This is a genomic window from Mesotoga sp. (assembly GCF_035363035.1).
In the GTDB taxonomy this organism is placed as follows: Bacteria; Thermotogota; Thermotogae; order Petrotogales; family Kosmotogaceae; genus Mesotoga.
The window spans coordinates 1-57671 of sequence record NZ_DAOSEH010000006.1; the positions used below are offsets into that span (position 1 = coordinate 1).

Below are 57671 nucleotides of genomic sequence, written 5' to 3' on the forward strand. Positions count from 1 at the left end.
ACGAGGGGGATTCGGTTAGCTTCATCGATACCGAAGAGGGAACCTTCTCGCTGAAACAGTCAGAAAGCGGTGATTACGTCGTCACTGACGGAGTTCTACAATACCCTATCACTCGGGAGCAACTACGTGAACTGAGGACTGAAGATCTGAACGGAATAGGGCAACTGGCATTTTATATGGTGATGATACTTATATCCCTCTTTTTCATAAACTACGGACAGGTCTTCGCCACATCTTACATGGGGCAGAAGATCACCCACGGCATAAGAGTCGATCTCTTCAGTCACATTCTCAGAGTACCGATGAGGTTTTTCGATACCAACCCGAGCGGCAGACTGGCCACCAGAATAGCCAACGACACCGAAAACATGGCCGAGTTCTTCACGAGTGTCATTACTTCTATAGTGAAAGATGTGCTGCTTCTGGGTGGAATCATAATAATCATGCTGAACCTCTCTTTCAGACTGGGGTTGATTACGCTGCTAATACTGCCGGTGATAGCAGCAGCCATCTTCCTTTTCAGATATTTCGACAGGCTCGCATATAGAAAAGTCAGGACGAGACTGGCCATAATAAACGCCTTCCTGGCCGAGCACATTTCCGGTATGTCGATCACTCAGCTCTTCAATCAGGAGAGACGCAAGAGGGACGAGTTTGACGGAGTAAATAAAAACCATTTCAAAAGTCTATTGGAACAGCTCTGGGTATTCGCCATTTTCAGACCGTTGCTGGATCTGCTTTACTACATCACGATAGCCGTAGTCGTTTGGTTCGGAGTTAAGGGAATAGTTGGCAACGTACTTGAATTTGGCGTACTGGTAGCCTTTGTCTCTTACATAGATATGTTCTTCAGACCTTTGAACGATATTGCCGAAAAATACGATATCGTTCAGAACGCTCTGGCATCGGCCGAGAAAATCTTCAAACTGATGGACGAAAAAGAGGAAATCTATCACCCGGAAAAGGCCGTTCCCTCTAGTTTCGAGGGTTCTGTGGAATTCGAAAACGTTACTTTCGCTTACGATGGTGAGCATAACGTCTTGAAAGACATTTCGTTCTCCGTGAAACCGAAGGAGAAAATCGCCTTCGTTGGAGAGACGGGAGCCGGAAAGACTTCAATAATAAGCATATTGACAGGTTTGTACAGGATACAATACGGAACGATACGAATCGATGGGAAAGATATATACGACTACAACCTTCAAGGTTTGAGAAAAAAAGTCGGTGTGGTGTTGCAGGATGTCTTTCTGTTTTCCGGAAGCATTTTGGATAATATAAGGCTCTTCGACAGTTCTATATCCAGGGAAAAGGTCATATCGGCGGCCAAGTACGTCTATGCCCACAGCTTCATAGAAAAGCTCTCCAACGGGTACGACACAATGATACTCGAGAGGGGAGGAACTCTTTCGGCAGGCGAAAGACAGCTTATAGCGCTGGCAAGAGCCGTGGTCTTCGATACGGACATCCTGGTTCTCGATGAGGCCACGGCTAATGTCGATACCGAGACCGAAGCGCTTATCCAGAAGGCAATGGAGAGGATATCATCGGAAAAGACTATGATAACGATCGCCCACAGACTTTCAACGATCAGAAACGCCGATAGGATAATGGTTATTCACAAAGGCTCACTTGTTGAATCGGGTAACCATGAAGAGCTTCTTGCAAAGGGAGGTATCTACACCGACCTGTACAGGCTCCAGTACGAACTCGGCGACACTGCCTGATCACTCGTGTGGTTCCAGGCCACTCCTATCCTCGGGATCGGCTCCGGTCGAAGGCTCAACAACTATATCGTCACCCGGTTCTTTCAGAGACTCGGGAAGGTCTAGCGGGAGATGTTCCTTTTCGCTTTTCTTCCTTCCTGCACCCATCAGGAGCATCGGATACTCGTAAGGCCTGGTGGCCATTCTTCTTCCCACGGTTGACATGACATTGAAAAACAGCTGCGAGACACTTTTGATCTTGGGAGTTTGAACCTTTCTCAGCATGAAGAAAGCGTTCAGCCTCAACATACTTCCCAATAGAAAGATAGCCTGAATACCGTGAAACTCCATACCCAGCAGATAAATTACCTTCCCCTTCAGGAAAGAGGCTATTACACCGCCCAGCAATGAGCCTCCGAGCGCTCCCAGCCCGTTGAGAAAGGCCTGGACCGCAAAATACGGTTCAACCGACAAACCTTTCATCATTCCCATCATCATGGTGAAGATACAGAGGTTTATGGCACTCCAGACCATTCCAGTGACGATTGCGTCAACCGGTAGCAGAATAGAATAGGATTGGGGTGTCACGAAAGTCCACATCAACGCCAGACAGGTGGCTCCGAGAATGCCGAATTCGGCTACAGATTGGTGGCCTATCTGGTCGGAGATCTTCCCCCACAGGATGTACATGACCATGGAAGTGAGAGAAGCGACTATACTAAGTACACTGAGATAGGAGTAACTAACCTTGAGGTTGACCAGCTGATGATAAGAATAGAAGGGGCCTGAAACGGTGATGGCGAAGTTCCAGAGCATAGAGAATTTCAAATACTGTCTGAATTTCAGATTCGAGAAGACTTCTTTGAACATGCGTCCGCTACCGTAAGTTCTCACAGGCGGGTTATAGTGATTCATCAACAGGATGATGGTTAACATGGCGAAACAGGTGGCAATAACCGTCACTATTATGAATCCCATATCGCCCTCGAAAGTGTCCAGTATGAGTGAATAGAGAGGGGTGATAAGCATCGAAGAAAGTGAGAGAATCAGGTTTCTTCTTCCGTAGTATTTTCCCGTGCTGGACGGTTCGATCACATCTCTCATTATGGATGCCCAGAAAGTGCCAACAAGAGAATTGCCTAAAGATACCATGGCTAGGATCACGAGAAGCAACGATTGAACTTTTATACCCAGCGCTAGAGTAAGCGGTATGAAGGCCAGAGGCACCCTTCCTATAATGGCCGCGAAGACCATCGATTTTTTTCTGCTTTTGAAGAGTCTAAAAAAGATCGGCGAAATTAGCTGGGTCAACTGCGCCAGGGTCGGCAATACTCCGATTATGGCTATCAGAAACTCCGATACTCCATACTCCAGCGCCAGACCTGTAACAATGAAACCCTGTGTGACCAGGAAGGCCATGTTGTAAAAAGAACCTTCGAGGATCGCAAGTTTCCTGGTTTTTTTGTATTCAGGTCTTGTGAAGTCAACGTATTCTTGCATCTTTACTCCCAACCGCGGATAATAAATGAATCTCTCACTGAGAGTTTATCATTCTCCAACGGTATAATGTCACGATACTTTGAATGGTGTTTTACTTTAACAAACCAAGGACTAACCTCGAATACAGCTCACACTTAAAAGAGCAAAAAATCACAAAACCATTATCCACGGCCTGTGAACCCTGAAACTTTCTAACCTAACCTTTATCTTCGGAAAGTCTTCGCTGAGGGTAACGAATTCGGCCGTCCCACCGTCGCTTACGAGTATCGTATCTTCACTGAATATTCCGCCCACTCTCGGGCTCAATACATATGCAGCCGGGCTTCTTACCGGAAGACTGGAGTTCTGGGACATCTCAAACTTCTCTCCCGAATATCCCAGAGAGGTCCCCGGTGGACAGCCGTTGAAATCTGGAGTTATCTTCAACTCCGAGTAAGCTCTCTGAATTTCCTCGTAAATCTCTCCCATACTCCTGGCCTTCATCATAGCCACTGCGGCTTTTGCAAAGACACCCGAGGCACGCTCGTGGTTCTGTTCAATTTCTGAAGGGATCTCTCCAAAATGGAAGTAACGCGTGAAAGCTATTCTCAAACCTTGCTTTCTTACAACGGCTCTCATAACTATGTACTTCTGTACCTTCTTTCCAGTTGAAACCGGATAGACATATCTGGCTACTCGCTCGTCTGAACCCACGCATAGGACCGGAACCTCTAAACCAGACTCTATAAGGAGTGCCCTCAGCACTTTCTCTATTTCCAGTTCTGTCATGCCGGGCTGCAGTTCCGGAGCGAACTCGCAGAGAATGCTCTCGCTCAATTTCCCCATGATACGCAATCTCATTATCTCTCTGTCGTTCAATTCCTGCATATTAAGATAGAACTCTTCGTCAAGAAGTGAAAACCTTTCGTCATACATTCTCCGGTTATCGGTGGAGACTTTTTCGAATGATCTGCAGAATCTTTTCACGGCGTGATCGAACTCCTCACCTCTGCCACAGGAAATCGCATCCACCTCCGGCGGGAGGACCTCGTCCTTCAGCCTTTCGTAATCATATTCCGGACAAATCGCTATTGTTTTGTTGCCTGTAATCAAGATTGAGAAAGATCCCCGCTCGCGTGTCTGATCGATCCTGGAATCAACTTCTCCTTCGAAGTACCAGCAGATACTGTCGGGAGAGTCGAGCAAAACCGCGTCGATACATCTTTTATCCATGTATTTCTTGACGATCTCAAAGCGCACCAACACTACCCCTCCATATGAAAGCTCGTCCCCATTCTATCAGAAAGTCATTCTTGGTGATATTCTAGCCAGTCTGTGTTTTTTCGCGAACCCACCTAATTGCTCGATCGATTCAGGTTAATCTCGAAGCGGTGACTACTTCTTACCACTCCAAGGCTTTATAATACTTATGAAGATATTATCCGGAAAGATCTGTAAGTAGTCGATCGGACCGCGGTGTGGATCTTTGAAAAGGTATAGGTAGACCGATTCTATTGTGACTATAAATATTTCGACACTTCATCAAGAGGAGGGGTAACATGCGGAAAAACAAATTCGTTCTGATCTTAACTCTGGTCGCGTTCTGTGTAATATCTTTGGCAAGCCTGAAGGACGTATCTACCAGTCCATTTTCGACCGCTATCGAGAAGCTCTATGCTTCCGGGATCGTAGAGGTCGAAGATGGTCTTTTCAATCCTTCAGACACTCTTTCCAGAGCAGAGGCAGCCGAATGGATAGTGAAAACATTCAAACTTTCAACCATTCACCCGATGATTATCGAAGAAGAGGTGCAGAAAAAATTCGTTTACACCGACCCGCTTGGTGTAATCGACGAGGGCTTCGTGGTACCCTCCGCCAAAGACACTGTGGGAATAGACGGGGAGGAATACATCGAAGGGTTGATAAAGGTTCGAGCCGTAGAGGTAGTTGACGGTATGTACCGTCCCTACGAAGCGATCACCGGTGTCGAATTCGGTCAGGCGATAGCGAAAGTGGTCTTCGGTGTTGACGAAGAGATCGACTACGGGGCCAAACTCGCCGGGCTGGTCTATGCTCCCGCCGAGTTACTATCCCTGAAAAGGCCGCTGAGAAGGGAAGAGGCTGCACAAATACTCTCTAACTTCGTTGATAGCCCCGACTTCCAGGTTATCACCATACTCGCCACCGCCGACATTCACGGGCATATAGAGCCTTACACACCCAGTGGTGCGAAATACCCGATAGGTGCGATGGAGAAAATGGCTTACTATGTCAACACAGAACGTGCGATGCAGCCTAACCTTCTGCTTCTGGATGTAGGAGATGCGCCGTATAACACTAACGTTGCCAACCTCTTCGAGGGTGAACCGGTAATTAAGATAATGAACATGATGGGGTACGACGCAATGGCGATCGGAAATCACGACTTCGACTTCCCTTTCAACGTGATGGAGAGAAACAGCAAACTCGCTAGTTTTCCCTTCCTGAGTGCCAATACTCTCTTTATGGAAAAGTCTGTGGAATTTCTAAAGGAGTATGTTATCAAGGAGATTGGAGGTCTCAAAGTCGCCATAGTCGGGCTTACAGACGATAGCAGCGCCTGGTACACCCACCCAAGAAACGTCGCCGGAATAACCTTCGAGGAACAATATACGGCCGCCCAGAGAGTACTGGATGAAGTAGCTCCACAGGCCGATCTGGTGATCGCCCTGGCACATCTCCACACGGGGAACAGGATCCTTCCTGCAAAGGTTTCGGGTTACGATCTAATATTCGAAGGCGGTAGAGACGTCGTAGCCTTCCCCGAAAAGATTAACGGTAGCTGGGTCATTTCTTCTGGAAAACACGGAGAGCTTATTTCAAAGACAAATCTGAATATCTTCAACGGCGAAGTCATAGGTATCAACTTCGCACACGTCTTCATGAGCCAGAACCTTCCTCAGGACGAAGCCGTCGTTGAGGTCGTGAACGGCTATGTGGCACAGCTCGATGAAAAAATGGACACCGTCATTGGCAGAACGGAAGTTGACCTGGATGGAGAGAGAGGCACGGTGAGGCTCAAGGAATCTAATCTGGCCAACGCCATAGCCGATAGCTTAAGGGAGATGACCGGCACCGACTTCGCTATACAGAACGGTGGCGGGGTAAGGGCAAGTATACCTAAGGGCGATATAACGATTAAGGACGTTTATACCGTACTCCCGTTCGATAACCTGGTGGTTGCAGTCGAAATCACAGGTAAACAGATATGGGACGTTCTCGAACACGGTATTTCTACCTATCCGGCTGCCGCCGGCCAGTTCCTGCAGGTCTCGAACCTCGAATATACCTTCGATGGGTCGAAACCTCCATACAGCAGGCTGATCTCTGTAACTTCGAACGGGGTCCCTCTTGATATGGAGAAAACCTACACGCTAACGGCCAATGACTTTCTCACCGGGGGTGGAGACAAGTTCGTCATGTTCCTTGAAACGAAGAAAATAATAGTGACGAAGTCATTCCTCAGAGACGCCTTTGCCGAGTACGTAATAAGGCATGGAACCATAGCTCCGCAGTTCGAAGGGAGAATAACCATAATCAACCCTGCCAATTGAAGAGCGGGCTTTTCAACGAAGCGGAGAGGTTTACCTCTCCGCTTTTTCGATAACTGAGAACACAATCACATAAAAGTGTCATAATATATAAGTAATAAAATCTATTAGTAGCCATTCTTGTTGCCGGAACCGAAATCTCAGTGACGGATGTGATTTTTATGAGAGGAAACGGCTCTAATGGATTCATAAGTATCCTCAAGCCTGGAGGTGGACCTCTTATGTTCTTCGGTAAGAAAGAAATGGCCATAATACAGCTGTTTGAAGAGCATCTGGAATATATCGGAAGAACTCTCGAAAACCTCGAAAAAGTCTTTTTAGCCATCCTGCAAAACGACGAAACATCGATAGAAATCTACGCCGAAGAAGTTCACAAGATGGAATCGGCTGCGGACAGTAAGAGACGCGAAATGGAAAATGCGATGTACCAAGGTGCTTTTCTACCGAACTTCAGGGGAGATTTTCTGGGGCTGGCGGAGTCTTTCGATAAAGTTGCCAACGAAGCCGAGAACGTTGTCGATCAGATCGTTCTGCAGAATCTCATAATCTCGGACGATCTCAAAGGAGACCTGTTGAAACAGGTACAGCTTTCGGTGGAAACTTACAGAGTCTGCCGCGAAGCCGCTGTCAACCTTTTCCAGGAATTGGATGTCGCCGAGGAGAAGATCAAAGAAACCGAAAAACTGGAGAACATCGAAGACAGTCACGAGAGAGCACTCGTGAAAAAGATCTTCGAAAAAGACATCTCTCTGGCTGAAAAGCGACAGCTCAGAGAACTTGTCATCTCTATAGGCAACATCGCAAACCTCTCCGAGGATTGTTCTGACAGGATGGAGATAATTGTTCTGAAGCGAAGAGTGTAGCCTTTTTACCTCTAAAGACTTTCAGGACATGCAACGTGTGACAGATATTAACTTCGCTACTTTTGGAGCCTGTATTCGGCCTACGGTAGTATTCTTGAGAATCTGAAACAAACACCATCGAACTTCAGCTAAAATTGTGAATCCAAATAGATGAATTGAATCAAATACCACTTCCCACAGGTATTCATCACGAAATTGATTTCACGGAAATCCCCTCAACCGGGAAACCCGCTTCAGTTTTATTTCCAGAAAATCCGTATGTAAGGCTTGCAGAATCGTTTGAATGAATTCTCGCTCGGAAAAATACTTGGCATGAAATTGCACAGTTTGTCTTAAAGCCGGGAGGGGACCTGATTTGAAAAGCGTGCAGATCCGTTCAAGAGAAAAAGGCTTCTCGATGATTGAGCTACTTATAGTACTCTCAATAATAGCGGCACTTATCGCCCTTATCACACCGATAGCCATGAATGCCTCTCAGAAAGCAAGGGCAACCGAAATCGCAAAAAACATGAAAACTCTGGCCGATTCGATCGAGAGGATAGCTCTCACTGATGGTGTTGATAGCAGCGACAAGATAAAGGGTGTCAATTCTCTTTCCGATGTTGCCAGAGACGTCAATGGATCGACCTATCACATAATTTATTATGTAACCGACCAGGTAAAGACATACGATGCTTACATTGTGCATAAAGGTGATAAGTTACTGGAAAAGGTCAGGGAAGTGTTGAGTGATGCTTCATCTACGACGTGGTCCGATCTGGAGAGTCGGTGGAATTCCTACACGCCCGTCTATCTTGAAGATAGCCCGCTGGAGGAAAGCGACAATATTATTTATTACAAGATCAGTTTCTATATCTACCAGTAATCATAGCTCGATTATGACAAGCTCGGGAAGACTGGCGAACCTCCCCGGGAACCAGCCTCCGAGACCCCTTGTGACGTATATTTGTGTCTCACCCAGTTCGTATATACCTCTGAAATACCTGCCGCTGAACCCTCTTGTGCTCTTCAAAACCTGTTCGGTTAACCATGGCAGATAGAATTGACCTCCATGTGTGTGGCCTGCCAGAACAAGGTCGTACTTCTTCAATATATCAACCGAACCTTCCAGCATGTTGGGTGCGTGAACCATGAGTATCTTGAGATCGAATTCCTCTTCGGGCAAAAAACGTGTCCACGAGAAATAATGGTGAGAGGGGGCACCGGTTATTCCGATCTTCTTTCCGCGAACTTCGACTGTGGTTGAACGTGTGTGAAGAACCTGCACACCGGCCTGTTTGAAAATACGGTCAACGACCGCTGTCTCTGATTCCTCCCAGTTGCCATAGACAGCGTAAATAGGAGCGATAGAAGCAAGCTCCGTGAAAAGTTCGGCGAAATATTTCATGTCTGTGTAAGGCGAGAGCACATCTCCCCCAAAAAGTATTAGATCGACTTTTTCCTGCTTGAGCTCGTTAAGGAAAAGCGAGTGGAGGGGCTTCTTTATCCAAATATGAATATCGGCAAAGAAGGCTATTTTCAACGAGGGCGTATCGCTGAATTTCAACCTTTCGACCATCAGAGTATTCGGCTCCAGAACAAAAACATAAATCAAGAGCACAAATAATAATAAACAGAGCTTCCAGTGCTTCAAATAAACAATCCCCATTTCACAGAAATATTCTACTCAATTGTATATCAAAAAACCTCCAGGGAGACACAATCCTCCAAAAACCTCTTTACACTAAAATTGAGTCTTTCAATCTGCTGATGCGACCAAACAACTAAAAGTCGCTCTCAAAGCTGACCGTATTATTTTAGAAGCCAATAGTGTTAAAATATCCATTGGTATGAAAGGAGGTCGCAAATGCGCAGAAAATTTCTGTTTTTTGTCGTGCTACTCATTATCTCGCCAACTATTGCCGGGAATGTTAATCTGAGAGACGTCACGGCGAATGAGTGGAGAGAGGACATAGCTTTTCTAGAAAGGACTCTGGTGAAGCAACATCCCGATGCTTTCAACAAAGTCTATCAGGAGGAGTTCAACCGGGCTTTGCAGAAACTCCAGACCGGCCTTGAATCTCTACAGTGGTACGAAATATATACCTCTCTCACAGCGCTGGTTGCTATGATAGGGGACGGTCATACTGTAATACATCCAGACACCAAGCTGAGAGCTTTTCCAGTATATCCTTACGCCTTCAATAATGGGATATACATAATCGCTACCGATGAAAACAACCGCGAACTCCTTAACTCAAGGCTCGTTGGTGTAGATGAACTCGATGTGAAAGAACTTCTAGACGTGCTCAGGCCTGTTGTTTCTCACGATAACGAATGGGGCTTTATCTCAGCATTACCGAATTATTTTACCAGAGTCGAGATAATGAAGGCCCTAAATTTGACGGGAGAGGAAGATAGCCTGAAGCTGAAACTGGATAAGGACGGAGAGATTTTCGAAAGAATCGTCCTGCCAGCCGAAGGAGATTTCCAGTGGGTTCAGGAGCGTGCGCAGGAAACTTTTAGAAGCCAGACAAACGACAACTACTGGTACGAACTCTATCCCGATTCGAAACTTCTCCACTTTCACTACGACCGCTGCAAGAGCCAGGAAGGAAAACCTTTTATATTCTTCACCTGCGAGATGTTTTCGTACATGAGAAGGCAGAGTGCCGAAAAGCTTTTACTTGACCTCCGCTACAACGGGGGCGGTAATTCGCTGATTCTGGAGTTTTTCATGTTGAGGGTGCTGCTGGACTGCAAATACAACAGAGAAGGCAGGCTCTTCGTTGCAATCGGCAGAGAGACATTTTCCTCGGCGATCCTGAATGCAATATCGATGAAAAAGCGTACCAGGGCGATTTTTTTAGGTGAGCCTACCGGTGGCAGTCCCCGTCACTACGGAGCGCCCAGAAGTTTTACTCTCCCCAACAGTGGAATCATCGTTCACTGTTCGACGACTTTCTGGAGGACTACTTCCGATACTTCCGAGGCGATGCTGCCTGACGTCCTGATAGAGAGGAGTTTCGAAGATTATTATTACATGCGTGATCCGGTCGTTGAATATATAGAGTCACTTCCCATACCGGAATAACCGGGAGTAATATAGATGGCTATCAACACCGTTGTTCTTGTATTTGGTACGGCCGTTTCATTGTTTCTGCTTTTTTTCGCTTTCAAGGCTTTGAAAAAGAAGCGGCTGGTGGACGATACCCCCACCTCGAAGGCTCACGGAGTTTTTATTGGATTAGTTGAAGTTTCGGGAAAGGTCGAATGCCCCTCACCTCTTCGTAGTTATTTGACCGAAAGCGAATGTGTATATTACAGATGGAACGTATCCGAGCACTGGAGTAAAACAGTAACTGAAACCTACACCGATTCGCAGGGCAAGACAAAGACTAGAACAAGAACCGAAAGTGGCTGGAAGACAATCGCTTCCGATGAGCAGATGTCTCACTTCATGCTCAGAGACGAGAGCGGTGCAATACAGGTGAGACCGGAAGACTCAAAAGTAGATGGCGAGTGTATCCTCAACTACTACTGTGGCCCTTCTGATCCCATGTATTACGGAAAGGGTCCGGCCGGCTCGATAATGAACTCCGACTACAGGAGGTGTTTCACAGAGACGATAATACCCAACGGCTCTACGCTTTACGTTATGGGTCAGGCACGCGAGAGAGAGGATAAGGTTGCCGCTGAGATAGCCTACGATCGAGAAGCTCCCGTCTTTCTGATTTCAATGCGTGATGAAAAGAAGGTGAGTCGTTCCTACGGCTTCAATTACTGGCTCTTGGCGCTTGGTGGATTGGCTGTAGCTTTCTTTACGGTCTTCATATCTAATCGGACAGGATACGGCTGGATACCTTTTTCCTACATGAATCAAATCATAGCCGCTGGACTATACCTGGTCGCCTGGACGATTGGATGGTTCTGGACAGTTTTCAACGCTCTCAAATCTCTCAGAGAGAGAACCAGACAGGGTAAGTCCCAGATTGAAGTTCAGTTGAAGCGGAGGAAGGACTTGGTCCCCTCACTTGTCTCGACCGTCTTGGGGTTGATGCGGCATGAACAGGGAGTACAGGAGGCACTGGCTTCTTTGAGGAGTGAAGCATATAACGGTTTTGAGGGTGTTGGCGGCAGGTTGCTGGCCCTGATTGAGAAGTACCCTTCCCTCAAATCCAGCGAGGTAGTTTTGAAGCTCCAGAAGGAATTAGCAGACACTGAGACTAGGATAGAGCTTTCAAGAGCGTACTACAACGATATAGTTACTTTCTACAACACCAGGCTCGAAAGGATTCCAGATGTATTAGTGGCAAAGATCGCCAGGCTTACTCCGCAGGGACTTTTCAAAAACTAATTAAAAAGACCGGAAGGGCTCTCCCTTCCGGTCATTCCAGCATTCTGAATCGGTTTATCAGTAGATCCAGTTCTTGTTCGCGTTCTCCGGAGCGTGCTCGATCATGTAATTAGATAGCTGTTCCAGCCATTCTTCGTTTGCCAGCGCAACGTTCGGTTTGGTCGGGCTCCAGCCTTTCCAGCCGTGGCCCTGATTGGGACCGAAATCGAATGTCATATCTGACACGGGATTCTCCATCTTTTCCATTGCATTCTTGAGAAGATATACCGCTTCGTTCAGATAGTAGTTGTCCATATCGCCGACCGCCACGTGAACGTCTCCGGCAATCTTTGGTCCCAGTTCTTCCCAGTTCTCTTGAAGTATGTAGTTCAGATCGAAGTTTTCCTTCCAGTATTCGGCAACATCTTTGTTGATCTCGCCGGTTACCTGATCCCAGATCGGTTGAGGGAAGCCATCGACTCCCACCGGACCGTAGGTCGATTCCCACACAGACCATTGACCGCCGGACCTGTTGCTCGGACCGGCAGCCATTTCGAAGTAGTTTTCCTGCTTGACGGTGAATCGGATATTACCGTGTGTGTCTCTGGCACTGGGTCTCTCGGTTTTTAACCATCCAAAGTCACTGTAATAAGCGTTATCGTCGTTGTAGATGTTTATCAGCTGGTAGTAGTTGAAGTCAACGCCATCGGGATACCAGACATAGGTTCTACCGAAGATATCGGGGTAGAAGACTTTCATTGCAAGAGTTTCCCAGCCTCCGGTAGATCCGCCGGCCAGTATTCTGGCCCACTTTTCCGGTATCATTCGGAACTGGCTTTCGAGGTATGGAATCAGTTCTTCAGTTATAGCCGTCCCATAAGGCCCGGAGTTCACAGAGTCCACAGAATAAGAGGTATCGTAATAAGGCGTTGCATCCCTGAAGGAAACGGCTATGAAGTTGGCTATCCCTTCGGAAGTCCAGAACTTGTAAACATTGTTGTTGACCCTGAATCCGACTGGAGCGCTCGACCCGGGGAAGTGTCCCTGGTAATAGATAACCGGATAGTACACATCGGGGTTGTCGTAGTAACCTTTTGGAAGCAGTACATTGGCGCCGATGTACATATCCTTTCCCCAGAACTCCGAAACCGCTTCGCTCTTGATCTTTACGTATTTGACCCATTCCGTATCTTTGTAATTACCCTGCTGAAGTACCATTCCCGGTTCCAGTTCATAATCGGGTTTAATTACCTTAGAGAGTGTAAGTTTTATCGTTCCCCAGTTCGTAGGATCGATATAGGTCTTTTTCGCGACACTGTAAGCGTTTCCAATGGATTCCCAGAACCACTGTCCATCACCTGTATCGTCGTGCATCAGCACCGTATGACCATCGGCCCTGTTGAAGGTTGTATATACGTTCAAAAAGGCCTGAACGTAGTAATCGCCGGCCGGTAGTTCTTCGATCTTTATTGGATAGCCGATCACTTCAAGGTCGTCGGAAGATATACTAACCAGGTCGTCACTGGTGAATCCGAAGACATCCTTCCCCCAGAAGGGGACACCTCTGACATCCGTCTGGTACATCGGCTCGCTAGATGAGTCTTTGGTGACAATAACGAAAACTCTGCCGTTGATAGGTGTTTCGAGTCCAAGAGCGGCGATTTCACCAACTGTAGCTTCATCGATTGATATTTCAAAGCTGATGGATAGAGCCATCACGCTCAAGAAAGTAACCATAATTGCAATGATAAGGAGCTTTTTCCCTGCCATTTTCCACCTCCATGTAGCTGATATACAACTGGCTCATACCTTCGACCGAAGAATTCTCCGATCGGAAGAGCAGTTCGAAAATTACGGAATTTGAGAATGATGAATTAAAAAAACTAAAATGAATCAGAATGCTGGAAGTACTATAGATAGATTATCGGATAGTGTCAACGAAGACGAAGAGAGGATTCTCTGCGCGAAACGAAGAAGTGCACGCCTTTAGCAGCATCAGTAAGAGCTTCTGGTGAAAGAAAAATCTTTAAAACACCTGACAATTCCATCTGCCTTACCCCCTCTTCACCGGTTTATTCGATTCACCGGTTATTATTGGCATTATACATCGCATCCTTTGGTTTTTGAACGCCGTGCGGACTTATTTACATTTTTGTTCGTATTCCGTATAGTTACGGACGGTCGCCGACCATGATTTTTATTGTCTTCGTCCGTGAGAGAAGCTCTCAAAATCCTTGAATTCTATATAGTCGCGCACCCGCTGGAGTGAAGCCCATATGAACTCTTCGAAGAGAAGAGCATCTTCCTCGCCCCGGAGATTTTCGATTACCATTTCCTCTTTCTGGCTCAGGGTAGCTATATAGCTTTTGCCTCTGGCGCCGTGATTCACAAAGAGTTCAAGGTTGAAAATTCCCCTATCTCTAGATCTGTAGAACAAAGAAACCACCTCCATAGTTTTTTACTGGTGTTTGGCAGTATTCAGTCGATCACATAGCAAGCAGCACAGTGGCCATTATCGTAATCCCTGAGCGGGGGATGTTTTTCTCTGGCACAGCTATCTATTCTCAGGGGGCAGCGATCGTAAAACCTGCAATAATCTGGAGGATCTATCGGCTTGGATATTTGCCCCAGTATATCTGGCTCACCCTTTTGAACTTCCGGGTCCGGAACGGGTACGGCCTGCAGTAGTGCTTTAGTGTATGGGTGAAGCGGGTTTGCAAGTATCTTCTCGGTCGGTCCGATCTCAACGATCTTTCCAAGATACATCACCGCTATTCTCTGAACCATGTACCTGGCGACGGCCAGATCGTGCGTAATATAAAGATAGGTAGCTCCTATTCTTTCGGTGAGATTTCTGAAAAGCTCCATAATTCCCGCTCTTACCGAAACATCAAGCATGGATGTAGGCTCATCGGCCACTATGAAGGCCGGGTTTAGTATAACGGCACGCGCTATCGCTATTCTCTGGCGCTGGCCTCCCGAAAGCTCGTGAGGGTACCGTTGCGTGTATGCTGAGGCCGGAGAGAGTCCGACAGCTTCCAGTGTCTCTTTCACTTTCACTGTCCTGTCTTTCGCCGTGCCTAACTGGTTAACCACTAGAGGTTCCGATACGATCTCGTCGATCGTCATTCTTGGGTTGAGCGAATCGTATGGATCCTGGAAAATCATCTGTATCTTTCGTCGTATTTCTCCGATATCAGATCTATCTACATTGTTAGCATGTTTACCGTCGGTGAGCCGGTCGGTTACCTCCTTTCCCTCGAAGAATATTCTCCCCCCGGAAGGTTTCTCAAGACCAACTATTAGTCTGCCTGTGGTTGTCTTACCGCAGCCGGACTCTCCCACTAGAGCCAGGGAGTCGTTGTCGGAGATTTCGAAGGTGACATCGTCTACGGCGTGAACATTTCTCAAGGTAGATCTTGAGGTTCTGAAAAACCTTCCAGGCAGTGGAAAAAGCTTTGTGAGATTTTTTATAGAGAGAACTTCAAGCATGGATTTCCACCTCCAGCGGAAAATGGCAGGCTGCCAGATGTTCTTCACCAATCTCAGCACATTCGGGTTCACTTTCAAAGCATATTTTTTCGGCCGCCCCGCATCTGGAAGCGAAACGGCAACCTACCGGAGGATTGACCAGATCAGGTGGCTCTCCCTCTATAGCTACAAGTTTTTTCTTTTGTCCGGTTATCGACGGAAAGGCTGCCATCAAAGCTGAAGTATAATGGTGAGCCGGTCTCTTGAGTATTGCTGCGGTTCCTGCCAGTTCCACTATCTTACCGGCGTACATGATCGCTATCCTGTCACAGACCTGGGCAATTGCCGCTATATCATGAGAGATGTAGATAATCGATGTTTTCGACTCTTCCTGAATATTCCTCAGCCTCTTCAATATCCTGCCCTGAACTATCACGTCTAGGGCCGTCGTCGGTTCATCTGCGATAACGACCGAAGGATTGCAGATCAGTGCCATAGCTATTATAGCCCGTTGTTTCATTCCTCCGCTGTATTCGTGTGGATAGCGATTCACTCTAGCAGGGTCAAGGCCCACAAGGCGGAAGAGGTACGAAATCCTGTCGGATATTTCTTCTTTCGAAATGCCTGGAAAATGTGTCCTCATGGCCTCGGCTATCTGATCTCCAACCCTGTAAACGGGATTCAGGGAGTTCATGGCGGCCTGAAAAATCATTGAGATCTCTTTCCACCTGTAACGACGCATTTCCTCTTCTCCCAACCTCACCAGATCTATTTTATCGCCGTCCTTCGAAAAGAAAATGCTTCCACTGACGAAGCTGGCATTTTCCGTGAGCAACCTGAGAATCGCCATCGCAAGCGAGGTCTTTCCGCATCCCGATTCGCCTACAACACCGAGCGCTTCTCCTTTTGCAAGACTGAAAGTCACTCCATCCACGGCCTTCACCGAGCCGCCTTTAATTGTGTAATGCATTTTGAGGTCTCTCACTTCCAGTACCGGATGGTTCAAGTCGGACCCCCCTCAAAGAGTTCATAGCCAACAGGCCAATTATAGCATTCAAGCATTGCAGCCCTTCGTTACTGAGAACGATGGAGAGTGGAGCGAAATTTAATTGCAATTTTGTTACTATCTGTCTTTTCAGGTATTATATATCAGGAGAGTTGAATGGAGGAGGTGTAATCATGCCCGAAGAAAGAGTTTCAACCAAAAGCAGTATTGCCCAGGTCTTCATGGGCGTTATAGTTATTGCCCTGGGACTGTCGATTATTTTCGTCCCTTCATTGCTGGAGAATTTCTGGTTATTGTTCATATGGGTTCCCGGACTGATAATGGAATACAACGCCATCAGAGGGGAGAAGGGGCTTTTCGTTCCAGGAGGAGTGTTGCTTACCGTCGCTCTTGCACTCACTCTGGGAGTGATCTTCGATGGTTTCTACGAAGGTGGAGGCTGGGCCCTTTTCATACTTGCTCCTGCCGTTGGTCTCTTGCAGCTGTACCTGGCCGGTGGAAGAAAACCTAAAGCACTTCTGACACCGATATTTGTACTAACCATTGTTGCAGTGATATCGCTGATACCCTCTACTCTGTCCAAATGGGCGGTTATAATTGTCGGTGCCCTTCTGATCGGGTTTGGAGTGTTGATTCTTCTCAAAAAGAAGTGATCAAAGGTCGAAACCCATCTGTAGAAAATCGAAGTACTTTTCTTTTATTTTCATGAATTTCTTGATACGGCCTTCGATCTCGAACCCAAGATTCGAATAAAGCTTTATAGCTCGTACGTTATCGACTCTAACTTGAAGGCCGATTCTTGTGATGCCGCTCTCTTTTACCGCTTTGATCATGTATTCGATAAGCCTTTTTCCTATACCCATTCCCCAGTATTCTTTAGAGACTGTAAGACCGAACTCACCTCTGTGCTTCAGCCTTTCTCTGCGTCCACCTTCGAAGGTCAGCAATCCCACTATATTCCCCCCGAGCCGGGCAGCGATTATCAGGCAGTTATCGCGTTCTCTGTAAGATCTGATGACTTCTCTCTCCTCTTCGACAGTAGTCATGAACTCATTTTCACCGAAACTCAGGTAGTCGCTCTCTCCGCTCACCCGGTTGACGTATTCAATGACTTTCTGCGCATCTTCTTCACAGATCCGGACGATCTCTAAACCCTCTATACTTCTGTAAACCTCCTCCACTGCACTCGCACCTAAAAAGGAAGCCTGCCATTCTTCTGGGTGTCGCTCGATTTCTCTTCATCTTCTTCTGTTTCGCCGGAGTTCGATTCCCCGATCGTTTCCCCGGATATGGAGGCGAGAAACTGAGAGTATTTTCTATCGAGTTCCTCTTTCTCTTTCTTCAACACCATTAGCCTCATTCTGGCAGCTGTCAGTAGCTGAATCGCTTTCTGATAGGTCTTGAGGGCCGTTTCAACATCGGGATTGGTATTACTCCTGAAGTATTCGTCGATCGATCTGATATATGCAAGAAGCTTTTTGAAATCCATGGAGTTTATCTGTTCTTCTTTGAGCTTCAGTATCCCCTCTATCGTCTTCTCTTCCATCTCATACCTCCGTAACTTCATCTATAATGGTTGTCGCGCACCCATCAGCGAAATAGCATTCAAGCCTATCGCCTCTGGTCACTTCCCTGGCGCTTCTAACAACGTGAGAATCTCTTTTCAAAACAACTCCGCCTAAAAGTAGAGATGCGGCATAGCCGCCGTGTTCCACCAACCCCGAAGATAGCTCCTCAAGATTATTTACTGCGTTCGATTCAACTCTTTCGAACGATCTCAGCACACCTTTCTCGAAAAGATCCAGAGAGGTGTCTGTGCGGAAGAGAAGACTGTCCATAGACACATCAACATTTACCTTATCGAGTGCACTCGCGGATTCTTTCAGATGTCTGTCCAGAATTGTGCTGGCTCTCTCGAAGAGGCTGTCTGTAAGAATTAAAACTCTCTCAAAGGTCCTCTCGATTGTGATGGCGTAACTGTCCCTGTCGAGGGAGTCTATGAAGGAGGCTGCTCTTTCGATTTCCGACAGTAGACGTCTCGATGTTCTTTCAGCAACTGTTTCGAACTGTTCGTCGGATCTCTCAATGAGTGTCTCCACTCTGGTGGCGAACTCTCTGAGCCTTTCAAACTCCGCTAACGTGGATGTTTTCTCGAAGAGCCATTCCATTTCTTTTTTCAACGTTGCGGCCGCTCGATTCAGGCTCTCGCTGTGAGTGTTTATCTGTTCGGTTATGGCTTTCGCCGCAGCGGTGGGAGTATCGAAACGCTTCCAGGAGACGAAATCCGGTATGGTGAAATCACGTTCGTGGCCGATAGCGCTCAAGATCGGGCAGTAATCTCTGCTAAAAGCCGATATAGCCATTCCTAAATCTAGATCGTCGAAATACATAAGATCGATCGCCGAACCTCCCCCGCGTGTAATAACTACCACATCGTAAGCGATAAGAGAGGTCTTGATCATGTTGAGAGCCTTCAAGATCCCCGGAACGGTTTCGCTGCCCTGCATGAAAGATTCATATAGATGAACCACGGGTCTGTACGGCTCTTTAAGATTCAAATTGGAGTAGAAATCCCCCAGCCCTGCGGCTGTGGCCGACGAGATGACGGCTATTTTGCGTATAGGCTGGAGCTCGCTCAATTCGTGTTCCTCTGTTCTGAGTGCGTTATTCGATTTCAACGCAGCGTAGATCTCGCGACGCCGGACCGTAATATCCGACTCGCCTAATGGTGCGATGGTATCTATCCAGATGGAGAAACTGGCCCGGGGTTTGTAAAAGCTGATAGTACCCTGAAATTGCCACTTTTTTCCTTTAAGTTCGTTAGATGATTTCAATCCGAGCTGTCTTCCCATTCTACCGAAAGCCGCCATATCCGCGATCATGTTCAAATCGATCTTTCTCTTTGCACCACGCTCCGTGTAGTCCTGTGAAACGTTTATATAGACGTAGTTTCCCTTCGCTCCGACGTTGGTGACATCGGCCGGGAATTTGACTCTTAGATTGTTGAGACCGACCCGAACTAATACGCTCCTGATATGTTCGAGCATGTTTTCGATATCTTTGAATTCGATGGTTAACTCTTCCATCTCAACTTCCTCCGGAAAGCAGTCTAGTCGTCCTTAAAAATGATAACAGAATAGCGTTTGAAATGCGGTGGGAGTTATAGAAAAGAGGGCGATTACTCGCCCTCAATTTTCAGCCACCCATCCTTTTCAGATACCAGGGCAGGTAAGTTAATAATAGCAGTGTCTTTCGGTGATAAAGTGAATTTTTTGACGAATTCTCGCGTGGTTCCATCGGGAAGTTTCTCGATCGCTTTCACAGTATGCCATGGTCCCGGCGAATAAGCGACTTTTCTCTTGCCCTTACCAACTTCTTCGAGATCGACATTGTCAACGTACACGATGAAAGGGTTGGTTGACTTCAGCTCGGTTCCGTTTATCACGATATCCCTGTTGTCCACGAATATCTTGTGCTCTTTCCCCAGAACATACAGACACAATCCCAGGACTATCAACACAATCACGAGGGCGAGCCTGATTATATTTCTCTTCATCATCATCCCTCCGCCTTATCTTCTATGGCCGCCTTGATCGCCGCTTTTGCCTGCCTTCTTTCCGTCTCTTTTTCTACCTGTCTTCTCCAGGCGTAAAGCGCAAGCGATATCGCGATGATTCCGTAAGAGACGAAGACCCTGAAGAATTCTCCGATTTGAGCCTGACCCAGAAGCTCCTTGCCGGCTCTCGGAGCGACTATAAAAGTCAGGTGGAAGAGCGTTATACCGATAAACACATTCGGTATCGTAGCCTTCACAACCGACGCCCCTCCTATCAGCAAGGCAGCAATCGCGAAGGTTCCAACCTGGTCGTGAGAGTTGTAAGTGTTTATCGTCCCTATGTTCTGCAGGAAGATTATCTGGCCGAAACATGCGAGTACGGTCGATATTATTATCGACAGCGTCCTGGTTCGGTCAACGTTTATACCTGCTGTGGCGGCAACTTGCATATCCTGCCCGACAGCCCTCATGTCCTGCCCGAGTTTGGTCTTGGTGAACCAATAAACGAAGATGCACAAACCGATTATTATCGAGAATACACCGAGTGGTATGGAAATGTTGCTGATATTGATCGACCACATATTGTCGAGTACCTTTCTCACGCTGATCAGATCGAGGGCGTTTCTCACTCCGTAACCCCTCGGAAGTAGTATTTTGTTGCTGGTAATCGGTATTAAGCTTCCCATACCATACAGAATCGTCAACTGATAAATACCGTTGATGAAAAAACCGAGAATCATAGACGTTACCATTTCTCTACCTTTAGCCCTGTTCAGGATCGTACCCGCCAGCAGTCCCAGAAGAATTGCAATCGGCGTGCCTATAAGCATCGCCAGCAAGATACCTGGTATGCCCACAACGCCCCAGTCTAGCATGAAGATGAGCCCTATCTGACCGGCCATTGCTCCGAGTACGATACCGAAGTTCAGCCCCATTCCGGCCATTACAGGTATTAAAAGAGAGATGACCAGAAAGGAGTTTCTACCCAATCTTGTTATTATTTCGTTGATAAGATAATCGGTAGAAAAGCCCGAAAGTGGTATAGCGAATATTAGCAGTACTATAAAAAGAATAGGAACGGCGTTGGAAATCACAAATCTAGCCAGCGGACTTTTCGCACGGGTCAGGCTTTGATCTTTCATGTTCTCACCTTCATTCTTCTTGTCAGAGCGTACACAATCATACCGTTGGAAACGATTATCCTTATTACCTCAGACATATCGCTCTTTATGATGTTGTTCATGACAGAAGGTGTCATCGTAAGAATACCCTGAAACAGGAACGTTCCGACTATAACGTTTCCCATCGACGCTTTGGAGACAGAGGCACCACCTAGCAGGAGCGCAGCGACCGCGGGGAAGGCCATTAGTAGAGGCGCCATATAGAGTTGTATAAAGCCGAAACTTTGTTCGTAAACGAGGATTCCGATCGCGGCTACGATAGTCGAGATAACGACAGAAAGCACTCTCATCCTGTCAACATTTACGCCGGCCGCCCTGGCGTAAACCGGGTTCGATCCTGCCGCCGTCATGGCAGTACCGAGTTTCGTTTTGAAGAAAATCCAGATGATCAAAGCCATAAGCCCAAAAAAGATGATCGTACCGGTCGGGAAAAAGAAATTTCCAACCTTTATACTTAGGAAGTCGTTCAAAACGCCAAGCCAGTAACCTTCGACACTTATGGTAGTTCTCAGGCCCTCGCCACCGTAACCCCAGATCATGTTCGGGCTTTTGTAGGGCAGGAGCAGCCACATCATACTCATAAAAGCGACCGAAGAGAATCCGACGTAAGTCGCAACGACCATTTCATCGCCCTTAACCCTGTTTAGCAGTAATCCATATAGGAACCCTAGAATTGCCGCAAAGGGGATCGCGATAACGATTGCGACCAGGAAACCTGCCAATCCGGTAATCCCGAGCTCTATGCTGGTTATGGCTCCAATCAGTCCGGCGATAACTCCTAGTTGCATTCCAAAGTTCAGTCCGCACCCAGATTGCACCATTGGAACAAGCGAAAGCACCAGGACCGCGTTCATTGCGAACCTGACGATCGTGTCGCTTATAGAAGTGCTCACCTTTATTCCTACGAACGGTGCTATAAAAAACAGAGACAACAGGAACAATCCGATGATTATTCTAGGCCAGCCAGCCTTTTCGATGAGCTTTTTGATTTTCTCAAACACTGGCCTTCACCTCTTCCTGTTCTCCGAGCATCAATAGTCCAAAATCGGCCGGATCGGCAGTTGGAGGTAGAATACCGACTATCTTCCCTTCACTGACGATGGCTATCCTGTCGCAGATCGATCGCAGTTCTTCAAGCTCCGAAGAAGTCATTACGATTGTCGTTCCGTGTTCCCTGTTCTGTCTTTTGAGAGTCTCCAGGACGACGCTTTTGGCACCAACATCTATACCTCTGGTAGGTTCGGAAACAAATAGAAGATCGGGTTCCAGAACGAAGGCTTTGGCAAGGCAGATTTTCTGCTGGTTTCCTCCCGAAAGCTCTTTGGCATTTTGTTTCTCACTCACACACTTAATCTGCAAAGAATCAACGTACTCTCTGGCTACCCTGGCGATCTCCTTATCGTCGCGCCATTTTATCAACCCGCCCATCAGTTTCTTGATGAACCTTCCCTGTATCTGCATGGCAGTGAAGACTATGTTGAGATCAATGGGTTCATCCAGCAAGAGGCCGACTCCCCTCCTGTCCTCGGATACGAATGCTATACCCTTGCCCAATACTCTCACTGGGTTGTTCAAGGGCAGTTTTTCGTCTCTGTAAACTACCTCTCCCTCGGCTGGGAAGAGACCCATTATCCCATTGGCTATTCCCAGTTTGCCCTGACCGGCGAGTCCACCTATTCCCAGAATTTCGCCCTTACGTACCTGTAGATCGACCCCGTTTACCTGTTCGCCTGGCATATCGACCCACAGATCCTTTATCTCCAGAACTATTTCTGACTTTTCGAACTCTTTCGACTTTTTTGACAGGCCTTCCTTTATCTCGCGACCAACCATCAACGAAGCGACCTCCCTGGGGGTGGTCCTGGAAGATTCGAGTTCACGAACCACCTGTCCATCCCTGAGAATGATCAATCTGTCGGATATAGCAAGAACCTCGCTCAGCCTGTGACTTATGAAGATGATAGACAAACCGAGGTTTGCGAGCTTTCTGGCAGCTTTCAACATCGTTTCTGCCTCCGATTCAGTTAGAACGGCAGTTGGTTCGTCTAAAACCAGCAATTTCGTAGATTTTCTGTCCATTTCTCTAGCAATTTCAGTGAACTGTCTGTGTCCGACCGGCATTTCGCTGACCACCATGTCGGGATTGAGCTGAACCTCTAATTTCTCGATTGCTGAAACGGCTCTCTTATGCATTTCTTGCCTATTCAGAGTTTTTAATCTCTCTCCGAAGACTTCCACGAAAATGTTGTATTTAGTTGATTCTCTATTGAGAAGGATATTTTCCGTTGCCGTGAACCCCGGTATCAGAATGAACTCCTGGTGGACCATTCCAATTCCGGCTTCTATGGCTTCGAAAGGACTCGCGAAATTCACTTCTTTATCTTCGAGATATATCTTTCCCTGGTAACCACCCGTCTGGTGAATAACGGGCAATCCGAACAGTATGTTCATCAACGTGGACTTCCCGGCGCCGTTTTCGCCAACCAGACCCACTATCTCTCCCTTAGCGACTCTCAAGGTTACGTCTTTCAAAACCTGATTACCAAAAAAATCCTTATTGATCCCTTCCATTCTCAACAGATAGTTTTTTTCATCCATAACTTCACCCCAAACTCCGTAAGTTGAGAAGAGTCAAGAAAAGGGGGGTCGCCCCCCCTTCTTGACGCTATTTCAATTAAAATTCAAGGTATTTCTGTGGAACCTCGACTTCCGTGATTCCCATGTAACCCTTACCGAAGATATAGGTATCCTGGTAAATCATGAGGAAGTTCTCTCTCTCGATTCCATCGGCATCGATGTAGTAGCTTCCATTCCAGCCGGCTCCCGGTGTGTACTCGGCAAAAACCGCCATTACCGCGTCGAAGTCGTCAATAGCACACTTGCCTTCGATTACATTCTTTGCGTGCTCGGCAAGAGCAGCGGTGGTGGTGTAACCGAGAGAGTAGGCCCAAGTTCCCATTCTGCCCGCTCCACCTCTGGAGACAACGGCTTCTTCAACCCTTGCAAGTATCGCCGGCCAATTACCGGCCTCTTCTTCGCTGAAAGCTACACCGAGAGCACCGGGGTAGCCCATCAACGGTGATGGAAGGTCGGCTTCAATGAAGTATCCACCGAGCTCGGCGACTCTTCTCAGAAGAGGTTCGGTGTGTGCGTCATTGGTACAGAAGAAGGCTGTCTTGTTTCCGAACTCCTGAAGCCATGCGGGAACCTTCTCAAGTATGAACTGCTGCGCACCGGCCACACCAACGTCGCTGACCGGGTCGGGAGATCCCATGTCGATGAATTCCAGTCCCAGCTCTTCGCAGGCTGCTCTCATGATGTCTCTTCTCTTGGATAGCAGTTCGTAAGACATATGCCTCGGGAAGGAGATGTGCATGAACTTCTCGGCACCAAGTTGCTTGGCAGTGTAGATTATGAGGTAGCCGCGGGCGATGGAGTCGGCGTTCACCGATAGGTCAGCGGCGGCAGCCAGCATTGGAGGATCTTCATGGGGAAGACCCGCCAGGAGGAGGATGTCCGGTCTTACTTCTCTTACTCTCCTGAAGCTTTCGACCGTTCCCGGGATGGCCTGGTTGACGATGATAGCTTTCATAAGGGGATCATCGGCGAGACCGGTGATCTGAGCGATAACTGTTTCCTGTTCCGACATGAAGTTGTCCGGGTAGGTAAGATGGACGATCATTCCTCCAGAGGCGGCATCTCCATATTTTTTTATCAAGGCTTCGGCCCCTCTGAGATCGTCTTCGGACTGTGATACGGTACCCGTTACGACACCGATGTGGAAGTCTGCCGCAACAAGAAACGCGGCACTCACAAGAACTGCCACGAGAACTAGAAGTACTTTGCGCATTCAAAAACCCCCTTTTTCTGTTTAAGGTGTATAGGCTGCCAAAATGGCATCCTGAATAATATCATTTCCACTCTCACGACCGAATAGAAACCGGCGATCCCGGACAGAAAAAAGGAAAGGATCAAATCTCATTTACAAGTTTATCACAATCGAATGGCCTTTGAGAAATCCTGATTAAGATCACTTTTGGGTACAAAGCCTCCCGCAATAACTCTATTCTTTCGGCATCACGGTCTTTCTTGAATATACTGGCTTATAATTATCCTGATGAATCCGATAGTCGGTAAGGTATTGACTTTCTTCATTTTGATCGGGGTCGGCTTCACAATAAAAAAGGTAAGGCTCGTTGACGATTCCTTCACGAAAGGACTGTCTACTTTCGTTCTTTATGTGACTCTTCCAGCGCTCGTAATTGACTCCATGCAATTCCAGTTTTCATTCGAAATGCTTTCCAGCTCTTTGATCTTGTTCTTGAGCGGGGGATTTCTCTACACTTTTCTATGGATAGTCGGACTCGTCGTAGTCAGATTACTAAAGCTCGAAGGGAAAGCCAGGGCAGTTGTTCTTTACGCTTCGCTACTGGGAAACGTGGCTTATATGGGGTACCCCGTAGTGGAGATGCTTCTGGGTAAAGAAGGTCTCTTCTACACAGGTGTGTTCAACATCTGGTTCAATGTTCTTACATGGACGGCCGGTGTGAGAATCATCGCCGGAGGAGAGTTCGGCAAAAGGAAAAAGTGTCTTCTCAATCCGGGGATAATCTCTCTTCTAATTGGGTTGTTCCTGTTCGTTTTTTCGATACCCTTACCGAGTTTTCTGGATGAGTCGTTGAGTATGCTCGGAGAGTGCACCGTCCCCCTGGCCATGGTTATCGCGGGGATTACTCTGGCCGGCGCCAAAATGAAGAGTGTGCTGGGAGACCAAAGAGTTATAGTATACAGCCTCTTCAAACTTCTTGCAGTTCCTCTGACTGTCTTTTTCTTCCTGCAATTGGTAGAACTGCCCGGTGTCGTAGAGAAAATCCTTATAATTATGAGCGCCATGCCGGCGGCAGCCAATACTTCCATATTCGCCAGAATATACGATTCCGATTACGATCTAGCATCGAGGTTGATCGCGTCTTCGACCTTTTTCTCGCTGGTGAGTATTCCCGTAATAATTTCGTTATTTGACTGAACGGTGGAGATATTCGCTCCATCTTTTTCAGGTATAAGCCGTGATGGTATCATTTAGCTAACCGAAAGAGAGGTGAGATCAATGAAAAAGTCCGTTCTAGCCATATTGTTCTTGATGATTTTGTCTCTGGCTTTGTCGAATGTCGGACTGGTTCTTTCCGGTGGCGGTGCCAAAGGTGGTTACGAAATCGGGGCCTGGAAGGCCTTGATTGATATGGACATAACTATAGGTGGAGTCTATGGTACTTCTGTCGGATCTCTGAACGCTGCAGCAGTTGCCCAGGGTGATTTTGGAAAGGCTCTGGAGGTATGGAGAGATATCTCCGAGAGCAAAGTGATGAAGCCAACACAGGGACAAAAAACGTTGATAGATGCTTACGGCGGTTCGAATGAATGGAGTGTCGGTGAGCTTTTCCAGGGAGCTATCGACATAATAAAAAAGGGCATAGACGTTTCGCCTCTGAGAGAATTGCTTGAGGAACTGATTTCGGAAAAGACTGTCAGAAACTCCGGTATAGACTTTGGACTTGTTACTTTCGACCTGACAGATCTACGCCCGGAAATGCTTTTCATAGAAGACATTCCTGAGGGAAAGCTAATAGACTACATAATGGCCAGCGCAGATTTCCCGGGCTTTCAAACTGTTCGTGTCGATGGGAAGGCTTTCATAGATGGGGGGATCTATTCGAATCAGCCTGTGGAGATGGCTCTCCAGAGAGGGTTCAGAAACATCGTACTCGTCGATATCGGACGGGTTGCACTGAGGGATAGGATCGCCAGATTTCAGGCCTTCGTACAAGGCGCAGAAGTCACACACATAGTTCCGCGCATCATGTATGGCAGCACTCTCGACTTCGATCCCGAAAAAATACAACTGCAGATCGAAGAAGGTTATCTAGATACGCTGGCCGCTTTCGGCCTGGTCACAGGTGAATATACCTACATCTTCGAAGATCGAGATGTTCTGGAGGTAATGTTCGACTCGCTTCCGGTGCAAAAACAACTCGAGGCGATCGAGTTCATAGGCGATCCTGCGAGATGGCCTTCCCCCGAAAGTTTTTACGAGGATTTCGCCGGGTCGCTTGAAAAGATCTACAAACTGCCGATGCCAACTCTGGTTTTACTGGACAACCTCGCCCGTCAGCTGAAAATCGGCAATCTGATGCTATACAGTACCGGCGAGATACTTAAGGAGATTAAAACCGCCTACGAAAGAGACGGGATCGAACTACCCGAAGAATCATTGATTCCGTACGACAGGGCCGTCGATTTTGTACTCTATCTTTACGAGAACGCCCCGTTGCCGGAATCCCCCGAGAACTTTTCTTTCTTCAAATCCTCTTTCGACACTTTGAGTGACGTAAAGGAGTGATCGTTATGAAATGGATATTATCGGTTATAGTAATACTTTTGATTTTTTCGGGTTGTGTTCCGATGTCTCTGCTTATGGGGCCGGAAATCCAGCCGAAAGGGACCGTGAAGCACGCCGTTGGAATGGACTTGCTCGTCGGCTTTAACGAAGCCATCGTCGTCCCGTGGACTTTTCAGTACCTGGCAAGAGTCGGTTTGACCGATTACGTAGAAGCCTCTTTCAGAGCTGCTTTACCCAGTATCCTCATAAGCTCTCCTTCGATAACTCTCGAAGGAGGTGCCAAGTTCGGAGTTCCGGGATTCTCAAACGTGGCTCTCCTCGCGAGCGGAGGCTTCTTCTTTCTATCTAAATCCGGCAACAACGAGACTCTGTTCGAACCATATATGCGGATAGCGCCAATCGTTGGATTCAAGATTATGGACTGGACGATAGCGGCAAAACTCCAGCTTTTCGTGGCAAGCGAAGTCGGCTTTATTCCAGGCATCTCGGTGAACAACGGCCGGTTTTATTTCGATATCGATTTTCCACTGGTTGGAGGTACGACAATTCCCGATGGAGGATTGATAGGTATCGGTTATGCCTTCTAGGACAATATAGAACAGTCGGGGTCGGAAGAGGTCCGACTCCGCTGTTTTTGCAAACACTCCCGTACAACTGAAGAGATCATATCTTTACGTTTATAAAAAGCTCTTCTATGTTCTGGCGCTTCCTTATGAGCCTTACTTCTTTACCATCTACGAGAACTTCTGCCGGAAGCGGCATACCGTTGTAATTGCTGGCCATCGAAAAGCCATATGCACCGGCGTTTTCGAAGACTATGGCGCTGCCCGGTATAGGTATCTCCAGCCTCCTGTCGCGGGCCAGTATATCTCCGCTCTCGCATAGCGGACCGACAACATCAGCGGTTACAGTCTTCCCGGTTCCATTCAGAATGTGTATCCTGTGATGCGCATCGTAAAGCACAGGTCTGATGAGAGTGTTCATACCCGCATCGGTGACTACAAAGACCTTATCTGAGGGTTTCACGCTCACCACACCGGCAACGAGGTAGCCGGCCGGCCCTATTATAAAACGTCCCAGTTCGCTGATCAACTTACCGTCGTAATCTGAAAAAAGGGCGGTTATTCCCGACTTCAGAGCTTCAAGGTCGAGTGAGTCACCTGAGTAATCTATTCCCCAGCCTCCACCGAGGTTAATGTATTTGAAACCGTACTTCTTCGCACAGTCGAGGACTTTCGAGTAAGCATCCAAAAAAGGTGCCACTTCGGTGATCTGAGAACCGATATGCACATGCAAACCGTCTATCCTGTCGGCAGCTCTGTCGATTTTCTCGATGGGAATGCCGAATTTGTGCGATTTCAGACCGGTAGATATATGTGGATGAGTTCTAGCATCGACGTCGGGATTGACCCTGAGAAGCTTTATTATTTCGACTCCATCCCACAGTGGAAGCTCTTCAAAGGAATCGATACATACATAGTTTATTCCCTTGTTTGTGAAGTGATCCCTCTCGGAGGCACATTTTCCGTTACCGTTCCAGACGATCGTTTTCATTCCGGCCATTTTGGCCGCCAGAAGTTCGCCTTTGGAAACGACGTCAGCTCCAACACCTTCCTGTGCCATTATCTTCAGCAGGGCAGGATTTCCATTGGCCTTCAGGGCAAAAACTATACTGGCGTTGAGCCCTTCGAAGACCTCCCGGGCTCTGTGTATTCTCTCCCTTATCTCCACAGCGTCGTACACATAGAGCGGTGTGCCATAATCGTTCGCCAGTTTCTGAAAATCGATCATCTCAACCTCCAAAATCTAATCTTTCAAGTATTTCATCTATCTCATCAATAGAGATGTTCAGTGCAGGAAGCAACCTTATGCTCCCCCCGGTGACGTTGAGCAGGACACCTCTATCGAAGGCTTTCTCCTTTATCCGGATGGGATCGAGAGTGGAAAGCCCCAGCATCAGACCCCTTCCTCTGACTTCCTTTACCCATTCAAGTCTTTCCATTCCATGGCGTAAGTACTCACCTTTTATTTTAACATCTTCGAGTAGAGTGGTATCCATTCTCTCCACAACGGATTTCCCGGCAGCCAGGCTCACGGGATTGGGTGCGAAGGTTGAGCCATGGTCTCCCATAGCGAAGGGACTCACACCATGAAAGATAGTAGCGCCAAGAGGAAGTCCGCCTCCGACGGCCTTCCCAACAGTAATTATATCGGCTCGCAGATGGTGATGCTGATAGGCGAAGAAGTCCCCGGTCCTGCAAAGACCGCTCTGTATCTCGTCGGCGACTATCAGAAAACCATACTTTTCTTTCATGCTGGATATAACTTCGATAAGTTCTTCGGGCAAAGGATGAACTCCGCTGTTTCCCTGTACAGGTTCAACGAAAACGCCCGCAATTTCGTTGCTTCCGACGAACTCCTCAAAAGTCTTTCCAGAAAGCGGAAGAAAAACGGTGTCTGGAAGCAAAGGCTCGAAAGGTGTTCTAAGTTTCGGGCTGTGGGTAAGCGAGAGTGCTCCCATCGTCCTACCGTGAAAGTTGCCCTCAAAGGAGACGAGTTTTCCCCTTCTCAATTTTCTGATCGCTTTGATCGCCGCCTCCGTCGCCTCAGTACCCGAGTTGGTGAAGAAGACCTCGCCTTCCCCCCCGCTCATGCGGAGCAACATTTGGCCGAGTGATATGGCATCTTCATCGAGAAAATAGTTGGAGGTATGAGAGAATCTTCCGATCTTTTCTTTTATGGCTTCAATTGTTTCCTCATAGGTATGGCCGAAGGCGAGAACACCTATACCGGCGAAGGTGTCAAGAAACTCGCCTCTATCAGTCGATATTCTTACGCCGTGAGCCCTTTCCACTTTCAGTGAAAGATGATCGTACACTCTCGAAAGCATTCAATTCACCCTCTATAGATCGAACTCGTCGAGCAACACTCTTAGAGCTTTGCTCGCATCGGTCCGGGGAACCAGCACAGATATCTTTATCTCCGAAGTCGTTGTGGCGATTATTCTAACACCGGTCTTCTGGAGCGAGGAGAAAAACCTGGCAGCAACCCCCGCACTCGATCTCATACCGACTCCCACTGTAGATACTTTTGCCACGTTGTCGTCGAGTGTGAGTTCCCATCCGTCTACATCTTTCAAGACGCCCTCAATGGTCCTTCGGATAGCTGCCGGGTTGGCCGATAGAACGGTGAAGGTAAGATGAGAGTGGCCATTCTCATTGACTACCGAGATCATATCGACGTTGAAACTGGCCTTTGCGACGGCGTTGAATATTCTGCTGAGTACATCTGTGTCGCCGGGGAGATAATTGACGGTTACTTTAAGCTGATTGGTATCTATTGTAGCGCCTGTTACAACTGGCTGTTCGAGCCATTCTGGCAATTTTGCCACCACTCTGGTACCTCCTTCTTCACTGAAAGATGAGAGACAGATCAGCTCCACGTTGTATTTCTTGGCTATTTCCACAGAACGCGAATGAAGTACCTTCGCACCCAGAGCCGCGAGTTCGAGCATCTCATCGTATGTTATATATTCCAGTTTTCTTGCTTTCTCATGCACTTTAGGATCGCACGTATATATTCCGGCCACATCGCTGTATATCTCACATGGCACACCGGCTTTTGCCGCAATCGCCACGGCAGAGGTATCGGACCCACCTCTTCCAAGCGTTGTAAGATCGCCCTCCGGATTTATACCCTGAAAGCCCGTAACTACGAGAACGTCCCTGGCTTCGAGTTCAGAATAGATTTTGTTGAGGTTTATATCGGCGATCCTGGCGTTACTGAACTCGCCGAAGGTGTTTATGTTTAGCTGAAAAGCGTTATAAGAGATGGATCTCACACCGAGTTCCATCAGGGCGATACTCAGGAGGGCTGCTGAAACTTGCTCGCCGGTTGCCAGAAGCATATCGAGCTCGCGTGGGCTGGGCTGGGACGATACGTTACCAGCGAGAGCGATCAACTCGTTGGTAGTTTTACCCATGGCTGAAACTACCACGATCAGTTTATCACCAGTCTCCACCCTCTTCTTTATTCTGGCAGCGACATTTTTTATTCTCTCTATGTCGGCCACAGATGAACCTCCGTACTTTTGGACTACTATCATTGTTGTATCTCCCTCAGTTCCTTAACGAGTTGTGTCTTGCTCGCCGTTTTCTCATCGAACTGCTTTATAACCCGTGCGGGGATGCCAGCGGCAACCGAAAAGGGTGGAACATCCTTGGTGACTACCGCGCCCGCAGCCACGACCGAGTGTTCACCCACCGTCACACCTTCTAGAACTACGGCGTTGGCACCTACCAGAACACCATCGCCTATCACTACCGGCTTCGCGCTGGGAGGTTCGATTACTCCTGCAAGAACCGCTCCTGCGCCGATATGACAGTTCCTACCGACCAGGGCACGTCCCCCAACCACGACGTTCATATCTATCATCGTGCCTTCTCCTATCACTGAACCGACATTTAACACCGCCCCCATCATGATGATCGCATTCTTGCCGATCTCGACCAGATCGCGAATTATGGCACCGGGCTCTATCCTGGCCTCGTATTTCGTGAGATCGGCAAGAGGAAGTGCGGAGTTCCTTGCCCTCACCTCTATATAGTGATTTAAAATGACTTCTTTATTTCTCTCGAGAAAGGCTTTTATCTCTTTCAGGTCTCCGATGATTATCCCGAAGTCCTCTCCACCGATGTATGTCAAATCACTAGATTCGATTCCATGGAGCTTACCGCTGAGGTAACACAACGCCGGCGTCTTCTTCTTCGACTGACTTATGAGCTTTATTATCGTTTCTGCGTCCATCTCAAAACCTCCTCGAATCTATAGAAGCCGCTTTTCACACTCATACAAAACTCAGCCGCTCTTAGGGCACCGATTGCGAAAACCCTTCTCGAAATCGCACGATGGGATATCTGTAGAACCTCTCCGTCGTTGGCGAACGTTATCGTATGATCGCCAGGTACGCCGCCGATGCGTAGAGAGTGTACCGGCACTTCTCTTCCGAGAGCTTCCTTGAGCAGTATGGCCGTGCCGGAGGGAGCATCCTTCTTTTTGTTATGATGGGTCTCAACGATCTCCACATCCATTCCCTCGAAGAGGGAGACCGATTCTCTGAGCAGTATTTTTAATATGTTGATTCCGGTCGAGAAATTGTAGCTCTGAACGACCGGTGAACGGTTTGATAACTCTTTTATAGCCTGCATGTCTTCTTCCACAAGAGCTGTGGTACCTATCACCAAGCCGGCACTGTATTGAGAGCATAGCTGGAGAGTAGTTGCAAGAACCGACCGATTTGAGAAATCTACGACAACGTCCGGTTCTCCACGTCTGAAAATACCGCTTTCATCTACTTCGAGAACCAGTTCGTGGGCCGAAAAGACTTCTTTAATTTCGTGTCCCATTCTCCCGGAGGATCCCACCAGCCCGTACCTCATAACACTCCACTCGTCTTCATCGCCTCTTCAACTGCCTTTACACCTTTATCGCTCAATTCCACCAGAGGCAACCTCAACTCGTTTTCACAGTATCCCAGAAGATGCACGGCGTATTTGACGGGTATAGGATTCGTTTCGATGAAGAGTGCATTCATAAGTGGCAAGAGCCTCAGATGAAGTTCACGCGCCTTTTCTAGATCGCCGGCCAAAACAGCCTTTATCATGGTTACGGTATCGGCTGGGGCAACGTTGGAGAGTACCGATATGACTCCGTCTCCACCACTGCAGCAGAGATGGAAGGCTTGATCGTCGTTACCTGACCAGATTTTGAGAGACAGCCCTCTGGACCTGACGGTCGAGATGAGATAATCGACCTGATACTGGTTTCCGCTTGCCTCCTTTATACCGACTATGTTGTCGAACTCCGCGCATCTGAGGACCGTCTCGGGAAGCATATTGACCCCCGTTCTTCCGGGAACGTTATAAATTATGATCGGACCACCCACACGTGTCGCCAGCTCGCCGTAATGTCTATAAAGGCCTTCCTGAGTTGGTTTGTTATAATATGGCGTTACCACCAGTACGCCATCGGCTCCGTCGTCGAAGACCCTGGAACTCAGCTCCCTTGTCTTTTGTGTAGAATTGGTCCCCGTTCCGACTATCACGGGTACTTTCCCGCCTGATTCTTCTATAGCGATCCTGATAAGCTCTTTTCGCTCGCTGTCCTTTACACAGGGCGACTCGCCGGTTGTGCCTAGAACTACAAGGGCTTCAACCCCACCCTCGAGCTGAAATCTCAAAAACCTCCTGAAGGAATCGTAATCGACCTTTCCGTTCTTGAACGGTGTTACCAGAGCAGTTCCAGTTCCCCTGAACATTTCTCCACACCTCCTCCTAGATAGGCCTTTCCATCTTCGAAAGTGACTGTAAGCCAGCCGCCGTTGGCCTTCAATTCCACACTTTTTAGTCCTGTCTTTTTCGCATATATCCAGCTCACAGAAGTGGCGCCACTTCCACATGCACCGGTTTCGGCCTCTACTCCGCGTTCGTAGGTCCTTATCCGCAACTTTCCTTTTTCAATGACCGAGTAAACGTTCACGTTGGCATCGTAGAGATGCCTGAGCGGTACAAGGAGCTCCCAGTCGATTTTCTCTGTGTCTCCCTCCATAACTATGTGGGGTACTCCAACGGTTATGATCTCTCCGGAAAACCCTTCTTCTTCAAAACTGCCAGTTAGAATCGGGTCCGGCATTCTGATGCTCACAACTCCCCGCGAGACGACTCCTTCGATCTCGCCGGCCATACTTTTGAAACTAACCTTCTCTCTTTCCTCTTTTTCATGTATGAAATATACGTAAGTCCTTGCGCCGTTGCCGCAAAAGCTGGCTCTCAGTCCATCACGGTTGTAGAAGTCCATGAAGCCGTCTTCGACAAAGATGACGCCGTCATTTTTGTCGACATTTTTGACTACGATGTTGTGTTTGGTCTCATCGTCAAGTCTCTCCTCTCTGGAATCGACAACCAGAAAGGTATTACCAGTGGCCGAATAATTGATTCCCTTCATTCTAAGCGCCCCCCGCATGCATCTTCAATATTCTCACGGCGTTTGTGGCAGCTCCCACCCTGATGTTGTCGGCCACGTTCCACAAGAGAAAACGATGACTGTCAAAGGATCTGACTCTTGAAACATAAACAAGATCCGAACCGGCTATCTCGACCGGTGTGAACCTTTCGTCGGTCAAAACAACATCTTCGCTCGCCCGAAGTTCTTCCTTGAGTTCCTCAAGCTCAAAGGGTTTCTCAGTCTCGCAGAAAACCGCTTCGGAATGGCCATGCGCGACCGGAACTCTGACGGTGGTAGGCCAGATGGATACTTTAGAGTCGCCCAGTATCTTTCTGGTCTCGTTTATCATCTTCATCTCCTCAGCCGAAAAGGAGTTTTCGAGTATATCGCCGATAACAGGAACCACGTTCCTGTGGATTTTTCTTACAAATACCGCTTGATCCTGTGATCCGGCCTCCTGCCTCTCCAGCTCGACAATTCCCCTGTTCCCCGCACCCGATACGGCCTGGTAGGTGGATACGACAATCGTTTTTAGGCCGAACCTCCTGTGTATTTTATGCAGTGACAGCACCATCTGTATGGTCGAGCAGTTGGGATTGGCCACAATGCCTCTATAGCCTTTCAAAAGACAGCCGTTGATTTCCGGAACCACAAGGGGAATCTCTTCACTCTGTCTGAAAGCTGAAGAATTGTCTATCACAACCGCTCCGCAGGAGGCTGCAAGCGGAGCAAAGGTTTTTGAAACGGAGGCCCCGGCCGAGAAGAGAACATAATCGTAATCCCTCCGGAGAGAATCCTCTCTGAGTTCTCTCACTTCTATACTCTTTCCGGCGAATTTCATAAGACTTCCCGCGCTCCGGCTCGAGGAGAAAAGGTCTATTTCCTCGGGTGTAATCGCTTCTTCCTCGAGCTTTTTAAGCATCATTCGGCCAACTTCACCGGTGGCTCCAACAACTGCAAGTTTCATAACATCACCTCCAAAATAAAAAGTGTTCCCGAATGAGACCGGGAACACCTAATGGTTTGAAATAATCGCTTATTCCAAACCCACCGGCTCTCCACGGACTCCTCTCCGTGACAGTCATACGGATATTCTCCGTATGCCCAGGGCGACAGGATCTGGGGCTCCCATCCCCTTCGGCACCCTAGCCTTTCGATCCGCCCCGATTCCCTGATGGACGTCTACTCTTCACGGGTGCTCCTCCGTTGGGTTACTTTCGCTTGATTATAGCACGCGTTTTCCTGACTGTAATTTGACAATGAAAATATACAGTAAATTGTTCATTTTCTTTATATCCTCAATAACCATCGTTTATGTTTATGTAGCGATAGTGGCAGTTTATGGCTTGTTTATAGCGAGCGGGACTAAAGCTCCATAAACGAACAAACGGTCATTCCGGTGTCTTTTCGCAGAGAGAGACGGAAATCCTCGAATGAATCTTCACCAGCCCCTCGCCCTGAAGGTAATTCAGAATGTCGAACAACTCGTATCTCATTAAATTCATTTCACCGGCAAGTGCGTCTATGACGATAAAAACCTCCGTATCTCCCTGTGAGAGCTCTTTGATTTTCTCCATAACTCTATCCCTGATCTCTCTCTTTTCGGGGATCTTATCCTCTTCACAAGCCAGTATTCCCTTGTGGGTTATTCTGAGCATTCTGAAGGGTTTTACCTCTACGTAGTCCTCTTCATCTAGAAAGGCTAAAACCCTGCTGAATTCTTCGGGGCATATGCCGCTTTCGCCGGCCAGGACATCTACGGGCAAATACCTCTTTTCCCGCCCGAAAACTCTCGCATATATCTGATTAAGCAATCTTCTTTCCACGTCATCCAAGATCACTTCGGATTCCTCCTTTCCCTATAGCGGCCGACAGGAGCCAAATAGACCACGAATTCGTCCGCTCGCTCAAGGTTCAAAAGCCTGTTTATCTTCTCATGGCTGTAAGCGCCGATTGCACACGTACCAAGTCTAAGAGCCTCACAAGCGATGTAAAGATTCTGGCACACGTGACCCGCATCCATAAGGATCACTTTGTAGGAGTGGAGGTTGTATCTCCACTCAGTTCTGTACGGAATCACCGACCAGAGGAACGTCACGGCGGAGTTGCCAACGAATTGCTGTCCGAGATTGGCCTCGGTCATTTCATCGGAGAAATTCCCAGCTTTCAAGAGGCTGAGCGAGTGTCTCGATGCCACATAGCGGTAGATTCCTTTTTCTATTCCCGAAACTCTGTTGATATACAGATAAGTCTCGAAAGGGTGCCGTGCACCGGCCGAAGGTACAGTTCTCAGAGTCGCGTAATTGTTAGCCATAATCTCCTTTATACCCTGACTGGCCCACAAAAGGTACGAAAGCTCTCCGGAAGTTATCTCTTCATCCGTGAAGACCCTACGGCTTTTTCTATCGTGTATTATCGATGTTATGTCTTTTTTCTTGAGAGTAACCGTAAGCGGGTCTGGAAGGGGTAACAGACCTTCTTCAACGAAAGGTTTTTCTAGAGGCGGTTGAGATTTTCCCATCTTCTGGTCTGATATCCAGGAATCGCTAAATTCCTCATCCCATATCTTGTTGCTTATGAAGTATCTTCCCTGATCGTTCGTGAACATTCAAACCCTCCCTTGCCATCGCTGATAACTAAAGTCTAGCATGCGATTCTTGTGGAAAGTACGTAAGATTGAGCGATCTTTATAAGAGACATTGCACCCGAACTGATGGTTAGCCGGTACACTTACAGACCGATAAGAGGAAAAGAAAAGTAACGGTGGGTTTCTTTTACAACATTTTCTGCTTCACAGTGATATCCAGGATCAACGGGTGAAATAGATTGTATCGGGGTTTGAAGATAGAACCGTCCTCAGATCCCACGAGATAGATGAACCAGGTGCGAAGGAAAGTTCCAGGCTTGCAAGGATCATTTCGTGAACTGCGAAGAGTTTTTTGGGCTATTAGGTACCCAGAGTCGGTACAAAAGTCGCAATCGTCGAGGTGCCGATGACGCTGCTATCCGATCAGTCGTGGATCGTTTTTGGGGGTGTGTATTTCATCCCGATGTTCCAGGCTTTTCCAAGGTGAATTCCCAGTGACCAGTAAGAATTATCGTACACCGAGAAGGTCGCGGGATTTATCTTCTTTATGTCGGGTAATCCATTGACTACGCAGAACTCCGAGCAATAGCTCTGCACAACTTCCCCGATGAAAGTCTCATGAGTACCTCCGAAATCGAAGACATCGACAAGCCTGCACTCCATGTTCAAAGGCGCCTCTTCGATCATGGGAGCGTTCTGAAGCTCCCCGTAAAAGGTTTTGAAAAGTTCCGACTTATCGGTTGTCTTACCCGAATAGATGCCCATGAAGTCAACCCCTCTGAGCATATCCATGGAAGGAACGTTTACACTGAACGATTCGAATTCCCTTATATTTTTACAGCTGAAACGTGTCTTCGCAAGAGTAATCTGGATCATTGGAGGCTGAACTTCAACAACTCCACAGAAAGCCACCGTCGTATAGTTAGGCCTGTCTTCCGCCATACTTCCCACTACTACCAACGGCATTGGATATATATAGATTCCAGCACCTATTCTGTCCTTCAAAGCAATCACCCATCCCCATGAAACGATACTTCCCCTTATAAGCAATTCTACACGATTTCTTCTAATAAAGACAACCATGGCCGCCAAAGTTCTGGTCAGGCTTATCGGACAGATCCATTGTATAATTCCACTGTGACGAAACGAAAGGGAGGGAAATGATTTGTCCAGTGTTTACGAAGATGTGGTGTGGGTTGACTTCGATCTGCTGGAACGCTTCATGGTAGATGTCTTCAAAAGTGTTGGTGTTCCCGCGGAAGATGCGAAGATCTGTGCTAACGTTTTAATAACTTCCGACAAAAGAGGGATAGACTCTCATGGAATCGGAAGACTAAAACCGATCTACATAGACAGAATTCGCGAAGGTACACAGAAACCGGTGACGGAATTTGAGATAGTCAAAGAAAGTCCAACAACAGCCGTTGTGGACGGTCATGATGGTATGGGCCATGTGATCGCGTATAAATCAATGAAAATAGCCATAGAAAAAGCCAGGAAATTCGGTATGGGGATGTTGGCAGTCAGAAATTCGACACACTATGGTATAGCCGGTTACTACCCACTCATGGCGATCGAAGCGGGTATGATCGGTATTACCGGAACGAACGCCCGGCCCTCGATCGCCCCGACGTTCGGAGTGGAGAATATGCTCGGTACCAATCCGCTAACGTTTGGAATGCCAACCGATGAAGAGTTCCCCTTCGTACTTGACTGTGCCACATCGGTCGCCCAGAGGGGAAAGATAGAGGTTTACGGGAGGGCCAGCAAGGAGATCCCTGAAGGCTGGGTGATAGGTCCGGATGGAAAGACGAGAACGGATACCCAGCAGATACTGATCGATCTCAACACGGGCGGAGCGGCTCTGGTCCCTCTGGGAGGCATAGGCGAAGAGACGGCCGGGTACAAAGGCTATGGCTACGCCACTGTGGTCGAGATCCTGTCGGCGGCCCTTCAGGGAGGGAGTTTCCTCAAAATGCTGACCGGTATAGGCGAGAATGGCGAAAAGAAACCGATAAGGATAGGTCACTTCTTCATGGCTATAAATGTGGAAGCCTTTACATCGCTCGAAGAATTCAAAAAGACCACGGGCGACATACTGAGAGAATTGAGAGCCTCCAGGAAGGCATCTGGAGAGGAGAGAATATACACGGCCGGTGAGAAGGAGTATCTTGCCTGGCTCGAAAGAAAGGACCGCGGAGCTCCTCTCAACGATGTTCTGAGGAAGCAGCTGGTCCAGCTCAGAAACGAATTTAAGCTGGGCAATTACAAGTTTATCTGGGAATAGAAATGGAGGTGATGGAGTCTCTCAAAGGGACTCTTATATATGAAGATCGGAGTTGTTGGTTTCGGTGCCGCTGCAATTGGCTTCGTAAGTGAGATAATGAACAGCAATCATGAAATACATATCCTGGAGAGATCGAAAGACATTTACAGTTCCAGCATAAGTGGGATTCGCTCGGATGGAAAGATCTTCGTATCGAGTACAATGGGCGGTGAGCTTGAGATCCCCCTCTCTACACAGAGAGAGGTCGTTGATTTTTATATAGGCAAGCTGAGCGAGGAAGATAAGAAGAGCGTAAGGACCGGTGTATCTTTCGACAGTAAGTCCGAGTTCTTCGAGAATTTCTATGCGAAGGGCTTCGAACCCGTAAACTCCATGTTCTGGCATATAGGGACAGATAAGCTCGGCTCAGTCCTTACCAGAATATATGAGGAGTTCTCACAAAAGAGAAACATACACTTCCATTTCAACTCAAGAGTTGAAGATATAGACTTTTCCGACAGCAGGGTTATACTAAGGGGAAAAGATTTCGAGGCGGATTTCGATTACGTAGTCGTGGCGGTTGGCAGGAGTGGCCATGGCCTGATCAAAGGAGTAGCTTCGAAGTACCCGGAAATCGTTGCCTCAAGCAACACCGTGGATATAGGAGTGAGATTTGAGCTGCCAGACCATCTGGTAGAAAAGATAAACAACGAGATGTACGAGTTCAAAGTCCGGCTGAAGACAAAGACAGGTTACACAGTTCGAACTTTCTGCAACAACCCTTCTGGAAAAGTGGTACTGGAGAACTACGACGATTTTGTCACCGTGAACGGACATTCTAATTCGGATGGAAGTTCGATAAACACGAATTTCGCAATTCTTTGCACTACGAGATTCACAGAGCCATTTCACGACCCTATCGGATACGGCTCGTACATCAGCCGCCTTAGCAATATTCTAGCGGGCGGCCGTAAGGTGATTCTGCAGACTTACGAAGATTTCATGCAAACCAAGCGGACCAAAAGACTGGGAAGGGTAAAGCCGACCCTCCCGGAAAGCGATTTCATACTCGGAGATATAAACCTTGTACTTCCGAGGAGAATTTCTGTCTCCATAACGGAGTTCATAGAAAAGCTGAGCGAAGTTATCCCAGGAGTGGCATATCCGGACAACCTGATGTACGCGGTAGAAGTGAAGTTCTATTCCAACAAGATAGACAACGATCGCTACAGGAACCTCAAATTCATCGGCGATTGCAGCGGACACACCAGATCGATAACGTACGCCACCGGACACGGAAGATTGCTAGGAAGTTCTCTTAAATAAGGCTTCACCTAACTGGGGGAAGCGGTTGATAAAAAAATAATAGCTTCAAAATCGACCACTCCCCTTCTTTACGATAAACACAATACTAAGTTGGAACCTCAGCAGATTTGTCATAGAATACACCTCACATAATGACCTTCATCGATCTTCTTCATTGCCGGCACCTCCAGAGAACAAATATCGCTTACGAAAGGACACCTCGGATGAAAACGACAACCACCAGGAGGATCGATCAGCGACGGAATATCTCCACCCGTAATCAGTCGCTTCCGCTTCAAACCCATCTCCGGGGAAGGAGCGGCCGATTTGAGCAGCCTTGTGTATGGATGGAACGAGTTGTTTATAATCTTTTCTGCCGGGCCGATCTCCATGATCATGCCCGCATACATGACAATTATTCTGTCGCTCATGTAGCGCGCACCGGAAAGATCGTGGGTTATGTATATGAAGGATACGCTGTGACTTTCTTTAAGGTAAAGCATCATATTCATAATGCTCATTCTGTTCGAAACGTCGAGCATCGAAGTGGGTTCGTCGGCCAGAATCAGCTCTGGCTCGACAGCGAAAGCTCTCGCTATATTTACCCTTTGCCTCTGTCCTCCAGATAGTTCGTGGGGAAACTTTCTGGTGAATTGCTCAGGCGGTTCCAGCCCCACCTGGATGAGTATCTTATCAATACTCTCTTCTACGGCTTTTCTTCTCCCGGCGATTTTGTGAATCACGAAAGGCCGCTCCATTATCCTTCCGACAGTTCGTGTAGGGTTTAGGGCTCCAAAGGGATCCTGAAAGATCATCTGGACTTTTTTGTGATATCTCAGTTCATCTTCGCGCGACATATTTTTACTTATTTCTCTACCCTCAAAGGTGACTCTACCGGAAGTTTGTTTGTAAATTCTGGCCATCACGTTTGCCGTAGTGGTTTTTCCGCTGCCGGATTCGCCAACTATCGCGAGCACTTCTCCTCTTCGCAGAGAAAAAGAGACGTCATCCATGGCATGAACAACCTTTCCATGCATTCTGAAAGAGTTTACCGGGAAGTGTTTGTTGACTCCTTCAAGAACCAGGATATTTTCGTTCACAGGATCTCAGCTCCTTTGTGAAGAAAACAAGCGACGCTGTGGCGATCGGCGATCTCCTCCAGTGAGGGGCAGGACTCTCTGCAAATAGGTATTGCCTGCGGACAACGAGGGTGAAATCTACAGCCTTCAGGTGGTTTCAAAAGGTCGGGAGGCTTTCCCTCGATTCCGCCCATCCGCTTTATCATTCCCGTAAGGGATGGGAAGGAGTTCATAAGCCCCTTAGTGTATGGGTGTAAGGGCCGATTGAAAAGAGATTCGGAGGCTCCATACTCCACGATCTTGCCAGCATACATGATGGCCAGAATATCACTGATCTCCACTAGCAAAGAGAGATCGTGAGTGATGAATATAACTGAGAAGCCTAGAGTCTTCCTCAGTTCCTGAATCTTCTCGATTATTGTTCGCTGTACTACAACATCCAGTGCCGTTGTCGGCTCATCCATTATGATTAGCTCGGGATTCAGAATCAAGGCCATCGCTATCATAACCCTCTGCTTCATACCTCCCGAAAGCTGATGAGGGTAAGAGTTGAATCTGTCTTTGGGAATATCTACCAGCTTCAGCACTTCAAGAGCCCGCTTTCGAGCGTCTGATTGTGTTGCCTCTTCGTGAGCATGTATGGCATCAGTGAGCTGCTCACCAACCGAAAGAACAGGGTTTAGTGCATTCATGGCTGATTGAAAAGCCATCGAAATATCCACCCACCGTATCTTTTTCATCTGTTCTTCGTCAAGTTTCGCAAGATCGGCGCCTTTGAATAAAAGGCTTCCGCTTTCGATTGTGGCGTTGTCTTTGAGAAGCCTCATAATTGCGTATGCCAGCGTTGATTTGCCGCATCCCGATTCGCCTGCGATGCCCAAAAAGCCCCCTCTATCCAGGTCAAACGAGACGTCGTCCACTGCGTGAACGAAGCCGCTCTTGATCCTGTAACCTGCTACAAGGTTTTTGCATTGAAGTAGTGGAGTCATCTCGAGTCTGTCCAACTCAATCATCTCTTTCTAAGCTTGGGATTTGAGATCTCGTCGATGGCAAAGTTCATGAGCGCAAACGAAGTCCCGATCAAGGCTATGCAGATACCCGGAGGAAGGAACCACCACCATGCACCCGACAGAAGAGCTCCGCTGTTCTGTGCCCAGTATAAGATTGTTCCCCAACTCACTATCGAGACATTGCCCAGTCCCAAAAACTCAAGGGTAGCCTCTCCCATGATCGCCGCCATCGTTGATGTAAAGAAGGATGCCATTACCAGCGAGATCATATTCGGCAGTATCTCCCTGAAGAGTATGTATAGCGGCCTCTCGCCGAGAATTCTGGACACCCTTACGAAATCTCTGTTTCTAAGACTCACAACCTGAGAACGCAGTATTCTCGTAGACCATGGCCAGCTGGTAAGTCCTAGTATAAGGACGATTGGAATAACTCCCCTGACCGTTATATACGCTGCAATGACTATCATCAACGGGAGGCTCGGGATAACAAGGAAGACGTTCGTAAACAGAGAGATGATGTCGTCAACAACGCCTCCGAAATACCCGGCCAAAAGCGCAAGTGTTAGAGCAAGAATCGTAGTAAACAGTCCGGTTACAAGACCCACGGCAAGCGTGATTCTCGTTCCGTAGACCATCTGAGAGAAAAGATCCTGTCCGGCCTTCGTCGTACCGAGCAAGTGTTGCCTGGAAGGCCTTGCATTTAGCGGGAGTTTTGTTGTTACTCTCTCATATGTAGTCGCGATCGACTGAGTGTAGACTCTTCGTTCTGTGAATTCATCGATCTGCTCCCTTTCAACAGTTGTGGTTCTACCCATCTCCTCTTCCACTATCCTCAGGACATCGACCTTGTTCGTCTTTGGATCATAAGGAGCGATCAATGGGGCAAAGATCGCAACTCCGGAGAAAAAGACAAGTATCATCAGCCCGAACAAAGCCTTTCGGTTCTCTATGAAGAGAGAAAAAGTGTCCTTTAACATCACTTGCCACCGTCCCGAACACGGGGATCGAGAATCAGAATCGCGATATCCGCGATGAAATTCGCTACGAGAACGGCCGCTGAAATGAAAAGAAATATCGCCTGCATCAGCGGATAATCCTTGCTCTGAACCGCCTGATAGAGCATCAAGCCTACTCCCGGGTAGGCGAAGACCATTTCAGTCAACAAACCGCCTCCAACGACAAATCCCAGAGACATCGCAAACCCAGTTATAGATGGCAGAATGGCGTTTTTTGCGGCGTATAGAGTCTTGATTCTTCTCAGCGGGAGGCCCTTGGCTTCGGCAACGGTGATGTAGTCCTCGGCCAGCACGTTGATCATGTTGTTCCTCATGGTCAATATCCACGCCCCCATAGAAGAGATAACGATTGTCAAGGCAGGAAGTATCGCGTGTCTTAGAACAGAGAAAAAGAATTCCATCGTCCCTCTCTGAAGCTGGGGAGTGTAGGCATTTCCGAGGGGAAATATCGGAAGCCTGAAAGCCAGAAAGTATATCAGCAGCAGCCCGAGCCAGAAATACGGGAAGGAACGCACGAAAGTGAAGAGCCCGACAGTGAAGGAAGCGAGCTTCGTGTTACGTTTCCACGCAACGCCTATTCCAATCAATGTGCCCAGAAAGAAACTGATGATCGTTGCAGTACCCATAAGTCCGACAGTCCAGGGAATGGCGACCTGCAAGACTCTCCAGACTGGAGTAGGGAATCTGGAGATAGAAATTCCCAGATCGCCCTTCAAGAGGTTCAGAAGATACTTTCCGTACTGGACAAGCAACGGATCGTTAGAATCGACGCCAAAGGCAGCCCTTATTGCTTCGAGCGATTCCAACGGAATACCCTGCATCTTGTCAATCAAATCCTGTGCAGGATCACCGGGCATCATTCTCGGAATGAAGAAATTCAGAGTAACTGCAACAAAAAGGGCGAATAACAACAATCCAATTTTTCTTGCGAAATAGGCCAATGCTGTTCAGAAAGCGTCTTCCTTATACGGAAAGCAGGCCTTCCTTACCCCCCTCTCGTGAATGAGGATGAACCTCGCGGGCTCAGTTGCCCGCGAGGCCACGCGAAAAACTACCTAAGGTGTACAGAAAGCAATACCGGCATCTTATCCATCCCGGTAGGTCTCGGCTCTGCGTATGGATTTTCTGCGCTCGGCCAGCCAACGAAATTCCTGGTGCTGTACTCGAACCATACCGGATTGAAGAACATGGGTACGGAAGGAAGATCTCTCAGGAAGATGGCTATAACCTCTTCCATTACCTCATCCTGGGCCTGAGGATCCGTCAGTTTCCTGTAGCTGTCGAGGAGTTCATCTATCCTGTCGTTCTTGTAGCGCATTCCATAGTAATTCTTGGTCCTCTCTCCTATAGGTGCCCAGTGCTTGGAATGCACCCAGTTGTCGAACTGGTAATAGGGGCTTGTTCCAGTGACGGAGATCCCAAAAAGCATCTCGTAGTTTCCGTTGAAGATCATGTCCTGGTAAGGGGAAGGCCAGGCGGCGAGAGTAACGATAACCTCGATTCCCACCTCTTTCAGTTGCCTTGCAACTTCTTCAGCTCCCATTATCCAGTCGGTCCACCCCGTCGGCACATAGAGATTCAGAGAGAGAGCCTTACCGTCCTTTTCATAGATCCCGCTCCTGCTAAGCTTGTAACCTTCCCTTTCAATTAGATACCTTGCGTAATCGGGATCGAATTCTATACCATATTCACTGAGACCGTTCTCGGCCAGTCTAAGGTAACTAGCCTTTACGCCGGCTGGAGAGGCGGGGACTGCTCCACTGGCCATTATCCTGGTTATCTCGAACGGGTCTATCGCCGAGGCTATAGCTGCCCTCAAGTTGTAGCTGTCGAAGGGCCACTTGAGATTGTTGAGGTTCAAGAAGACTAGGTTTCCTTCAGGAAGCCAGTATTTGAAGTGTTCGGGGTCGGCCTTGACGAATACCTCATCGATATTGGCAACGAAGTAGCCTGCCCAGTCGAATTCACCTCTGGCAAGTCTGAGAGGAACCTGCTCGTTGGTAGTGGTTAGTGTCAGAACTTCGTCTATGTAAGGAAGAGGTTTGCCATCTTCGCCAATCTGCCAGTAATTTGGATTTCTAACCACACTGAATGACTGTTCGCTAAAGGAGCCTTCCTTCAGAATGAACGGTCCAGTACTCACGGGGATTCCTTCTCCTATCCAGGTCAGAGGGTCATCGACTTTAGACCAGATATGCTCGGGAACTATGAAGACACTGGAGAATCTCTGGATGATCGTCGTGTTCACATCTGAGAACGTGAAGGTTACAGTCATAGGCTTGTCCGATCTTACCCCGGTAACTCCCGTCGACCATAGACTTGCGACATCTAACGCTCTGTTGTCTTTCCCTAGTCCGATTGTGAACAGGACATCCTCCTCGGTGAAGGGTGCCCCGTCGTTCCACAAGACGCCTTCTCTAAGGTTGAACGTCAGCTCGAGAAGATCGTCGGACCACTCATAGCTTTCTGCAAGCCAATTCATGATCCTTCCAGTCATCGAGTTGAAATAGATTAGAGTCTCGTAGAAACCACCAATAGCCATCTCATTGGTGTTTGGCGAGAAGGGGTTGAAGTTCTCGATCAGAATCCCCTGCTTTATCGAGGTCATTCTGAGGGTGCCTCCCCTCTTGATATCGGCTGAAAATGCTGTTACGGATAACAACAGTGAAGTGATTAAAAGAATTACAAAGACCTTTTTCATAAATCTTCCCCCCTTTACAGGTTGATTCGAACAAGATTATATGTATTAGTCAACACCATTCCAAAGACTACTAGAGCTTTCTATAACCATCTACGACCGTTTATAACTGTAAAACTCTTCTTTAGCTGTTTTTTAATATGACAATACATTTATACAATTACCCCATGGATCTCAACTTATGCATTTCAAGGCAGAGGCCAGTAACCTGCTGTGACCAGTCTGATTGTGCAGATTAATCCCCCCATAGCAAATATCATGATGCCGGATCACGGACGGCATGTTGAGAAGGGATTGTCATCTAAGGTACTCCTACGCCGCCGTCTCCTACTCTCTGCCCTGAAATGTTCCTGTACTGGCATTCTAAAGGGAATCTCAATCTTTCAACTCTTTATACCTCTTAACTCTGTTCTTCCTCTATCCAAGGCACGACGAATTGTTCCTGATGTTCCCTAGTATATGTAAATATTTATGCAATTCAAAAGCAATAAAATTGGTACATAATACCATGAACTTTAGCCTCTCCCGTATTGTCTGAAATATTGAAAAACCAAATAGAGACCGAAAATGCAGAACAGGAAACCCGGAAAAGCTAGAACAAAGCACACCAACACCCTTTTAAGTGCGACTTCTCCTCATAGTAATTCTGTATTAAGTGTGAATTATCAACCGGAAAAGGTCCGATCATAGATCGGACCTTTACTGTATAGAAAGGAATGTGATTTTATGAAAATTGATGGGTCGATATTCTTTCTCGGTTGTCACTCTCTGGAAAAGATTAACGAATTTTATAGAGACTTTCTGGGTCTGGAGCTGTTCAAGGATCAGGGAAGTTGTAGAATTTACTCAGTACCATCCGGAGGTATGATAGGCTTTTGTGAACACCTTCCAGTCGAGGCGGGTATGTTCTCGCCAATAGTGACTTTTCTCACGGAGTTCGTAGATGATTTTTACGAAAAAGCCCTCAGACTGGAAATGTCGCCGAACAAACCTTCCGTAAACGAGAGATTCGGAATATATCACTTTTTTCTCAAAGATCCCGATGGTCACAGAGTGGAGATTCAGAAGTTTCTCGATTGACAGGTTGTATAATGCAGGGCATCATCAGATGATAGAATTGAGTGAATATTCCTGCTAAGGTGATAGAGTTGAGAAGATTATTACTTGTTGTTTTGTTCGTTTTTTTCATTTGGACTACCTTTTTTTCAGTGGAGTACATTCCCGACGAGACGGCTTTCAGCATAAACTGCATCGCACTAACACCCGATGGAAAGAATCTTGTGGCCGGCTATATAGATAACACGGTGAAGGTCTGGAACTTACTGGATGGAAAGCTAGTCATGAACCTATTATTCCACAGCTCCTGGGTGACTTCGGTTACAGTCTCGCCAGACGGAAGGCTTGGTATAGCTGGATACGATGATGGTATGATAAGAGTCTGGGAGATGGAGACCGGTAAACCTTTAAAATCGCTGAGCAGTCATACGAGTTCAGTGAATTATTTGCTGGTCTCGAAGGACGGTAAGACTCTTTATTCGGCCGGTTCCGACGGAACAGTCAAGGTGTGGTCGCTATCTGAACTGGCCTTCATAAGATCGTTGAGAGGCCACTCTGGACCGGTCAACTCGATAGTCCACTGGCCGGAACAGAACCGCTTATATTCTGTGTCTGATGATGGTACATTGAGAATTTGGGATACTTCTACAGGTCAACAGGTGAAGATGATTAAGGCCGAAATCGGAGCTCTCTCGTCCGTCACGATGGATGAGGAGAGGAGCATTCTGATAGTTGGCTCCAGAGACGGACCTCTGAAGTTCTATGATGTAAAAACATGGTCGGCATTGAGAATAGTGAAGGCTCACAACGCGGAAGTAACGGCGATAATCATAAGAGATGATTTAATGTTCACTTCTTCCTGCGATAGAACAGTGAAGATACTTTCTCTACCGTCAGGCTCTCTTGTAAAAATGATAACAGGCCATTCCTGGGACGTTTCTTCGATAATTCTATCGAGCGATTCTAGCGTTATTTATTCCGGTTCAAGTGACGGTGCTGTGAAGATATGGGATGTTGATAAAGGCGCTGCTCTCGGTACCTTGATAGGTTTCGGCGACGGGGAATACTTCTCCTACAACAGCGATGGTAACTGGGTTGCTTCGAGTAAAGGTGCTTCGCGTGTCAAAACCTCTTCTGGAAAGCGGCCTGATCAGCAGGGAACGGAGCTTCCCAGTCTATTGCTCCAGCTGGACAAACTCCCGAGGATATACATTCAATCTCCACAATCAATTACAATATACGATACCGACTTGACTTTCGTTGTTTCACAGCCCGTTGTGAAAGTCACCGTGAACGATGAGGAAGTTCCTGTTGGAGAGTCGGGCGAAGTGACCTTCAAGACAACTTCGGCCGGTGTATTAACCGTCAAAGCCTTCGATTCAACAGGGAATTTCGATGAAAAGATATTGGAAGTTCAGTTTGAAGAGACCAGGATGTATGTGGTCGGTAACATCGGACCGTACAGGCGGGGCGATCGGGTGGTCGTGAGCGATCGTAATGCTACGGATCTTCTGGTTAACGGTGAATGGCTTTCGCGGGGTTTTTTTTCCGATAGCGCACCGGATATAGAACCTCCCCAGGTAATAGGGCAAATATCGCAACAGGTTAAGATCGGCCAGGAAAAGTACCTTGAATTCGTTGTGACCGACAACGATGAGGTTGAAACGGTGATCGTTATTGGACCTGACGAGAAACGCGAAGAGGTGTCTGTAAACTCCCCACACGAGAGTATGAGAATCAAGGTCGGTGGCACCGGTGAGTACCATGTAACGGCTATAGATAACGAGGGAAATGAAATCGAAGTGACCCTTTCACTGATTGCAAGTGCAAAAATCTTCTGGGTGGAAAGAGATCACGGAAGTCTCAGACGCGGCCAGGAGGTAACCGTTACGGCCGAGGGTGAAAGTTCCTTCTTCGTTAGGGAATACGGCTGGGTCGAGAAAGATATACTGACTGATACGAAGATTACCACCGAGAGCCCCGTTATAGTGGGCGAAGATGTACAATACGCTGAGGCCGATAAGGAAAAGATGCTGAGCTTTAAAGTAAGCGACGATATAAAGGTAATTGAAGTAGAAGTTTCTGAAAAGATATATCCGGTGGACCTCAAAGAAAAAGAAATGTTCGTTATTGTGGGAGATTATGGCGAATACAGAGTCGTTGCCAGAGATCTCGAAGGCAACACTTCCGAAAAAACCATAAGGCTGGCAGCTCCGGCAAAAGGCGAGAAAAAAACCAACTGGTTACTGGTGTCGGTTGCAGTTGCCACGGTAGTCATCCTTCTTTTACTTATATTCAGACCTTTTTTCACTAGAAAGAAGAAGCGAAAAGTAAGGCTGATGTGAGACTATGCGAAGGCTTTTTCTCATAGGCCTGGTAGCGATCACATCGATGGTGGTAATAACCTTTGCTCTGAAAGAAAAGACCGAGATTAAGGTTCTGGATACGCCTTCGCTGAGTGTGAAGATAGGAGAAGAGCTGAGAGTAAACCTGTCAGATTTTATCTCCGGCCCAAACGGACCTGTCAATTTCAAGATCATCAAGGGCAGTGGAAAGATAGAGGGAAGTATCTATACAGTTTCTCCCAGGGGACTGGAAGATTGCGAGGATGTGGTTGAGATAGTGGTGGAGGCTGGAAAGAGCGAAGCAGTTATCACACTGAACATAGAGATCTTAAATGATCCAAAGGCTCCCTCTATAGAGATCGGCAACCGGAAAGTTTACGAGGGTGAAACTTTGATGATAAATCTTCCCGATTTCACTTCAGCCGACTCCAGCGATGTCACCTACGAACTAGTGAGCGGAGTTGGCAGTATAGATGAAGGGGTGTATTCGTATCTCCCTGGATCCACAGAAGCGCCAACCGCACACCGTGTCACAATAAAGGCGATGGATGGACGGGGGGAGTGGCAGTGCACAACATTCTCCGTGATAGTCATAGATGTAAATAACTGGCCCGGAGAGCCGGCAAACCCCTTTCCTGCCGATGGAACCGTTGATTTTTTTAGAGAAGTCACACTCCTCTGGAGCGCTGAAGATCCCGATGGCGACGACCTTTTTTACGATGTCTATTTCGGGGAGAAAGGTGAGCTGGAGCTTCTTGCAAAGAATATAGAGGAAAATGAGTGGACAATTTCCTTTCTGGAGGCAGGACGTGAATACTTCTGGAGAATCCATGCGAGGGACGGGAGGGGTGGAGAGGTTCAAGGCCCGCTGTGGAGTTTTTCTACAAAAGAGATACCCTCCATTTTCTGGAAGCGCCTTCTGGGCGGGAGTGGTCGTGATTCGGTTAACTCACTCAAAGCACTTACAGATAGCACTTTCGTTATGACAGGCTGGACGGAATCTCACGAATTGCCAAAATGGAGGTCGGAGGAAGATGTCTTCAGAAGCGGCTGGGTAGTCAAACTGGATAGTAATGGCTATTTAGTCTGGCAGAAGTTTCTGGATTTCGGCTGGACCGAGATATCGGACATAATAGCTACAGAGGACGGTGGCTTCCTTCTAGCCGGCAGGAGCTCGACAGGAAATGGTTTCACAAGCAAAGAGCCTTCGAACTTGTTGCTGGTAAGTCTCGACAGGTTTGCCAATGTGAAGTGGAAGACCGAACTCGGGCGAACAGTCAGCTCTGAGGTTTCTCTGGCAAAGGCAGATGACGGCTTCCTGGTACTCGGAACAGCGGCCGGTTCAGAGGAAATATCACGCGGCGATGTGTTGCTTATCAAGTTAGATCTTGACGGTAGACCTGTCTGGGAGAAGAAGTACGGAGGTAGCTCCTATGAGCGGGCAATAGATATGGCTATAGCCGGAAACGGAGATATAGTGATAGCGGCTGAAACTACTTCTAAAGACGGCGATTCAAACGGTAACGTTTCGAGAGTCTTGAAAGTCAACGGGATCGAGATTGAGAATTCCTCGGTACTCGTTCTTAGAGTTGACTGCAGTGGCGGAGTTCTATGGACGAAGGTCTTTGGAGGTATTGGAGAGGACTCACCGGCCGCCGTCGAAATTGGTCCAGCAGGCGAAATTTTCGTGTGTGGTTCAACAAATTCGCAGAGCGGAGATTTCAAAAGGAAGAGTGGAGACTACGACGGATTCATAATAAAACTCGACGGTGATGGAGAATTAATCTGGAAGAAAATCTACGGAGGTCGCTCGAACGATTATCTCACCGACATAGCCATTACCGGCTCTGGAGGGGCCATAGTGGTAGGTTTTACTGAATCGGACGACGTTACGCTGGGAAGTTTCCACGAGGGAGAACTGGACAAGTTGGGACTTACCTACAGCGATATGTGGGTCTTCCAGGTAAGCCGTTCCGGGGAAATTCTCTGGAGCGATTGTTACGGAGGGACTCTTGGCGATGTCGCCATGGCGATTTCCCTGTGTGACGATGGTTTTGCGATAACCGGCTACACGGCCTCAGAAGACGGTGATATACCAATTAACAGAGGCAGCTTCGACATCATTACCCTTCGCTTCAAGTAGCAGTTTTAACTGTAGAAACTCCACTTAAGGTTCTCTCTTTTCGCCCTGAACAGTGCGCCAAGACAGTTACTCAAGATATCGTCAACATTTCTGCCGTCTACGGGGAATTCGCAAACACCAGCCAGGATATCCGGGACCAGTTCGAGGTTTTCACAGATAATTTTCTTCTCAAGTTTTCCTATAAGAGAGCTCAATTCAAGATAGAGAATTCCCCTGTCAATCGACTCGAAGACCGCAGCGAAGGCATCGTGTTGAACTCTGAAAAATTCTCTACCTCCAAGATTCTCTCTCAATCTTTTACAAATCCGCACTATAAGAGAATTGGAAATGCGTTTCCCGAACATGGCCGTTATCTCTTTTATATTACCGATCTCTATATAGAGAACGAAGAGAGAGCTGCCCGCGTTCATCGCCCGATGAATTCTGCCAGATAGATATAGATTGAAAGAGTTTTCGTTTTCTAGTCCTGTCAAATTGTCACGGTATATGATTTCTTTAAGCAAGCAGCGGAGGTTGTTGATTTCAGTACCGTCTTTTACAACTGCGAGAAATATTGGCTGGTCTTGAAGAGCAACGCGTGAAACGAACAGTGAAAAACCCCTGCCCTCAGGAACCTCAAAGAGGTTAAGTTCGAAGTTTAGAGAGCTTCTTCTCCCCGAGAGAAGATCTTTGAATTCTTCTAACTTTTTCTCTTCGGCAAAACGTTTCACCAATCTTCCGAATTCTTTACCCGACTCCATAAAGGTAGCCGATTCCAGAGCGAGAGAGGAAGCCAGTCTCTCCCAGCCAGAATTACCATGCAGGATATTTCCTGTCGAAGAGATAATGGCCGACGGATCGGGAAGGCTTTCAAGAACCCTCTCGAGTTTTATCGCCCGATCCAAAATCCCGTCTCCGGTGTGATCCTGTTCCAGCATATCTGTCCCTTCTCCCGGTTAACTATTATGAGCTTACCAATTGATTGTTTATGCAAATCAATGCCAAAGATCAATAAATAAGAAAAACCGGAGATACAATCAACATATCCCCGGTAATAAGCGGTTCAAACTATGCTTTCGGCTCTTGCTACCTCTCCGAACCTAGCTTTATTCGGAGCATATGTCTCTGTAATTTAGCCTGATTTCTTGCCCTTTCTCTTCTGGAGTTGCTTATCTCAAGAAGCTCTTCAGCCCTCTTTAATCTTTGTTTTGCTCGCTCGACATTGATCTCTTCTGGCCTTTCGGCCGCGTCGGTAATAATCGTCGTCTTATCTCTTTCCTGAAGTATGTATCCACCGTGTACCGCGAAGGTGTGAACTCCGTCGATGGCTCTTATTTCTACCACATCGACGACAAGCTTCATTATCGCCGGCGCCCTTTCTGGCAGGAAACCGATTTCACCCTCTACAGACTTGAAGGATATGTATTCGGCATCTCCTTCCCAGACAATACCGTAAGGCGTCACTATGCTTGTCTTTAACGGCATATCATTCTCCCGCCGTCAGTATTTTCGCCTTTTCCACGGCTTCCTCTATGGTTCCGACCATCATGAAAGCCTGTTCCGGTAGATCATCGTGCTTGCCGTCAAGTATCTCCCTGAAACCTCTCACGGTCTCGGCTATCGGAACATACTTACCCTGTATATTGCTGAACTTCTCAGCAACGAAGAAGGGTTGCGTAAGGAAACGCTGTATCTTCCTGGCTCTCTGCACAGTTAGCTGGTCCTCCTCCGAGAGTTCTTCCATTCCAAGTATTGCGATTATATCTTGAAGGTCCTTGTACCTCTGGAGAACTTCTTGAACCTTTCTTGCAACTTCGTAATGTTCGCTTCCAACAACGACAGGATCGAGGTTTTTAGATGTCGAATCCAGTGGATCGACAGCCGGGTAGAGTCCCTGCTCCGCGATCGATCTTGAAAGGTTGACGGTGGCATCCAGATGGCTGAACGTAGTTGCAGGCGCTGGATCCGTGAAGTCGTCCGCCGGAACGTATATCGCCTGAACGGAGGTGATCGAGCCACTTCTCGTCGAGGTAATCCTTTCCTGAAGCTTTCCCATCTCTGTGGCCAGCGTCGGCTGGTAACCGACTGCCGAGGGCATTCTTCCAAGTAAGGCCGAAACTTCCGAACCGGCTTGAACGAACCTGAATATGTTGTCTATGAAAACCAGAACATCTTTCTTCTGAACATCTCTGAAATACTCGGCCATGGTTATAGCGGAGAGGCCTATCCTGAAACGCGCTCCCGGCGGTTCGTTCATCTGGCCAAAAACCAGCGCGGTATTTTCTATGACACCGGCCTCTTTCATGTCCAGCCAGAGATCATTCCCCTCTCTCGTACGTTCTCCGACCCCGGCGAATACGGAGAGTCCTTTTTGCTCTATGGCGAAGTTGCGGATGAGTTCCATAACAAGGACAGTCTTTCCCACCCCGGCGCCACCTGAAAAGCCTATCTTTCCACCTTTGCTAAAAGGCGCCAGTAGATCTATAACCTTGATACCGGTCTCCAGTATTTCAATCTCTGTCTGCTGCTCAGTAACTGGCGGAGCCTCTCTGTGTATCTGCCACCTGTCTTTGAACTCTACATCGCCGAGTTCGTCTATCGGCTCTCCCAGAAGGTTAAACATTCTTCCCAGTATCTCTTCGCCCACAGGTACGGTAATCTGGCCACCAGTATCTATAACCTCCTGTCCTCTCACAAGACCGTCGGTGCTGTCCATGGCAATCGCTCTGACACTGTTGTCACCTATGAGTTGGGACACTTCAAGTACGATCTTTTTTTTAAGAAACTTATTTTCCACTTCCAGAGCGTTCAGTATATCGGGAAGAGCGGCACCTTCAAATGAGACATCCACTACCGGCCCCGTTATGGCGACTATTTTACCCGCGTTAGTTGTTTTTTTATCGGGCACACTTACACCTCCAGATTACCCGTTAAGAGCTTCGGCACCATTCACAACCTCTATGATTTCCTGGGTTATGTTCGACTGGCGAAGTTTGTTTCTCACGAGTGTGAGTCTTTCGATCATATTACTGGCGTTCTCTGTGGCATTCTTCATGGCGTTCTGTCTGGCATACAGCTCGCCTACCTTGGTCTCGTAAAGACCTCGAAGCACGATCGATACTATCCAGGAATACAGAATATCGCGGTACAGAAGTTCTATGTCAGGCTCAAAATCGTAGAGATCGTTCTCCGTTCTTTCGAAGGGTTTCAGAGGCAGTATATTCACTACTTTGGGTACCTGCGCAAGAGGCGTTTTGAAGTTGCTGTAAACCATGCTTAAACCACCGAGGTTATTGGCCTCCATAGCGTCCATGATATCGTCCACGATAATCGCGGCTTCATCAAGATCTGGAGTATCATAGAAATGACTGAAAGCGGAAAGTTCGACACCATGCTTTTTGAAATAGCTTTCTGCTTTCACCCCAACGGTTACAAGTCGCTTCACGTTCAGCTTCTTCAATTCTTGTTCCGCGAGCTTGAGTATTTCGGCGTTGAAGGCCCCGGCCAATCCCATGTCGGCCGTTACTACCAGTAGCAAGTCACCTTCACCGCTGAGTTCTGGCCGGCTCTCTAGACCGAGATACGCTCGCTTTAGAGCACGTTCCATCGACTGCTCGTACTGCCTTACGAATCTGAGTCCCTTCTGGGTTTTGTTTATTTTGGCCCGTGCTACCATCTCCATGGCCCTTGTTATCTGCATCGTGGAGTTGGTGGACTCAATTCGCTTCTTTATTGCCCTCAGTTTTCCCTTACTCATATCAGACCATCCTCATCGAACGAAGAGCTTTCTGGTTGTCTCTATAGTCTCAATAAGCCTCTTTTCTATCTCGTCGTCGATAACCTTCTTCGCTTTTATAGAATCCAGAACATCTGTGTATTCGCCCCTCAGATTTTTCAATAGTGAGGATTCGAACTGGCTTATCCTTTCCGTCTCGATATCGTCCAGATATCCTTTTGCACCGGCATACAGGACTGCAACCTGCTCTTGAACGGGCATCGGCACATACTGGTTCTGTTTCAAAAGTTCGGTGAGCTTCTCTCCCCTGGTAAGCTGGTCACGCGTCGCTTTGTCGAGTTCAGTAGCGAACTGCGCAAAGGAGAGCAGTTCCCTGTACTGCGCCAGCTCGATTCTCAGGCTTCCGGCTATCTTTTTCATAGCCTTTATCTGTGCCGCTCCACCTACTCTCGAAACCGAGAGCCCCACGTTCACGGCCGGACGGTTACCGGCGTAGAAGAGGTTCGGATCGAGATAGATTTGCCCGTCAGTGATCGAAATGACGTTGGTCGGTATATAGGCTGAAACGTCGTTGGCCTGTGTCTCGATTATGGGGAGAGCCGTCATCGAACCTCCTCCAAAGTTCTCGTTCAACCTGGCCGCCCTCTCCAGCAGTCTCGAGTGCAGGTAGAAAACATCTCCAGGGTAGGCTTCACGACCCGGTGGTCTGCGCAGAAGTAGTGAGAGTTCTCTATAGGCCGAGGCGTGCTTGGAAAGATCGTCGTAAATGACAAGCGCATCCTGTCCCAGAAACATAAAACTCTCTCCCATGGCCGCGCCTGCATATGGAGCCAGATAAGAAAGCGCAGCGGTATCGGAAGCCGAAGCGAAGACGATGGTTGTGTACTCCATCGCACCGAACTGGTTGAGCCTGTCCAATATCTTGGCCAACGCTGCAGTTTTCTGACCGATGGCCACGTATATGCATTTCACGTTTTGATCTTTCTGGTTGATAATCGTATCGATCGCTATCGCCGTCTTTCCTGTCTGCCTGTCGCCAATTATCAGTTCTCTCTGACCTCTTCCTATCGGCACTGTGGCGTCTATCGCCTTTATGCCGGTCTGAAGAGGTGTATCGACAGGTTTCCTCATGACTACACCGGTAGCCTTGACTTCGATAGGTCTGTAACTGTAACTCTCTATTGGACCCTTACCGTCCAGCGGTATGCCAAGGGGGTTCACCACCCGTCCAAGTAGAGCCTTTCCAGTCGGGACCTCCATAATTCGGCCGGTTCTCCTTATTAGATCTCCCTCTTTTATATCTTTGTAAGAGCCCAGTATCACGACACCCACATTATCTTCTTCAAGGTTAAGAGCCAGGCCAAAAACACCGTTCTCGAATTTCACAAGCTCGTTAGCCATAACGCCCTTCAGACCGTACGCCCTTGCTATACCATCGCCTATCTGAATGACCTTACCGGCTTCGAAATAGTCAAACTCTATATCAGTCTTCTGAAGTTGATCCTGTATGACCTTGGTAATTTCAGATGGGCTGATCCTCACTAAATCACCTCCTGAGAGCCAGTGTTACCCAATTCCATGCCGACTCTCTTAAGACGTCCAGACAGACTGGCATCTATCACTTCATCGTGGAACTTTATTACGTAACCGGCTATTAGTGATTCATCCACTCTTGATTCCAGTAAACCTTCATAACCGGTCATTTTTCGAACCTTTTCTATTATTTCTATCTTCTCTTCATCGCTCAGCGGTATAGCCGAAATCACTTCCACCAGCACCCGGTTCGATCGTTCCAGTATCATTTCTTCGAATGAGAGCAGGATATCGGGAAAAAGCCAGATCTTCTTCACATTGACCAGAAGTTTCACAAGAAGCGTTGTCTCATCAA

Annotated in this window: 52 protein-coding genes and 1 riboswitch (1 of these 53 running past the window's edge); of the genes, 15 read left to right on the forward strand and 37 right to left on the reverse strand. The window is 47.7% G+C overall.

Features of this window, described 5'->3' with window-relative positions; genetic code table 11:
- The coding region (locus PKX57_RS01950) for an ABC transporter ATP-binding protein (RefSeq protein ID WP_472415898.1) at positions 1 to 1724 on the forward strand (1724 nt) is incomplete at its 5' end.
- Here the strand turns inward: PKX57_RS01950 and PKX57_RS01955 are convergent.
- Both PKX57_RS01955 and PKX57_RS01960 read right to left on the reverse strand, forming a co-directional pair.
- A complete protein-coding gene (locus PKX57_RS01955; RefSeq protein WP_213922899.1) occupies positions 1725 to 3203 on the reverse strand; it encodes an MFS transporter in 1479 nt (492 codons plus the stop codon).
- A 150-nt stretch (positions 3204 to 3353) separates the two neighbouring features.
- A complete protein-coding gene (locus tag PKX57_RS01960) occupies positions 3354 to 4442 on the reverse strand; it encodes a M24 family metallopeptidase (RefSeq protein WP_470745930.1) in 1089 nt (362 codons plus the stop codon).
- Between the two features lie 299 nt (positions 4443 to 4741).
- Here PKX57_RS01960 and PKX57_RS01965 point away from each other — a divergent pair, with 299 nt between their 5' ends.
- From PKX57_RS01965 to PKX57_RS01975, 3 genes are all read left to right on the forward strand, one after another.
- Positions 4742 to 6775 (forward strand): 5'-nucleotidase C-terminal domain-containing protein, encoded by a 2034-nt coding sequence (locus PKX57_RS01965; protein WP_213922897.1) that lies wholly within the window; start codon positions 4742 to 4744, stop codon positions 6773 to 6775.
- A gap of 218 nt (positions 6776 to 6993) precedes the next feature.
- Positions 6994 to 7635: a TIGR00153 family protein gene (locus PKX57_RS01970; protein ID WP_213922908.1), complete on the forward strand. Its 642-nt coding sequence runs from the start codon at positions 6994 to 6996 to the stop codon at positions 7633 to 7635.
- 364 nt (positions 7636 to 7999) lie between these two features.
- A complete protein-coding gene (locus PKX57_RS01975) occupies positions 8000 to 8500 on the forward strand; it encodes a type II secretion system protein (RefSeq protein ID WP_472413778.1) in 501 nt (166 codons plus the stop codon).
- Here PKX57_RS01975 and PKX57_RS01980 read toward each other — a convergent pair whose 3' ends face one another.
- Entirely contained in the window at positions 8501 to 9235 is a 735-nt protein-coding gene (locus PKX57_RS01980; RefSeq protein ID WP_470745915.1) for a metallophosphoesterase, read from the reverse strand.
- 246 nt (positions 9236 to 9481) lie between these two features.
- Here PKX57_RS01980 and PKX57_RS01985 point away from each other — a divergent pair, with 246 nt between their 5' ends.
- On the forward strand, positions 9482 to 10708 hold the full coding sequence (locus PKX57_RS01985) for a S41 family peptidase (protein WP_472415900.1): 1227 nt from the start codon (positions 9482 to 9484) through the stop codon (positions 10706 to 10708).
- A 15-nt stretch (positions 10709 to 10723) separates the two neighbouring features.
- Positions 10724 to 11971: a LemA family protein gene (locus PKX57_RS01990; RefSeq protein WP_213922893.1), complete on the forward strand. Its 1248-nt coding sequence runs from the start codon at positions 10724 to 10726 to the stop codon at positions 11969 to 11971.
- A gap of 57 nt (positions 11972 to 12028) precedes the next feature.
- Here PKX57_RS01990 and PKX57_RS01995 read toward each other — a convergent pair whose 3' ends face one another.
- The 4 genes from PKX57_RS01995 to PKX57_RS02010 all read right to left on the reverse strand — a co-directional run bounded on the left by PKX57_RS01995 (position 12029) and on the right by PKX57_RS02010 (position 16427).
- Positions 12029 to 13720, reverse strand: coding sequence for an alpha/beta hydrolase-fold protein (locus PKX57_RS01995; RefSeq protein ID WP_472415902.1), 1692 nt, complete (start codon positions 13718 to 13720; stop codon positions 12029 to 12031).
- 427 nt (positions 13721 to 14147) lie between these two features.
- Positions 14148 to 14387 carry a chemotaxis protein gene (locus PKX57_RS02000; protein WP_213922891.1) on the reverse strand — a complete coding sequence of 80 codons (240 nt, stop codon included), beginning with the start codon at positions 14385 to 14387 and terminating at the stop codon, positions 14148 to 14150.
- Between the two features lie 41 nt (positions 14388 to 14428).
- Entirely contained in the window at positions 14429 to 15442 is a 1014-nt protein-coding gene (locus PKX57_RS02005) for an oligopeptide/dipeptide ABC transporter ATP-binding protein (RefSeq protein WP_213922890.1), read from the reverse strand.
- Positions 15435 to 16427 carry an ABC transporter ATP-binding protein gene (locus tag PKX57_RS02010; protein WP_470745916.1) on the reverse strand — a complete coding sequence of 331 codons (993 nt, stop codon included), beginning with the start codon at positions 16425 to 16427 and terminating at the stop codon, positions 15435 to 15437. Before PKX57_RS02010 ends, PKX57_RS02005 begins: the two co-directional genes overlap by 8 nt.
- A 173-nt stretch (positions 16428 to 16600) precedes the next feature.
- Here PKX57_RS02010 and PKX57_RS02015 point away from each other — a divergent pair, with 173 nt between their 5' ends.
- Positions 16601 to 17080, forward strand: coding sequence for a hypothetical protein (locus tag PKX57_RS02015; protein ID WP_213919728.1), 480 nt, complete (start codon positions 16601 to 16603; stop codon positions 17078 to 17080).
- Here the strand turns inward: PKX57_RS02015 and PKX57_RS02020 are convergent, their stop codons facing one another.
- The 8 genes from PKX57_RS02020 to PKX57_RS02055 form a co-directional block, all read right to left on the reverse strand.
- Positions 17081 to 17608, reverse strand: coding sequence for a GNAT family N-acetyltransferase (locus tag PKX57_RS02020; protein WP_213919729.1), 528 nt, complete (start codon positions 17606 to 17608; stop codon positions 17081 to 17083).
- Positions 17609 to 17619: 11 nt separating this feature from the next.
- Positions 17620 to 17973: a hypothetical protein gene (locus tag PKX57_RS02025; RefSeq protein ID WP_213919730.1), complete on the reverse strand. Its 354-nt coding sequence runs from the start codon at positions 17971 to 17973 to the stop codon at positions 17620 to 17622.
- A 1-nt stretch (position 17974) separates the two neighbouring features.
- Positions 17975 to 19513 carry an exodeoxyribonuclease VII large subunit gene (gene xseA, locus PKX57_RS02030; RefSeq protein ID WP_472415904.1) on the reverse strand — a complete coding sequence of 513 codons (1539 nt, stop codon included), beginning with the start codon at positions 19511 to 19513 and terminating at the stop codon, positions 17975 to 17977.
- Positions 19514 to 19605: 92 nt separating this feature from the next.
- The gene (locus PKX57_RS02035; protein ID WP_213919732.1) at positions 19606 to 19983 is read right to left on the reverse strand and encodes a DUF6672 family protein; all 378 of its coding nucleotides are present in this window, start codon (positions 19981 to 19983) and stop codon (positions 19606 to 19608) included.
- 2 nt (positions 19984 to 19985) lie between these two features.
- The gene (locus tag PKX57_RS02040; protein WP_213919733.1) at positions 19986 to 21125 is read right to left on the reverse strand and encodes an ABC transporter permease subunit; all 1140 of its coding nucleotides are present in this window, start codon (positions 21123 to 21125) and stop codon (positions 19986 to 19988) included.
- Positions 21122 to 22165 (reverse strand): ABC transporter permease subunit, encoded by a 1044-nt coding sequence (locus PKX57_RS02045; RefSeq protein WP_213919734.1) that lies wholly within the window; start codon positions 22163 to 22165, stop codon positions 21122 to 21124. The genes PKX57_RS02040 and PKX57_RS02045 overlap by 4 nt, the downstream gene beginning before the upstream one ends.
- Positions 22158 to 23762 carry an ATP-binding cassette domain-containing protein gene (locus PKX57_RS02050; protein WP_213919735.1) on the reverse strand — a complete coding sequence of 535 codons (1605 nt, stop codon included), beginning with the start codon at positions 23760 to 23762 and terminating at the stop codon, positions 22158 to 22160. The genes PKX57_RS02045 and PKX57_RS02050 overlap by 8 nt, the downstream gene beginning before the upstream one ends.
- A 76-nt stretch (positions 23763 to 23838) precedes the next feature.
- Entirely contained in the window at positions 23839 to 25014 is a 1176-nt protein-coding gene (locus tag PKX57_RS02055; protein WP_213919736.1) for a DUF3798 domain-containing protein, read from the reverse strand.
- Positions 25015 to 25281: 267 nt separating this feature from the next.
- Between PKX57_RS02055 and PKX57_RS02060 the strand changes: the two genes are divergently transcribed.
- The 3 genes from PKX57_RS02060 (at position 25282) to PKX57_RS02070 (ending at position 28148) form a co-directional block, all read left to right on the forward strand.
- Positions 25282 to 26190 (forward strand): AEC family transporter, encoded by a 909-nt coding sequence (locus PKX57_RS02060; protein ID WP_213919737.1) that lies wholly within the window; start codon positions 25282 to 25284, stop codon positions 26188 to 26190.
- 81 nt (positions 26191 to 26271) lie between these two features.
- Complete coding sequence (locus PKX57_RS02065) at positions 26272 to 27561, forward strand: patatin-like phospholipase family protein (protein ID WP_214075403.1); 1290 nt, start codon at positions 26272 to 26274, stop codon at positions 27559 to 27561.
- Between the two features lie 5 nt (positions 27562 to 27566).
- Entirely contained in the window at positions 27567 to 28148 is a 582-nt protein-coding gene (locus PKX57_RS02070; RefSeq protein WP_213919739.1) for a hypothetical protein, read from the forward strand.
- 76 nt (positions 28149 to 28224) lie between these two features.
- Here the strand turns inward: PKX57_RS02070 and lysA are convergent, their stop codons facing one another.
- The 11 genes from lysA to PKX57_RS02125 all read right to left on the reverse strand — a co-directional run bounded on the left by lysA (position 28225) and on the right by PKX57_RS02125 (position 38233).
- A complete protein-coding gene (gene lysA / locus PKX57_RS02075; protein WP_470745919.1) occupies positions 28225 to 29352 on the reverse strand; it encodes a diaminopimelate decarboxylase in 1128 nt (375 codons plus the stop codon).
- A gap of 1 nt (position 29353) precedes the next feature.
- Positions 29354 to 30451, reverse strand: a complete 1098-nt coding sequence (locus tag PKX57_RS02080) for an aminotransferase class III-fold pyridoxal phosphate-dependent enzyme (protein WP_213919741.1) — start codon at positions 30449 to 30451, stop codon at positions 29354 to 29356.
- Positions 30452 to 30463: 12 nt separating this feature from the next.
- The gene (locus tag PKX57_RS02085; RefSeq protein WP_472415906.1) at positions 30464 to 31666 is read right to left on the reverse strand and encodes an aspartate kinase; all 1203 of its coding nucleotides are present in this window, start codon (positions 31664 to 31666) and stop codon (positions 30464 to 30466) included.
- Positions 31663 to 32367 carry a 2,3,4,5-tetrahydropyridine-2,6-dicarboxylate N-acetyltransferase gene (dapD, locus tag PKX57_RS02090; RefSeq protein ID WP_213919742.1) on the reverse strand — a complete coding sequence of 235 codons (705 nt, stop codon included), beginning with the start codon at positions 32365 to 32367 and terminating at the stop codon, positions 31663 to 31665. The genes PKX57_RS02085 and dapD overlap by 4 nt, the downstream gene beginning before the upstream one ends.
- Positions 32349 to 32999, reverse strand: coding sequence for a dihydrodipicolinate reductase C-terminal domain-containing protein (locus tag PKX57_RS02095; RefSeq protein WP_213919743.1), 651 nt, complete (start codon positions 32997 to 32999; stop codon positions 32349 to 32351). The genes dapD and PKX57_RS02095 overlap by 19 nt, the downstream gene beginning before the upstream one ends.
- Positions 32996 to 33877 carry a 4-hydroxy-tetrahydrodipicolinate synthase gene (dapA, locus tag PKX57_RS02100; RefSeq protein ID WP_213919744.1) on the reverse strand — a complete coding sequence of 294 codons (882 nt, stop codon included), beginning with the start codon at positions 33875 to 33877 and terminating at the stop codon, positions 32996 to 32998. The genes PKX57_RS02095 and dapA overlap by 4 nt, the downstream gene beginning before the upstream one ends.
- Positions 33847 to 34563, reverse strand: a complete 717-nt coding sequence (locus PKX57_RS02105) for a diaminopimelate epimerase (protein ID WP_213919745.1) — start codon at positions 34561 to 34563, stop codon at positions 33847 to 33849. Before PKX57_RS02105 ends, dapA begins: the two co-directional genes overlap by 31 nt.
- A 1-nt stretch (position 34564) precedes the next feature.
- Positions 34565 to 35530: an aspartate-semialdehyde dehydrogenase gene (locus tag PKX57_RS02110; protein WP_214048881.1), complete on the reverse strand. Its 966-nt coding sequence runs from the start codon at positions 35528 to 35530 to the stop codon at positions 34565 to 34567.
- A gap of 76 nt (positions 35531 to 35606) precedes the next feature.
- A riboswitch (Lysine riboswitch) is annotated at positions 35607 to 35777 on the reverse strand.
- 177 nt (positions 35778 to 35954) lie between these two features.
- Positions 35955 to 36404, reverse strand: coding sequence for a hypothetical protein (locus PKX57_RS02115; protein WP_472415908.1), 450 nt, complete (start codon positions 36402 to 36404; stop codon positions 35955 to 35957).
- On the reverse strand, positions 36401 to 37171 hold the full coding sequence (locus PKX57_RS02120) for a SagB/ThcOx family dehydrogenase (protein WP_472415910.1): 771 nt from the start codon (positions 37169 to 37171) through the stop codon (positions 36401 to 36403). The genes PKX57_RS02115 and PKX57_RS02120 overlap by 4 nt, the downstream gene beginning before the upstream one ends.
- A 402-nt stretch (positions 37172 to 37573) precedes the next feature.
- Positions 37574 to 38233: a flavin reductase family protein gene (locus PKX57_RS02125; RefSeq protein WP_472415926.1), complete on the reverse strand. Its 660-nt coding sequence runs from the start codon at positions 38231 to 38233 to the stop codon at positions 37574 to 37576.
- Positions 38234 to 38315: 82 nt separating this feature from the next.
- On the opposite strand from PKX57_RS02125, the gene PKX57_RS02130 reads away from it, so the two are divergent.
- Together PKX57_RS02130 and PKX57_RS02135 are read left to right on the forward strand one after the other, a co-directional pair.
- The gene (locus tag PKX57_RS02130) at positions 38316 to 39437 is read left to right on the forward strand and encodes an Ldh family oxidoreductase (protein WP_214049888.1); all 1122 of its coding nucleotides are present in this window, start codon (positions 38316 to 38318) and stop codon (positions 39435 to 39437) included.
- A gap of 39 nt (positions 39438 to 39476) precedes the next feature.
- On the forward strand, positions 39477 to 40742 hold the full coding sequence (locus PKX57_RS02135) for an NAD(P)/FAD-dependent oxidoreductase (RefSeq protein WP_472415912.1): 1266 nt from the start codon (positions 39477 to 39479) through the stop codon (positions 40740 to 40742).
- 110 nt (positions 40743 to 40852) lie between these two features.
- On the opposite strand, the gene PKX57_RS02140 is transcribed toward PKX57_RS02135, so the two are convergent.
- The 5 genes from PKX57_RS02140 to PKX57_RS02160 form a co-directional block, all read right to left on the reverse strand.
- Positions 40853 to 41821, reverse strand: a complete 969-nt coding sequence (locus PKX57_RS02140) for an oligopeptide/dipeptide ABC transporter ATP-binding protein (protein WP_213919750.1) — start codon at positions 41819 to 41821, stop codon at positions 40853 to 40855.
- Positions 41818 to 42813 (reverse strand): ABC transporter ATP-binding protein, encoded by a 996-nt coding sequence (locus tag PKX57_RS02145; RefSeq protein ID WP_472415914.1) that lies wholly within the window; start codon positions 42811 to 42813, stop codon positions 41818 to 41820. Before PKX57_RS02145 ends, PKX57_RS02140 begins: the two co-directional genes overlap by 4 nt.
- A complete protein-coding gene (locus tag PKX57_RS02150) occupies positions 42810 to 43787 on the reverse strand; it encodes an ABC transporter permease subunit (RefSeq protein WP_213919751.1) in 978 nt (325 codons plus the stop codon). Before PKX57_RS02150 ends, PKX57_RS02145 begins: the two co-directional genes overlap by 4 nt.
- Complete coding sequence (locus PKX57_RS02155; RefSeq protein WP_472414699.1) at positions 43787 to 44767, reverse strand: ABC transporter permease; 981 nt, start codon at positions 44765 to 44767, stop codon at positions 43787 to 43789. Before PKX57_RS02155 ends, PKX57_RS02150 begins: the two co-directional genes overlap by 1 nt.
- Before the next feature lie 110 nt (positions 44768 to 44877).
- Entirely contained in the window at positions 44878 to 46527 is a 1650-nt protein-coding gene (locus PKX57_RS02160; protein WP_472415916.1) for an ABC transporter substrate-binding protein, read from the reverse strand.
- A gap of 723 nt (positions 46528 to 47250) precedes the next feature.
- Between PKX57_RS02160 and PKX57_RS02165 the strand changes: the two genes are divergently transcribed.
- The 3 genes from PKX57_RS02165 to PKX57_RS02175 all read left to right on the forward strand — a co-directional run bounded on the left by PKX57_RS02165 (position 47251) and on the right by PKX57_RS02175 (position 52068).
- Entirely contained in the window at positions 47251 to 47604 is a 354-nt protein-coding gene (locus tag PKX57_RS02165) for a VOC family protein (RefSeq protein WP_214048396.1), read from the forward strand.
- 68 nt (positions 47605 to 47672) lie between these two features.
- Positions 47673 to 49925, forward strand: coding sequence for a WD40 repeat domain-containing protein (locus PKX57_RS02170; RefSeq protein ID WP_213919755.1), 2253 nt, complete (start codon positions 47673 to 47675; stop codon positions 49923 to 49925).
- A 4-nt stretch (positions 49926 to 49929) separates the two neighbouring features.
- Positions 49930 to 52068 carry a fibronectin type III domain-containing protein gene (locus PKX57_RS02175; RefSeq protein WP_213919756.1) on the forward strand — a complete coding sequence of 713 codons (2139 nt, stop codon included), beginning with the start codon at positions 49930 to 49932 and terminating at the stop codon, positions 52066 to 52068.
- Positions 52069 to 52073: 5 nt separating this feature from the next.
- On the opposite strand, the gene PKX57_RS02180 is transcribed toward PKX57_RS02175, so the two are convergent.
- From PKX57_RS02180 to atpH, 6 genes are all read right to left on the reverse strand, one after another.
- Complete coding sequence (locus tag PKX57_RS02180) at positions 52074 to 52985, reverse strand: diguanylate cyclase domain-containing protein (RefSeq protein WP_213919757.1); 912 nt, start codon at positions 52983 to 52985, stop codon at positions 52074 to 52076.
- 148 nt (positions 52986 to 53133) lie between these two features.
- Positions 53134 to 53532, reverse strand: a complete 399-nt coding sequence (atpC, locus tag PKX57_RS02185; protein ID WP_213919758.1) for an ATP synthase F1 subunit epsilon — start codon at positions 53530 to 53532, stop codon at positions 53134 to 53136.
- A gap of 1 nt (position 53533) precedes the next feature.
- Positions 53534 to 54955 carry a F0F1 ATP synthase subunit beta gene (gene atpD, locus PKX57_RS02190; RefSeq protein ID WP_213919759.1) on the reverse strand — a complete coding sequence of 474 codons (1422 nt, stop codon included), beginning with the start codon at positions 54953 to 54955 and terminating at the stop codon, positions 53534 to 53536.
- Positions 54956 to 54970: 15 nt separating this feature from the next.
- Complete coding sequence (gene atpG / locus PKX57_RS02195) at positions 54971 to 55804, reverse strand: ATP synthase F1 subunit gamma (protein WP_213919760.1); 834 nt, start codon at positions 55802 to 55804, stop codon at positions 54971 to 54973.
- 12 nt (positions 55805 to 55816) lie between these two features.
- A complete protein-coding gene (gene atpA, locus PKX57_RS02200; protein WP_472415918.1) occupies positions 55817 to 57325 on the reverse strand; it encodes a F0F1 ATP synthase subunit alpha in 1509 nt (502 codons plus the stop codon).
- On the reverse strand, positions 57325 to 57671 hold the 3' portion of the coding sequence (gene atpH / locus PKX57_RS02205) for an ATP synthase F1 subunit delta (protein ID WP_169699820.1). It continues 205 nt past the right edge of the window; 347 of the gene's 552 nt are visible here — the last part of the coding sequence; its start codon lies off the right edge, out of view; it ends in the stop codon at positions 57325 to 57327. Before atpH ends, atpA begins: the two co-directional genes overlap by 1 nt.

What these genes read in the sequence shown, in the direction of transcription:
- PKX57_RS01955 (WP_213922899.1), bottom strand. Translation starts at nt 3,203, where the DNA reads ATGCAAGAATACGTTGACTTCACAAGACCTGAATACAAAAAAACCAGG.
- PKX57_RS01965 (WP_213922897.1), top strand. Translation starts at nt 4,742, where the DNA reads ATGCGGAAAAACAAATTCGTTCTGATCTTAACTCTGGTCGCGTTCTGT.
- PKX57_RS01970 (WP_213922908.1), top strand. Translation starts at nt 6,994, where the DNA reads ATGTTCTTCGGTAAGAAAGAAATGGCCATAATACAGCTGTTTGAAGAG.
- PKX57_RS01985 (WP_472415900.1), top strand. Translation starts at nt 9,482, where the DNA reads ATGCGCAGAAAATTTCTGTTTTTTGTCGTGCTACTCATTATCTCGCCA.
- PKX57_RS01990 (WP_213922893.1), top strand. Translation starts at nt 10,724, where the DNA reads ATGGCTATCAACACCGTTGTTCTTGTATTTGGTACGGCCGTTTCATTG.
- PKX57_RS01995 (WP_472415902.1), bottom strand. Translation starts at nt 13,720, where the DNA reads ATGGCAGGGAAAAAGCTCCTTATCATTGCAATTATGGTTACTTTCTTG.
- PKX57_RS02005 (WP_213922890.1), bottom strand. Translation starts at nt 15,442, where the DNA reads ATGCTTGAAGTTCTCTCTATAAAAAATCTCACAAAGCTTTTTCCACTG.
- PKX57_RS02015 (WP_213919728.1), top strand. Translation starts at nt 16,601, where the DNA reads ATGCCCGAAGAAAGAGTTTCAACCAAAAGCAGTATTGCCCAGGTCTTC.
- PKX57_RS02025 (WP_213919730.1), bottom strand. Translation starts at nt 17,973, where the DNA reads ATGGAAGAGAAGACGATAGAGGGGATACTGAAGCTCAAAGAAGAACAG.
- xseA (WP_472415904.1), bottom strand. Translation starts at nt 19,513, where the DNA reads ATGGAAGAGTTAACCATCGAATTCAAAGATATCGAAAACATGCTCGAA.
- PKX57_RS02035 (WP_213919732.1), bottom strand. Translation starts at nt 19,983, where the DNA reads ATGAAGAGAAATATAATCAGGCTCGCCCTCGTGATTGTGTTGATAGTC.
- PKX57_RS02040 (WP_213919733.1), bottom strand. Translation starts at nt 21,125, where the DNA reads ATGAAAGATCAAAGCCTGACCCGTGCGAAAAGTCCGCTGGCTAGATTT.
- PKX57_RS02050 (WP_213919735.1), bottom strand. Translation starts at nt 23,762, where the DNA reads ATGGATGAAAAAAACTATCTGTTGAGAATGGAAGGGATCAATAAGGAT.
- PKX57_RS02055 (WP_213919736.1), bottom strand. Translation starts at nt 25,014, where the DNA reads ATGCGCAAAGTACTTCTAGTTCTCGTGGCAGTTCTTGTGAGTGCCGCG.
- PKX57_RS02060 (WP_213919737.1), top strand. Translation starts at nt 25,282, where the DNA reads ATGAATCCGATAGTCGGTAAGGTATTGACTTTCTTCATTTTGATCGGG.
- PKX57_RS02065 (WP_214075403.1), top strand. Translation starts at nt 26,272, where the DNA reads ATGAAAAAGTCCGTTCTAGCCATATTGTTCTTGATGATTTTGTCTCTG.
- PKX57_RS02070 (WP_213919739.1), top strand. Translation starts at nt 27,567, where the DNA reads ATGAAATGGATATTATCGGTTATAGTAATACTTTTGATTTTTTCGGGT.
- lysA (WP_470745919.1), bottom strand. Translation starts at nt 29,352, where the DNA reads ATGATCGATTTTCAGAAACTGGCGAACGATTATGGCACACCGCTCTAT.
- PKX57_RS02080 (WP_213919741.1), bottom strand. Translation starts at nt 30,451, where the DNA reads ATGCTTTCGAGAGTGTACGATCATCTTTCACTGAAAGTGGAAAGGGCT.
- PKX57_RS02085 (WP_472415906.1), bottom strand. Translation starts at nt 31,666, where the DNA reads ATGATAGTAGTCCAAAAGTACGGAGGTTCATCTGTGGCCGACATAGAG.
- dapD (WP_213919742.1), bottom strand. Translation starts at nt 32,367, where the DNA reads ATGGACGCAGAAACGATAATAAAGCTCATAAGTCAGTCGAAGAAGAAG.
- PKX57_RS02095 (WP_213919743.1), bottom strand. Translation starts at nt 32,999, where the DNA reads ATGAGGTACGGGCTGGTGGGATCCTCCGGGAGAATGGGACACGAAATT.
- dapA (WP_213919744.1), bottom strand. Translation starts at nt 33,877, where the DNA reads ATGTTCAGGGGAACTGGAACTGCTCTGGTAACACCGTTCAAGAACGGA.
- PKX57_RS02105 (WP_213919745.1), bottom strand. Translation starts at nt 34,563, where the DNA reads ATGAAGGGAATCAATTATTCGGCCACTGGTAATACCTTTCTGGTTGTC.
- PKX57_RS02110 (WP_214048881.1), bottom strand. Translation starts at nt 35,530, where the DNA reads ATGAAACTTGCAGTTGTTGGAGCCACCGGTGAAGTTGGCCGAATGATG.
- PKX57_RS02120 (WP_472415910.1), bottom strand. Translation starts at nt 37,171, where the DNA reads ATGTTCACGAACGATCAGGGAAGATACTTCATAAGCAACAAGATATGG.
- PKX57_RS02125 (WP_472415926.1), bottom strand. Translation starts at nt 38,233, where the DNA reads ATGGTTGTCTTTATTAGAAGAAATCGTGTAGAATTGCTTATAAGGGGA.
- PKX57_RS02135 (WP_472415912.1), top strand. Translation starts at nt 39,477, where the DNA reads ATGAAGATCGGAGTTGTTGGTTTCGGTGCCGCTGCAATTGGCTTCGTA.
- PKX57_RS02145 (WP_472415914.1), bottom strand. Translation starts at nt 42,813, where the DNA reads ATGATTGAGTTGGACAGACTCGAGATGACTCCACTACTTCAATGCAAA.
- PKX57_RS02150 (WP_213919751.1), bottom strand. Translation starts at nt 43,787, where the DNA reads ATGTTAAAGGACACTTTTTCTCTCTTCATAGAGAACCGAAAGGCTTTG.
- PKX57_RS02160 (WP_472415916.1), bottom strand. Translation starts at nt 46,527, where the DNA reads ATGAAAAAGGTCTTTGTAATTCTTTTAATCACTTCACTGTTGTTATCC.
- PKX57_RS02165 (WP_214048396.1), top strand. Translation starts at nt 47,251, where the DNA reads ATGAAAATTGATGGGTCGATATTCTTTCTCGGTTGTCACTCTCTGGAA.
- PKX57_RS02175 (WP_213919756.1), top strand. Translation starts at nt 49,930, where the DNA reads ATGCGAAGGCTTTTTCTCATAGGCCTGGTAGCGATCACATCGATGGTG.
- PKX57_RS02180 (WP_213919757.1), bottom strand. Translation starts at nt 52,985, where the DNA reads ATGCTGGAACAGGATCACACCGGAGACGGGATTTTGGATCGGGCGATA.
- atpC (WP_213919758.1), bottom strand. Translation starts at nt 53,532, where the DNA reads ATGCCGTTAAAGACAAGCATAGTGACGCCTTACGGTATTGTCTGGGAA.
- atpG (WP_213919760.1), bottom strand. Translation starts at nt 55,804, where the DNA reads ATGAGTAAGGGAAAACTGAGGGCAATAAAGAAGCGAATTGAGTCCACC.